Consider the following 44,781-nt stretch of genomic DNA (forward strand, 5'->3'; position numbering starts at 1 on the left):
ATTATAAATAATATATTAAATTTAAACTAATCTACTTATTGGAGGAGATAAACTTGGAAGAAGTAATTGCAAAAATTATTACCATAGAAAATGGATTTAAAGAAATAGAAAATATTGCTAAAAAAATTGTAAAAAATAATGACTCAAAGAAATGTTATTATCTATCAATTTACTTATATAGATCAGAATACTATCAAGTAAGAGAATTAGCAGTGTTTATATTAGGCTTTATATCAATACATATTTCTGAAGCATTATTATTTTTAAAAAACAATGTGAGTAAAGATGAAAACTGGAGGGTACAAGAAATATTAGCTAAATCATTTGATTATTATTGTAGTGAAGTTGGATATGATAAATCACTTCCTGTGATAAAAGAGTGGTTAAGTTCTGACAATCCAAATATAAAGAGAGCTGTTACAGAAGGTCTTAGAGTTTGGACTATCCGAGACTATTTTAAAACCAACCCAACTGTAGCTATATCATTGCTTTCTAGTTTGAAAGATGAGGACAGTGAATACTTAAGAAAATCTGTTGGAAATGCTCTCAGAGACATAAGTAAAAAACATCCAGATTTAGTAAAAAACGAGTTAAACTCGTGGGATGTTTCAAATAAAAAAGTTGAACTTGTATATAAACTTGCTTCAAAACGTATTTTGGCAAAATAAATTGGAGGTGACTATACTTGAAGCTTCGTGAAAAATATACATGTCCATTAGAACTAACACATGATATGATAAAAGGTAAATGGAAGTCTATTATATTATGGAGATTACGTATAGGTCCAACTTCTCTATCAAAACTAGAAAAAGAGATTAATGGAATCAACCAAAAAATGTTGCTTGAACAACTTAAAGAACTAATTGAATTTGGGCTGGTTGATAAAAAAACCTATGAAGGATATCCACTTAAGGTTGAATATTCACTTACACCTATTCGTGGAAAACAGATGTTAGATGCTTTATCTATAATGCAAGATATAGGAATTAATTTTATGCTAGAGAATGGTATGGAAGATATTCTTGAGGAAAAGGGACTTTTATAGTAAACTAATACCCACAAAAAAGTAAGTAATTTACCATTATTTACAACTGGTATATAATAAACTTACAGAAAATTTTTATTAATTTATTATATATTTAGGAGGTAAATTATTATGAAAGTAACTAGTACAGGTATAGTAAATGGTGTTATAGAAGATAAATATGGGAAAAGAGGAAATCAATTTAACAAAGGTGGTATGCCTACATATTCATTACCTCTAAAATTTGAAGATGCTCCAGAGCATACAGTATCCTTTGCTGTATTTTTAGAGGACAAAGATTCAGTTCCCGTATGTGGATTTGCATGGATACATTGGCTAGCTGCAAATATAACAAAAGATGAATTAAAGGAAAATGAAAGCATAGCAGCTACTGATTTTATTCAAGGAACTACTAGTTGGCATAGTAAATTAGGTGATATTGGCAGATTAGAAGCTAGTGTATATGGTGGCATGGCTCCTCCAGATAGACCACATGTTTATGAAATACATGTGTTTGCACTTGATACTACTCTTAATCTTGAAAAGGGATTTTATATGAATGAGCTTTTTGAAGCCATGGATGGACATGTTTTAGATAGATTTACATTGAAAGGAAGTTATTCTAATTGATAATAAGTTATTCTAGTTAATTAGATTTACTATAGCTAATCATTAATTAATTTGTTACACTTAATTAATGATTAGCTTAATTGTTATTAAATTATTTTTCTATTTTAATCTATATAAAATTTCGAGGAGTTATTATGATAAAAAAAATAGACCATGTGGTCATTACTACTAATAATATAGAAAATTGTATGAGTTTTTATAAAAAACTTGGTTTTACACTAAAGAAAACAAATGAAAGATATGAACTTTACTCTGGAGATTTCAAAATAAATGTCCATTTAAAAGGTCATGAACTTTCGCCTCACAGCAAAAACGTACAAACAGGTAGTGCTGATTTGTGTTTTGAGATAAATACTAATATTGACATGACAAAAACAAACTTAGAACAAAATGGGATTCAAATTGAGCAAGGAATTGTAGAACGTACAGGAGTCTTTGGTAAAATGAAGTCTATTTACTTAAGAGACCCTGATGGAAATTTAATTGAATTGTCAAGTTATGGAGAATAAACTTTGGAAAATTTAATTCTATCTATAAATGTCGTTCTTCCTTTGTTTCTCACAATGTCACTTGGGTATGCTCTGAAAAAATTAGGTTTATTTGATGAACATACTTTAAATAAAATGAATAATGTTTGTTTCAAATCTTTCCTGCCATTATTATTATTTTTTAATATATACAATACGGATTTAAATGGCTCTCTCAACCTCAAACTTATGGCTGTAGCTGTTATAAGTATTTTTTCAATCTTTTTACTCTTAGTTTTTATTATACCTAAAATTGAAAAAGATAATAAAACAAGAGGTGCTTTAATACAAGGTATATTTCGCAGTAACTTTGTTATATTTGGTATACCTGTAACAATCTCACTATTTGGTGATAAAAATATTGGGGTTACATCTTTATTAATTGCAGTTATTGTTCCTATGTTCAATGTATTATCAGTCGTAATACTTGAAATTTTTAGAGGTGGTAAAATAAATATAAAGCACATGATTAAGGGTGTTTTAACAAATCCACTCATAATCGCTTCTGTAATAGGATTGATAATGCTTATTTTAAATATTGACATCCCTGAATTTTTACATAAAACTATTGGTGATATTTCTAGAATCGCTACTCCTCTATCACTTATAATTCTAGGTGGCTCTTTTAGCTTTTCTGCTATAAAGGGACATATAAGACCTATTATACTGGGTGTGTGCGGAAAACTTATTCTTATACCTGCTATATTTTTACCAGTCAGCATTTTTCTTGGATTTAGAAATGTAGAATTGGCCTCACTTATGATAATGTTATCTGCTCCAACTGCTATTTCTTCATTTACAATGGCTCAACAGATGAATTCTGATAGTGAACTTGCTGGACAAATTGTAGTATTTACTTCTGCATTTTCAATAATTACAGTATTTATAATAATATTTATATTAAAGCAGAACAATCTTATTTAGTAATATTAGATAAAATAAATTAGTATCATGAGAAATATATATAAAATTGATTTAGTTTCATAAAAAGATATGTGATTATAACTATTTTTACTATAAAACTTGATGGATATTATCTCATAAAATATATCGAAACTACTGTTGCCATTTATTGTTTAGTTTTAAAAAATGTACATAAATGCAAACAATAAATACAAACAGATAATCAATCTATAAAATAAAAACTGGACTAATAATATAAAATCATTAGTCCAGCTTTTGTTTTTCGTACTTTTTTATGTTGACGTACTTTTATTAAAAACTAAATTTAATTTTTAAATGTCTAGCAAATGCACTAATTAAATAATGGCCAGTTATTCAACAATATCACTACTTCTTAACTATAAGTAGTGCCAATGCATTTATAAAAAATAATACTGCTGTTATCTTTGTAACTCTAGCAAGAAATGCTTGTTTTCCTTTTGGTTTAAAGTAAGCTTGACTTCCTTCTCCACCAAACTCTGAAGGTAAAGCATTCTTAGAATCTTGAGGCATTATGCTAATTACTAGTAAAATCCCTAGTACTACTTGCACACCCATTAAAATGTTGCCCATTCTTGCCCCTCCTATCTTTTTATTACTTAAATTTCATTACTCTTTAGTGTATCACAATAATATAGTCATTTCAAGACCATTTCATTATAAATCACAAACAAAACTTATATCAAACTGCTAGAAGATTTTAATGTATTTTTACATAGGAAAATCAATAAATTTTAGAAAAGAAAAATATTTAAATTAATCAATAAATTAACACCTAAAATAGTCAACTCACACATTATATACTATCAAAAGTCATCAAAATATATCTGTAGTTTTGAATTATAGCAATTATTTTAAAATATAGCAATCACTTAGAAATATAGATATATATTTGAATTATAAACCTACTTCTACTAATAAATATTTTTAATGATAACTGTGATTAAAATAATCTATATCAAAGCTTTTATTTATTTTCCTAATAAGAATAATTTAAATACAAAAAGGGATAAGTAACTTGAAAAATCAATTAACACTTATCCCTTTTATCTCTTATAATATAAACTTAAAATCTTTTATACTATCTTCTTAATCTTTAAAAACTATTTTTTTAAGTTATAGAAAGATTTTAATCCACAGTATCTAGCTTGCTCTCCAACCATTTCTTCTATTCTTAATAATTGGTTGTATTTAGCAACTCTATCAGTTCTTGATGGAGCACCAGTTTTTATTTGTCCAGCATTTACTGCAACAGCTAAATCTGCTATAGTAGAATCTTCAGTTTCTCCTGATCTATGAGATATAACAGCAGTGTATCCTGCTCTCTTAGCCATTTCTATTGCGTCTAAAGTTTCAGTTATTGTACCTATTTGGTTAACTTTAACTAATATAGAGTTAGCTACTCCATTTTCAATTCCTTTTTCTAATCTTTCTGTATTAGTAACAAATAAGTCATCTCCAACTAATTGTAATTTGTTTCCTAATTTTTCAGTTAATAATTTCCATCCATCCCAATCTTCTTCATCTAAACCATCTTCTATAGTTATTATTGGGAAGTTGTTTGACCAATCTTCATATAAAGCAACCATTTCAGCAGCAGTTAATTCTTTTCCTTCTCCAGCTAAAACGTATTTTTTAGTTTCTTTGTTGTACATTTCTGTAGCAGCAACGTCAAGTCCTAACATAACATCTTCTCCTGGCTTATATCCAGCTTTTGTTATAGCTTCAACTATTAATTCTAAAGCTTCTCTGTTTGAACCTAGGTTTGGAGCGAATCCACCTTCGTCACCTACACCACAAGCTAATCCTTTTTCTCCTAAAACTTTCTTTAATGAATGGAATACTTCTGCTCCCATTCTTAAACCTTCTTTAAAGCAACAAGCTCCTACTGGTAATATCATGAATTCTTGAACATCAACGTTATTATCAGCATGTTCTCCACCATTTAATATGTTCATCATTGGTACAGGTAATTGTTTAGCATTTACTCCACCTAAGTATTGGAATAATGGTAAACCTATTTCATCAGCAGCTGCTCTAGCTACTGCCATTGAAACACCTAATATAGCATTAGCTCCTAATTTACCTTTGTTTGGAGTTCCATCTAATTCTATCATCATTGCATCTATCGCTGGTTGGTCAAATGCATCCATTCCTTCGATTTCTGGTGCTATTATTTCATTTACGTTAGCAACAGCTGTTTCTACACCTTTTCCTAAGTATCTTCCTTTGTCTCCATCTCTTAATTCAACAGCTTCAAAAGCTCCTGTAGATGCACCTGATGGAACTATTGCTCTTCCCATTGCTCCATCTTCTAATACTACTTCAACTTCTACAGTTGGATTTCCTCTTGAGTCTAATACTTCTCTAGCATATACTAATTCAATAACTGACATTTGTATATCTCCCTTCGATTTTTCTATTAGTTAAATTTTCATTTACTGTAAACATCCGTCTACTAGTTTTAATCTACTTATTATATTATAGTACAGAAAGTTATTTTTGAAAATTAGATACAAATTTATTTGATGGGTAAATTTGTAAAAGTTTCTATTTTTATTTTATTTTTTATAATTTTTAACTTATCTATTATTCAAAATCAATCTTCAATACATAAATATATAAATAAATTTAAAACATGAAACACAAAATGTACAACTAATGATTCTAATAATTTTTGATTTTATAATATATATTAATTATTATTTTTTACATCATTTTATTTAAACTTTATAAAATACACTTAAACTAAAATACTTTTTAAGTTTATTTTATTGTAAGTTACTATACTACTTATTAAGTCAATAACTTTATTAAATCAATTTATAAGCTTATTAAACAATTTCTAGCACCTAATTTTGCATCTTCAAATTCTTGACCAACAACTTTAAATGGCACTAGATTAATAGATAATACTTATTAAATTTAACTATTTTGAAATAAGTGAATGACCAGTCATTTCTTCTGGTTTTTCTAACTTCATCATATCTAAAACAGTTGGTGCTATATCAGATAATCTTCCTGAATCTAATAATTTTACACCTTCAAATTCTTGTCCAACAACCACAAATGGCACTGGATTAATAGAGTGAGCTGTTACAGTCTTTCCTGTTTGTGGGTCTAACATGTATTCAGCATTTCCATGGTCAGCAGTTATTATTGCACTTCCACCTAGCTCTATTATTTTGTCTACTAATTTTCCTACACAAGTATCTACAGTCTCAACAGCCTTTATAGCTGCTTCAATATTTCCTGTATGTCCTACCATGTCAGGATTTGCAAAGTTTAAAACTATAAAGTCAAACTTATCTTCTCCTAATCTTTCTAAAGCTTTGTCTGTTAATTCATATGCAGACATCTCTGGTTGTAAGTCGTAAGTTGCAACCTTTGGAGAAGGTATTAATAATCTCTCTTCACCTTTGTTTGGCTCTTCTACTCCACCATTGAAGAAGAAAGTAACATGTGCATATTTTTCAGTTTCAGCAGCTCTTAATTGAGTCTTTCCATTTTTAGCTAGATACTCGCCTAGAGTATTAGTTAAAGATTGAGGTCCAAATGCTATATGCACTTCTTTTATAGTTATATCGTATTCTGTTAAACATACAAAGAAGTTTTTAATTTCTTCTCTTTTAAATCCATCAAACTCTTCACTTACTAAAGCTCTTGTTATTTGTCTTGCTCTATCTGGTCTGAAATTAAAGAATATAATTGAATCATTTTCTTTTATACTTCCAACTGCTTTATCGTCTTTAACAATAACTGTTGGCATTATAAATTCATCATTTTTTCCATTATCATAAGAGTTTTGAATAGCTTCTTCAATAGAAGTTGCTTTTTCACCAATACCTCTAACCATAGCATTGTATGCAAGTTCTACTCTTTCCCATCTCTTATCTCTATCCATTGCATAGTATCTACCAGAAACTGTAGCAAATTCACCTACTCCAATTTCATTCATACTAGCTTGTACTTTCTTAGCATATTCCAATGCACTTTGAGGGTCAGTATCTCTACCATCAGTAAATGCATGAACATACACTTTTTCTACACCTTTATCTTTTGCCATTTTGATTATGGCTTTAAGATGGTCTATATGTGAATGTACTCCACCATCAGACAAAAGACCCATTACATGAAGAGAATGTTCTTTTGCATTGTTCATAGCTTCACATAAAACTTTATTATTAAAAAAGTCACCATCTTTTATAGATTTTGTTATTCTAGTTAAATCTTGATATACAATTCTACCTGCACCTATATTAGTATGGCCAACTTCTGAATTTCCCATTTGACCATCAGGTAGACCAACATCAAGACCACTAGCATTTATTAATGTGTTTGGATATTTTTTCATTATTCTGTCTAAATTAGGAATCTTGGACTCAGCAATTGCATTTCCCTTAACTTCCTTATTATATCCAAACCCGTCCATAATAATTAAAGCAACTGGTTTTTTCATCATTTCACTCCTTAGAAATTAACAAGGTCTAAATAGTCATTAGCAGCTAAACTAGCTCCACCTACTAAAGCTCCATCTATATCACTTTGACCCATTATTTCAGCTACATTTGAAGGTTTAACACTTCCACCATATTGTATTCTAACTTCATTAGCTAACTCTCCATATAATCCTTTTATAACTTCTCTTATATAAGATATAACATCATTAGCATCTTCAGCAGTTGCAGTTTTACCAGTTCCAATAGCCCATATTGGCTCATATGCAACAACTACTTTTGCTAAATCATCTTTAAGAACATTTTCTAAAGCTTTTTCAACTTGAACTTTACAAACATCTTTAGTTTTTCCAGCTTCTCTTTGTTCTAAAGTCTCACCAACACATAGTATTGGGTCTATTTCTACTTCTAGAGCTTTTAAAACTTTTTTGTTTACAGTTTCATCAGTTTCATTGAAGTATTGTCTTCTTTCTGAATGTCCTATTACAACATAGTCCATATCTATTTCTTTTAACATAAGAGGTGAAACTTCTCCTGTAAATGCCCCTTTTTCTTCAAAGTGCATATTTTGAGCACCTATCTTTATATTTGTACCCTTAGTAGCTTCTTTTAAATCCTTCAATAAAGTAAATGGTGCGCATATAACAGCTTCTGCTTTATCAGCATCAACTTTGCCTTTAACTTCATTTACAAATTCTAAAGCTTCTTTTATTGTTTTATGCATTTTCCAGTTTCCTGCAATTATAGGTTTTCTCATTTTACAATCTCCTCTATATAGTAGTTTATTTATTATCTAATGCTGCAATACCTGGTAATTCTTTACCTTCTAAAAATTCTAGTGATGCTCCTCCACCTGTTGATACGTGAGTCATCTTATCACCAAATCCTAATTGATTAACTGCTGCTGCACTATCTCCACCACCAATTACAGTAGTTGCATCAGTTAATTCTGCCATAGCTTTAGCTACTGATAGTGTTCCATTTGCAAAGTTTTCAAATTCAAATACTCCCATTGGTCCGTTCCATACTACAGTTTTTGATTCTTTTATAGTTTTTACAAAGTTTGCTATAGTCTTAGGTCCCATATCTAGTCCCATATAATCTTCTTTTACATTAGCATCTTCCGTTACTATTGGAGTTGCATCTGGTGCAAAGTGGTCTGCCATGACAACATCTACTGGTAATAATAAATTAACTCCTTTAGCCTTAGCTTTTTCCATCATTTCTTTTGCATATTCTACTTTATCTATTTCAAGTAAAGATGTTCCTACTTCATAACCTTGAGCTTTTAGGAATGTATAAGCCATTCCTCCACCTATTATTAGATTATCAACTTTTTCTAATAATTCATTTATAACAGCTAATTTATCAGAAACCTTAGCTCCTCCAAGTATCGCTGTAAATGGTCTTACAGGATTTGCAACAGCTTCTCCTAAGAATTTTAATTCTTTTTGAATTAAGTATCCGCAAACTCTCTCTTGTAAAAATTCTCCTGCTCCAACAGTTGAACAATGTGCTCTATGAGCAGTTCCAAATGCATCATTTACAAATATTTCAGCAAGTGAAGCTAATTCTTTAGAGTAGTTTTCTTCATTTTTAGTTTCTTCTTTTCTATATCTAGTATTTTCTAATAATACTACATCTCCGTTTTCCATTTTTTCAGTAGCTCTTTTTGCATTTTCTCCTACAACATTATCATCTGCTGCAAACACAACTTCTTTACCTAACATTTCAGATAATCTCTTTGCAACTGGTGCTAAAGATAATTCTGGCTTAGCTTCTCCCTTTGGTTTTCCTAAATGAGAACATAATATAACTTTTGCTCCTTTAGAAATTAAATATTGAATTGTTGGTAAAGCTCCGTTTAATCTATTTTCATCAGTAATTACACCATCTTGTAATGGTACATTAAAGTCACATCTCACTAATACTTTTTTCCCGCACACATCAATATCTTCTATAGTTTTTTTGTTTAGCATTGACATAAATATCTCTCCTTTTAATAAAGTAATTTTTTATTGCCAAGTATAATATAGTACATACTTTTACCCTATTAAATATATCATATTATCATATTTTTATATATAGTATGTAACATTATTTAGGTGTATTTTATATATTTTTTCTTAAAAAAAGTCCAGAGTCCGTAGTGTTAAACTACAAACTCGGACTTTGTCAATCTACTTTTCTATTTTCTAAAAGCTGACTATTTTGCTAATTGTGCAAAGTATCCTAAAGTTCTTATTAATTGAGAAGTATAAGACATTTCATTGTCATACCAAGAAACAACTTTAACTAATTGTTTTCCATCTACTTCCATAACTTTTGTTTGAGTAGCGTCAAATAATGAACCGTAGCTTATTCCGATTATATCAGAAGATACTAACATTTCTTCAGTGTATCCGAAAGATTCGTTTGAAGCTTCTTTCATAGCTGCATTTATTTCTTCAACTGTAACATTTTTTCCTAATGTACAAACTAATTCAGTTATTGAACCAGTTACAACTGGTACTCTTTGTGCTGCTCCATCTAATTTTCCTTTTAATGCAGGTATTACTAGACCGATTGCTTTTGCAGCTCCTGTAGTGTTTGGAACTATATTTCCAGCAGCGGCTCTAGCTCTTCTTAAATCACCTTTTGGATGAGGACCATCTAAAGTATTTTGGTCATTAGTGTATGCATGTATAGTAGTCATTAATCCTTTTTCTATACCGTATTTATCATTTAATACTTTAGCCATTGGAGCTAAACAGTTAGTTGTACAAGAAGCTCCTGATATAACTGTTTCAGAACCATCTAATATGTCACTGTTTGTGTTGAATACTATTGTTTTTAAATCTCCAGTTGCTGGTGCAGATATAACAACTTTTTTAGCTCCTGCTTGTATATGAGCTTCTGCTTTATCTTTAGAAGTAAAGAATCCTGTACATTCTAATACTATGTCTACTCCTAATTCAGCCCATGGTAGGTCAGCAGGATTTCTTTCTGCTGTTACTTTTATTTCTTTTCCGTTTACTATAAAAGCACCTTCTTTAACTTCTATTTCACCGTTAAATCTTCCTTGAGCTGTATCATATTTAAATAAATGAGCTAACATTTTAGCATCTGTTAAGTCGTTTATTGCAACAACTTCAAACTTATCTTGTTGCTCCATCATTTTTCTTAATGCTAATCTTCCTATTCTTCCAAATCCATTTATAGCTACTTTAACCATTTTCGCTACCTCCTATAAAGTAAATGTATGTTGTCTAGCTCTGTGCTAGTTCTCGACTTTTATAATAATGACAATATCTTATAAGCACTTTCTTCATCTGTTACAAGAACCATGTTTTTATGCATATTTGATATGGCTAATAAGGCTTCTACTTTTTCTGTTCCTGCAAAGATTGCAATAGTTTCTTTTACTTCTTTAACTGTCTCTAAATCAATTCCAACAGTATTTAATTTATAAACTATTTCTCCATCTTTGTTGAAATAATATCCAAATGCTTCTCCAACCGCATTTTTAGATAAGATTTCGTTGACTTTATCTTCTGGAAGTTTTCTTCTCTTTGCCATGACATCTGCTCTACCTATGCTGAAAACTAAAATGTCTGTTCTTTTAATATACTCCAAAGTTGTCTTAATCTCTGGCACTTGGCTAAGAGTTTTCATTGCACTCTCGTCCAACTCATCTGGTATATGTAAAAGTTTGCAATTAGAGTGTAATTTCTTACTTACTGAAGCAACTATACTATTAGACTGCATCTCTACATCAGTTCCCATACTTCCTCTAGCTGGCACTATTGTAGAATTTGGATACCTTTTATCAGTTTTAATAACGTTTGAAAACTCTAACATAGTGCTTCCCCCTGTTATTGAAACGATATCTCCATCTTTTAAAATACTTAAGAAATGCTCACATCCATATCTAGTTACATCTTTTAGTAAGCTTCCATTTTCATCACAACTTCCAGGAACTAGTATTACCTTTTTTATTCCAAGCTTTTCTCTGACCCTATCTTGTAACTTAGACAGTCCCATGATGTCACTCATGATGTCTTTAAGTTTATCTAATAAATCAGAACCTTCTTTAGTGATAGTCATTCCAGATACAGCAACATCTATAAGTCCTTGCTCTTTTAAAAACTCTGTTTCTGACCTAATTATTCTTTCACTAATTTCTAATATATTTGATAAAGTTCTTCTACCTATTGGTTCACTTAAAGATATTTGTCTTAAAATAGAGTATCTTCTTTCCATAAGTTCAATTGCCTGTGGAATTAGTTTCTTTTGAATTTCTAATAAGTTCTTCATAACATACTCCTTATTGCTTTCCTTAAGGGACTTTTTTTGTCCCTAGTGTTTATTTCAGTCCCACAAGATAATTTTATTTTATAGGATTTGCGTATAGATTTCAATAGTTTTTCAAAAACTTTTTTATTTTTTTGTTTTATAGCAATTTCTCCACCATTTTCAAAGTACAGTATTTTTTCTTTTTTATATAATATTTTTTCCATATATTTTTATGGTTTTTATTCTAATATTTTTGACTCAATCTTATATGTTCTACTCTGCTAGATTCTATATGTCTTTGTTTTTATACTTTATGTTTTTATTTTTATACTCTTAAAATTAACAATAACAGTTTATTTATCTCTGTATTTTTTTAACTCTAGTTATCGTTATAAGGCCTGATTTTTTCCTAATATTTAATTTTCTTTCCAATACTTAAATTCATTTGTATAATGCTTATTTGTCTTTTAATTAGCCTTTTCCCCTTATTTTACTAATACTTATTTCTCTTTTTACTAATATTCTTTTCTCTTACTTGAAGACAAAATTCCTAATTCTTCACGATACTTGGCAACTGTTCTCCTTGCAACATTGATTCCTTTTTCTTTTAATAGCTTAGATATATGGTCATCACTTAAAGGTTTCTTTTTATTTTCGTCTTTTATTGTTTCCTTTATAATTTTTTTTATGCTTGTACTAGATGCCATTTCATGATTTTCAGTTTCAATAGCACTACTGAAAAAGTATCTAAATTCATATACTCCAAAAGGTGTCAGCATATATTTCCCATTTACACCTCTACTTATAGTAGATTCATGAAAATCTAATTTTTCTGCTATGTCTTTCATTTTTAAGGGCTTTATATATTTTGTTCCTTTTCGCAAAAATTCATCTTGAGCTTTTACTATTTCTTCTGCAATCTTAAGTACTGTAGTCTTTCTACTTTCTATATTTTTCATAAGCCCTGTTGCTGAATTTAGTCTTTCTTTTATAAATTCCTTTGCACTTTCATCGGACTGCGAATTTTTTAGTATGTCTTTATAATAACTGTTTATTTTTATTTGATAGGAGTCTTTTTCATTTAAATATACAATAAATTCATCATCAATTTTTTCAACTGTTACATCTGGTTGGATATATACACTTTTTTCTACTGAACATGTTCTTCCTGGCTTAGGGTCTAATGTCTTAATTATATTTATTAGTTCGACGCATTTTTGTAGCGACATATTGTATTTTTTGCTTATCTCTTTATATTTATTATTTGCAATTAAATTTAAGTCTTTTGTAACGATTTCCTCTAAAATTTCATTATATATTCCTAAGCTTGCCATTTGAATCATCAGACATTCTGAAAGACTTCTTGCACCTACTCCACTAGGTTCCAACTGCTGAACACTAATCAAGCATTTTTCAAAAAGTTCTTCATCTATCTTTAAAGTATCAACAATTACTTTTTCCTCAGTTCTCAAATATCCGTCCTCATCTAAGCTATCAATTATATACTCACAGACTTTCATTTGTTTATCTGTTAGCTTATATAAGCTTATCTGAAACTTCAAATCCTCATATAAATTTGACGAATATTTAACTAAATTTTCTAGATTAACTTCATTGTCAGGGTTATAACTTATTTCTGTTCTATCTAAACGTCTTGATTTTTCCATATCTTTTATATATTCTTCCCAATTTATCTCCCCACTTTTCTCAACTTCGACTAATGGGTTATTCTCTGCTTCCCTTTTAATCTCTTCTTCTAACTCCAACTTACTCATATTTAATATTGATAATGATTGCTTAAGTTGTGTAGTCATTATTAGCTTCTGAGACTGAGTTAATTCTAGACTATTATTAAAATTCATTTTGCTCACCTCTCAATTTTATTAAACTTATTTTATAAAAGAAAAACCCTCCTGTATATGTATATTCTATCATTTAAAATATACCTTATGCAAAAGGGTTTTTTTTATTTACAATTTAATTGATTTTTTTTATTTAATATTTATTTTTTTGTTACTTTTTTTTACTATATGGCGTATTTTGAAGTGGTAGTTCAGTTCTAAACTCTTTATCAAATACATAATAAGCATTTTGCACTGCTGGAGCAGTAGGAACTGTACAAATCTCTCCCACACCTTTTGCACCATAAGCCAATAAATCTTTGTTTTTTTCAACTATTACAGCTTGTATTTCTGGTATATCTGTAGACTTAAATAAGCCTAATGTACCAAATTTAGCTGTAGGTACAGAGTTAACTACTGGGTAATCCTCTGTTAAGGCATATCCAAGACCCATAACAACTCCACCTTCTATTTGCCCTTCTAAACTGATTGGGTTTATAGCTCTTCCTACGTCATGTGCTGCTACTACTTTCTCTAATTTTCCATTTTCATCTAGCATTACAACTTGTGTTGCATATCCATAAGCTACATGGCTTACTGGATTTTCTTTATCAGAACCCATTTTGTCTGTAACACTTGCATATTCTCCGTAAAATTCTTCTCCCTCTAAATCAGACAATACTTTACCAGTTGCTAGAGCTTCTTTTAATTTAATTGATGCTACCTTAGTAGCTTCACCTGTAAACACTGTCTGTCTTGAAGCTGTAGTATTTCCAGAGTCTGGTGTCAAGTGAGTATCAGGAACTTCATGCACTATGTTTTCAGGTAGTAAATTAGCAGTTTCACAAACCACTTGAGTCATAACAGTACCAAGACCTTGACCTATACAAGAGGCACTTGTTCTTATATGAACTTTGCCATCTTTTATTACCAATCTACATCTTCCAACATCAGGTATCCCAACCCCTACACCACTATTTTTCATTGCACAAGCTATACCTGCACGTGGGTGTTTTTCATACTCTTCTTTTACAGCTTCTAATGTTTCTGCCATTGCTGTACCTTCATCTGCAAATTGGCCATTTGGTAAAACTTGGCCAGGTCTTATTGCATTTTTATATCTTATTTCCCAAGGTGATATTCCAGCCATTTCAGCAAGTAAATTTAAGTTACACTCTGTAGCAAAACAACTTTGCGTAACTCCAAAACCTCTAAATGCTCCTCCAGGAGGATTATTAGTATATACTGCTGTTCCAGTTATATCAATATCCTGATAATTGTATGGTCCTGCTGCATGAGTACATAATCTTTGTAATACTGGCCCTCCAAGAGATGCATAAGCACCTGTATCAGATATTATAGTTGCTTTCATACCTGTTAGATAGCCATTTTCATCACATGCTGTTGTAAATTCCATTTCTGTAGCATGTCTTTTTGGATGAACAATGATACTTTCTTTTCTTGTAAGCTGAACTTTTACAAATCTCTTAGTATGGTATGCAAGTAAGGCTGCATGGTGTTGAACACTCATATCTTCTTTTCCACCAAATCCGCCTCCTACCATCTTATTTATCACTCTTACTTTTTCATGTGGTAATCCTAACATATCTGCACATTCATGTTGAGTAGCAAATACCCCCTGGTCTGTTGAGTAGATTATTACTCCATCTTCTTCATAAGGACCTGCCACTGCACATTCAGGTTCTAAAAATGCATGTTCTGTTGCAGGTGTAGTGTATTTTTTAGTTACAATATATTTTGAATTTCTTATTTTTTCTTCAGCATTTCCTCTTACTAAGTGTTCCTTAACAAGTACATTACCTGTTTCATGTATCTTTGGAGCATCTTCTTTAAGTGCCTCTGCTGTAGTACTTAAAGGTGTCAATTCTTCATAATCTATCTTAACTAGTTTTTTCGCTTCTTCCAACGCTTCTCTAGTTTCTGCTGCTACTAAAACTATTCCATCCCCTAAATATCTAGTTATTTCGCCTTCTGGGATTAAAGTATCCCAATCTTTCTTTAAGTGGCCTACTTTTATAGTTCCTGGAATATCTTTAGCTGTAAGAACTGCAACAACTCCTGGGTAAGCTTTTGCTTCTTCTATATCTATCTTTTTAACTAATGCTCTTGGATATTTGGCTCTAACTGCTGAACCATAAATCATACCTTCTAATCTTATATCATCTACATATTCAGAGTATCCAAGTGTTTTACCTACTGCATCAACTCTATGAAGACTTTCACCAACTAGACCTTTGCAGTTTACTTTTGGCACATCTATATCTTCTCTAAATATCTTTGCTGCCAAACTCACCGCTTTAATTATTTTTACATAACCTGTACATCTACATATATTACCTTTTAAAGCTTTTTTTATGTCATCTTCAGTAGGATTATTATTAACGTCTATAAGTGCTTTTGAACTAATTACCATACCTGGGATACAAAATCCACATTGAACAGCTCCTTGGCTGGCAAAAGAATATGCAAAAACATCTCTTTCTCTTTCTGATAATCCTTCTATAGTTGTTATATTTTTTCCAGCTAATTTATCAGTTTTAAATACACATGCTTTAGTTGCTTTACCATCTATTATGACCATACAAGTTCCGCAAGCACCTTCTGAACAGCCATTTTTAACTGAAGTTATATTCATATCTTCTCTAAGGAAGTCTAAAAGTTTTTTGCCTTCTTTTGCAACAACTTTCTCTCCGTTTAATATAAATTCTACCATTCTCTAGCCCCCTCTGTTAGACGCCTTTTTATATATCTCCCACTTGGAGTATTACAAATTAATTCTCCCTCTCTAACAACTTCTTTTCCTCTTAAATAAACATGCTCTATTTGACAATCTACTTCATAACCTTCATAAGGCGTATAATCTACATTTTGTAATTGTTTTTTTGCTTCTATTTTAGATTTTTTATTTGGATTTAAAACTAATATATCTGCATCACTACCTATTTCTATAGTTCCTTTTTCAGGATACATCCCAAATAATTTAGCGGCATTAGTCGATGTTACTTCTACCATCTTGTTGATAGATATTTTATTTTTACAGACTCCATATGTGTATAAAACACTCATTCTATGTTCCACACCTGGAGAACCATTAGGAATTTTACTGAAATCGTTTATTCCAAGTTCCTTTTGCCCCTTATAATTAAAAGAACAGTGGTCTGTACCTATAGTATCTATTTGATTATTTGAAATAGCATTCCATAAAATTTCATTATTTTCTTTATTTCTTAAAGGTGGTGACATTACATATTTAGCACTTTCAAATCCATCTAAATCGTATAATTCATCACTTAATAGAAGGTATTGAGGACAAGTTTCAACTATCACGTCTACTCCTCTTTGCTTAGCTTTTAGAACTTCTTCCAAAGATTCTTTACAACTTAGATGAACAACATACACCTTAGAATTTGCAACTTCTGCTATCTTCATAAGTCTTGAAGTAGCTTCTGCTTCTAATATAGCTGGTCTAGTTAATTGATGATATTTTGGAGATAAATTATTTTCTGCTTTTGCTTTATCCACAAGTTCACATATTATATCCCCATTTTCACAATGGAATCCAATAATTCCTCCTACCTCTTCTGCTTTTCTCAAAGCTTCAAAGATAACACCATCATCAACTTGAAGGCTTCCTTTATATGCCATATACAATTTAAATGAGGATACTCCCTCTTTCACCATGTCTTCCATTTCATTACAAACTGAAGCATTCCAGTCTGTTATAGCCATGTGAAAACCATAGTCTGAATAAGATTTATCTCTAGCTTTTTCATGCCACTCATCTAATCCTTCTTTTAAAGAACAACCTCTCGATTGTGTAGCAAAATCTAAGATAGTCGTAGTACCTCCAACTATTGCAGCTTTTGTTCCTGTTTCAAAATTATCTGCTGTCTTAGTAGTTCCTGTATCTAAGTCAAAGTGAGTGTGTGTATCTATACCTCCTGGTATAACATAAGAATCACTAACATCAACTATTTCATCATTTTCTTTTGATATATCAATACCTATATCAACTATTTTCTCATTTTCTATTCTTACATCTGCACAGTAAGTTTTTTCACTTGTTACTACTTTCCCACCTTTTAAAACAATTCCCATATAGACTCCACCTTACTTATAACGTATCAATTTATTTTATCTGAAGAAATTAACTTAAAGTAATTTGACTAGGGCATTTATACACAGTAAATGTATAAACTTGCTTATCTAATATATTTTATTATCCTAATATATCTATTACTCTAAGTTAATTACTAAAATTCTATATAATTATTATTCATTCACAGCTTCTACTTGATTATAGCAAATGCTTAAAGCTCCTTTTGGACATCTAGTTACACATAATCCACAACCAAAGCACTTATCCACATCTATATTTAATTTATCTGTAACTTCTAAAGCTTCATATACACAACTTGTTACACATTGTTTACATTTGATGCACTTATTATCATCTACAACTGGAGCTACTGCATGAGTTCTAAATCCTCTAGCTGCCATTTTCTTATGAGTTAATCCTTTGATTTCATTAACATCAGCATATCCATTTTCATCTAAGAAATCATTTAATTCTTTGGCAATTTTTCCATATATAGAAGGTCCTTTAAGGATTGCTTCTGTACATACTTGAACAGCACTTGCTCCTGCCATCATCATTTCAGCTACATCTTTTCCACAAGTTATTCCTCCAACACCTATAATTGGTATATTTACAACTTGAGAAGCTTCATATATACATCTTATTGCTAATGGTCTTATTGGAGCTCCTGATAACCATCCATATCCAGCTTTACTTCCCATTATAGGGTATCCTGTGTTTACATCTATTGCCATACATGGTCCAAATGAGTTTATCATTACAAGTCCATCTGCTCCTGCTTCTTCAACAGCTTTTGCAATAGTTTGAATATCAGTATGAGGACTCATTTTCATAAATACTGGTACATCTAAAACAGCTTTTGCAGCTTTTAAAGCATTCACTATTGGAGCAACGTCTGTACCTACATAATGAGTAGATAATTCAACTGCATCTGCGTAAGGTTTTACTAAAGGTGCAACCTCAGCTATTTGTTCTGCTGAATATCCCATACTTACTATTACTGGAAGACCTGCTGCTTTTACTTTTTTGTATTCTTCTTCTATCCATTGTTCTTTTGGAAGCTCTGACCATAATTCTGTGTTTAAGAAACCACTATTAGTTTTTGCCATACATGGTCTTGGTACATCTGCTGGTAATACAGATATAGTTTTTGTACATATAGCTCCTGCTCCACCTTTTGCTGCCTCTTGACAGAGATCACCATCTTTTGCTCCAGGACCTGCCGCTGTCATAACTGGATTTAAGAATTCCATTCCATATAAATTAACTTTTAAATTAGCCATATTATTATCTCTCCCTTAATTAAATATATTTTTTTAATATTTAGCTTAGATACTCTTTTGTCTATGTTGCTTTTCGTTTATTTCTTCTTATTTTGCTTCTTCAGTCTTAGGAGTTTTTTCCTTTTTTGAACCTAATTCATTGAAGAATATATTTAAAAGTACTGCTGATAAACTTCCTGTTGTTATTCCACTGTGGAATATCGTTTGCACCCAAGTTGGAAAATTATGATAGAAATCAGGATTTGTCAGTGGTATCATAGATAACCCAACACTAACTGCTACTATCACTCCATTTTTAGTTCCATCAAATTTTACTTTACTTAGAGTTTTTACTCCTCCAACCATTACCATTCCAAACATTGCAAATCCTACTCCCCCAAGAACAGGCTTAGGTATTGCTCCTATTATAGCTGCAAACTTTGGTAAGAAACCAAGCACTAGCAATATTACCCCTGCATAAACTGCAATAAATCTTGATTTAATACCTGTAAGCCCAACAATTCCTGTGTTTTGACCAAATGGAGTTATTGGGAATGAGTTGAATATCCCAGATAAAGCTGTAGATATTCCATCTCCAAATAGACCTCTTTTAATATTTTTACCAGTTACCTCTTTGTCTACCATTTCGTGAATAGCTATCATATTACCAACTGATTCTGTCATAAGTACTAACATAATTAAGCATAATGATAATATTGCAGATGCTTCAAATCTAGGCATTCCAAATTTTAAAGGTACATTTAGATTAAGCCATCCAACACCATTTACTGCACTAAAATCAGCCATTCCAACTGCCATAGAAAGTAATGTACCAAGTACTATACCTACCAATATTGCTGTACTATTCCAAATTCCTTTTAAGAATTTAAATGAAAGTAAAGTTATCGCCAATACTGCTAAAGCTAATGCTAATGAGTTTGGTTCAACCGCTTCCAATTTGTTGTCAGTTATCCACTTTATCCCAACTGGGAATAGTGAAATACCTATTACCATAACAACTGTTCCAGTAACTACACTAGGGAAGAATCTTATTAGTTTTTCAAATACTGGAGCAAGTAATATACAAAACAGTCCAGCTACTATTACAGAGCCAAATACTGTCTGTATTGCAACTTGAGAATCACTATATGATGAGGCTATTGCTGTCATACCTGCCACAGCGGCAAAACTAGTTCCTTCAATTACTGGTATTTTAGCGCCTACAATATTTCCTATACCAACACTTTGTATGAGTGTTCCTATACCTGCCATAAACAAGCAAGCATTTATTAAAAAAACAATACTAGCATGATCTAGTCGTGCAGCACTTCCTATCATCATAGGAACTGCTACCGCTCCTGCACACATTGCTAAAACGTGCTGTAGTGAAAATACCCAAGATTTGGATACAGGTAACCTTTCATCTACTGGAGCTATTTTAGGGCTTTCATTTTGAGACATGTTGGGTCTCCCTTCTATATTTAGTTTAATATTCTATTCCGTATATTTTTTATCTATATACTTCATTTAAATTCTACTTTTGTCTAAATTCTCTTTTTAACATTTAGATTCTTGTTTCTTCCTTGTATGTTAATATCAATTATTTAGATTCTATTCCATAGGTTTTGACTTAGTTCTCTACTCTTAACTAAAATACTTTCTTCATCAATGTTTACTAACTTTCTATCTTTCATAAGTACTTTTCCATTTATAATAGTTGTGTCCACGCTTCTTCCACTCATTCCAAATATGATGTGTCCCCCTATTGTGTTTTCTGTCAATGGAGTATGTGGTATATAATCAACTACTATAACATCCGCATAAGCACCTTTTTTAAGTATACCTAGGTCATTTTTATAATAAGCTTTTGCTATTTTTTTATTGTTATCAAATAACATTGTTTGTGATTCTCCAAATCCAACTCTTGGGTCACTCAAGTGGTGTTTATGAATTATATTAGCAACTTTTAATGATTCAAACATATCACTAGTGTATCCATCAGTTCCTAGACCTACTGTAACACCTCTTTTTAGTAATTCTATTGCAGGAGAACATCCAACTGCATTTCCCATATTAGATTCTGGATTATGAACTACAAATGTATTAGTTTTATTTAAAAGATTGATTTCATCTGTGCTTATATATATACAATGAACTGCTATAGTCTTTTCTTTTAGCACACCAAAATCATTAAATCTTTCTAAAACTCTTTTTCCATATTTATCTACATTGTATTGTAAGTCTGCTAATCCTTCAGCAACATGTACATGATAACCCGTATCAAGACCAGCCATTTCTGAAGCACACTTATTTAATGTATCATCAGACAATGTAAATGCAGCATGAAGACCAAACATTCCCTTTATCATGTCTGTATCATCTTTTTGAGCATATTTTATGAAGTTTACATTTTCATTGATACCTTGTTGTATTGTATCTCCACCATCTCTATCAGATACCTCATAACAAAGACATGTTCTTATTCCCAAATCTTTTGCAACATCTGATATTGTAAATAAACTACCTTCAATTGCATTTGGACTTGCATGATGGTCATAAACTGTTGTGACACCATTTTTTATACACTCTATATAAGTTGCATATGCACTGTATTTTGTATCTTCTAGTGTAAGTTGTTTATCAAGTCTCCACCATAAATTATTTAATATTTCTAAAAAATTTTCAGATGGTTTACCTGGAACTGCCATACCTCTAGCAAATGAACTGTATATATGCATATGTGAATTTATTAGACCAGGCATGATTATCTTCTTGCCTGCATCTATAAATTCATGTACTGGATATTTCGCTTTCATTTCCTCAGTAGTACCTATATCTTCAATCAGATTGTCATTTATTACAACACATCCATCTTCCATATAGGGATTTAAAGAATCTTGGCTTATTAGCCTCCCATTCCCCACTAAAATCATAAATTTATTCCTCCTTAAAGCTAAGATTTAATTTTTAAGTACTTTTCCTGCTTTAATTTTATTGTATTTTCCTTCTTCAACAACACAATTTCCATTTATAATTACATAATCTATACCTGTAGGATATTGCATAGAATTGATAAAATCATCACATCCACTAACAGTATCCTTGTCAAATATAACTAAGTCTGCAAAATATCCTTCTTTTAGTTCCCCTCTATCTTTTATACTAAAGCTTACTGCTGCTTTTTTAGTCATTTTGTAAACAGCTTCTTCAACTGTTAGTACATTTAATTCTCTAACATATCTTCCTAGTATTTTAGGGAAAGAACCGTATGCTCTTGGATGTGGCTTACCTGCTAAAAGACCATCTGTACATACATTTTGTTCGTCTCTTTTCATAAAACCTATTATATGTTCTTCTAATCCATAGAAATCTACCATTCCAACTGCATTTTCTTCTTCTTTTAATAAATCAAACGTTGCATCTAATGGGTCTTTACCTCTCATCTTTCCAATTTCTAGTAGGCTCTTACCAATTGTATCTTGATTTTTTTCTGTCTTTACACTTGTTACAAAGATTTGGTCTATTCCAGCAAATTCTATAAAGTTATCCCAACCTTCTATTCCATTTGCTATATCTTTTTTCATTTTTGCTCTTTCGTTTTCATCACTTAATCTTTCTATTAATTTATCAGTTCCTCCTGAATGTGCCCATGGAGGTAAAACTACTCCAAGCATTGTACTTCCAGCAGCATAAGGATATTGGTCAAATGATACTCTTATACCTTCTTTTTCCGCTTTTTCTAAAAGTTCTATAACTTGAGGTATATACTTCCAATTTGATTTACCACAAACCTTAAAGTGTGAGAAGTGAACTTTTACTCCTGATTGTTTTCCAATTTCTATAATTTCTTCCATTGATGTTAAAATCGTATCTGCTTCACTTCTTTGGTGAACTACAAATACTCCATCGTATTTTGCTACTACTTTACACATTTCTATAATTTCTTCTGTCAATGAATATGCACAAGGTATATATATAAGTCCAGTTGACAATCCTATAGCTCCTGCCCTTAATTCTCTTTCTGTGATTTCGCACATCTTTTGAATTTCCTCTTTAGTGGCAGGTCTATCTTCAAGTCCCATTGCTTCCATTCTTACATTTCCATGAGGTACTAAATAAGTTTCATTTAATCCTACCCCATTTTCATCCATCATTTTCAAATAATTTTCTGTTGTTTCATATTTCCAATCAATTTCATCACTTTCACCATCTAGGCCTGCTAAATTTTTTCTCCAAGAAGATATATGCTCCTGAGGTAGAGGGGCCATAGATATTCCATCTTGGCCCAACACTTCTGTTGTAATTCCCTGTCTAATCTTTACCTCATTATATGGATTAACTAAAATCACTAGGTCTGAATGGCTATGAGTATCTATGAAACCTGGACATATAACTCTACCTTTTGCATCTATAACTTTGTCAGCTTCTTCGTTTAAATCCTGTGATATTTTTAATATTTTTTCGTTTTCTATTAAAATATCCCCTTCATATGCTGGTGTTTTATTGCCATCTACTATAAGCCCATGTTTTATTAAAGTTCTCACAAAACCATCTCCTAATTATTTTTTATAAACTGATTTTAATATTCCATAATATCCTTCTGCACCTTTGAATAATTGGTCTAATTCTATATGTTCATCTATTGTATGAGCAAGATTTTCTTTAGAAGGACCAAATCCTATAGTTCTTATTCCAGCTTCACCTGCATAATGGCTTCCATTTGTACAGAATGAGTATTGAGTTATTTCTGAATCTATTCCAGCTTCTTTTAATCCTTTATATGCTGCTTGAACAAATTCATCATCTTCATCATATAACCAACCTGGGAAGAATCTTTCACTTTCTATAGTATTTCCTGTATAACAGTCAGCTTTTTCAGATGCATAAGAAACTTTTGCATTTAATTCTGAGTCTTCTTTCATCATTTCATCTAATAGTGCTTGTATTGGAGCTAATACTCCTTCTCTTGTTTCTCCAACCAATAATCTTCTATCAAAAGTAGCTTTACAGTAATCTGGCACTACTGATGCACCTGGGTATGGAGAAGATTTTATATCTGTTAAAACTAGTATTCCATCACCTAAAACTGGATGAGTTGGAGGTACTAATTGTTGTATTCTTTGAATTACATTAGCCATTTTATAAACTGCATTTACACCTTTTTCTGGGTTGGCAGAGTGAGCTGGTTTACCAAAAGTTTCTACAACTATTTCTCCTCTACCTCTTTGACCAATCTTTAAGTTTAATTCTGAAGATTCACCTATTACAACATAGTCAGGCTTAACAGCTTTACTTATTTCTCTAGCTGAAACCCCTTCAAATATTTCTTCATGAACAACTCCTGCTACATATAGTTCACCTTCGAAATCTTTATTAGTATCTTCTGCAAAGTATGAAACAGCTGCCATCATAGCACTTACTTGACCCTTCATATCAGAAGTTCCTCTACCATATATCTTTCCATCTACTATTCTTGCTTCAAAAGGAGGAACACTCCATTTACTTGCATCTGGAACTGGAACTGTATCTATATGACCATCAAATAATATTTTTTTACCTGGTTTGTTTCCCTTTATACAACCTATTATATTTCCATATCTATCTCTTGACCAACTGTCAAAACCTAGTATAGCAAAATTTTCTTCAATTGCCTTTACTACATTTTCTTCTTGACCTGAATAACTAGCATTTCTTATTAAATCTTGGCATACTTCAGTTAATTGTTTTTTTCTTATTTCATTTAACATTTTGATATTCCCCCATATAATTCTTAATTTTTATTTATTGGCATTTTGATTTTTCATTTATTATATTTAACTTATTTGATTTATTAGCACTTTACTTTTATTTATCTTGAACCCTCTATTTACTTTGGCATTCTCCATTCCAAACTATATCTTTATATTTGTCTGGGTCAGTGTCTCCTTCTGTACTTATTAATAATACTTTAGAGTTTTCATCTAATTTTAAAGCTTCTCTTAAATCTTTTAAATCTTCACTTTCAAGTATTGAAACTAATGCTCCAGTTGTAACTGCTCCAGATTCTCCAGAGATTACCTTTTCATCTCCTCTTAGAGGATTTCCTAAAACTCTCATACCTTTAGCAGAAACCCAGTCTGGTGCTGAAACGAATGCTGATGAATAATTTTTTAATACTTCAAATCCTATAGTGTTTGGCTCTCCACAAGCAAGACCTGCCATTATAGTTGGCATATCTCCACCTACAAATCTTGGTTTTCCATCTCCTGCTTCTGCTGATTTATAGTAGCAATCTGCTTCATCAGCTTCTACTACTACTGTTATTGGGCATTCATCATATATTGAAGCAACATATCCTTGAACTGCACCAGCAAGCGAACCAACTCCTGCTTGCACAAATACATGCGTTGGTCTATCTACTCCATATTCTTTTAATTGTTCTATAGCTTCTTTAGCCATAGTTCCATACCCTTGCATTATCCATGCTGGTATTTCTTCATATCCGTCCCATGCTGTATCTTGAACCATTACTCCATGGTCATCAGCTTCTGCATAGCCATTAGCCAATCTTACTGCGTCATCATAGTTTAAGTCTGTTATACTAGCATCTGCACCTTCTCCTTTGATTTTGTTTAATCTAAATTCAGAAGAACCTTTTGGCATTAATACAACAGATTTTTGACCTAATTTATTAGCTGTCCAAGCAACTCCTCTACCATGATTTCCATCTGTAGCTGTAAAGAAAGTTATTTCTCCTAATTGGTCTTTTATTTCTTTTGAAGTTAATTTTTCATATCCTAACTCTGATATATCTTTATTTAATCTTTGAGCTAAGTATTTACCCATAGAGTAAGAACCACCCAAAACTTTAAATGCATTTAATCCAAATCTGTATGATTCATCTTTAACATATATTCCGCTAACTCCTAATAATTTTGCTAAGTTATCTAATTTAACTAAAGGAGTTTTTTCGTATTGTGGAAAACTCTCATGAAATGCTTTAGCTTTTGCAATTTCTTCGTCCTTTAAAAATTCAATTCCTTTTTCTTTTTCCTCTGCTTTAGGTAAGTTATTTAATTTCCATTTTATTTCTCTCATTTATTTTATATTCCCCTTTCAAATTTTTCGATGTCATTATTAATTTTTTATCTTTGTGTCTTTATACAAAGCAATTACTATGCCAATATTATTTATTCTGAAAACAATTTTTTTATGTTGGAATTACATACTTTTTTCAAATTTATTTAAATTTTGTAAAATCTGAGTGTGAAAAATAAGATTTATAAAAGAAAAAATTCTCATATTGGGAAATTTTTATCAATACGAGAATTATCATTTCGAGAAACCGTTTCTTTATTTTTATTTTCCTTTATTATGCCTTTAATTTTTTATATGTCTATTATTTTGTCTTGTATATTACTATTTTTATCTTCTATATTTATATAGCTATAACCTTCTATATTTTATGTTTTCATTTTAGCTCTCTATAGTACCGTTATTTTTCTGTTTTACATATTTGCACTTTATAAGCTCACACTTTTATCTTCTATTATTTATGCTGACTCAATATCTTACAGGCTTATAATTTTATTTTTCTATAGTATTATTACTATATTAGTCTCTTTTAGTGACCTACACATCACATTACCATGCATTTAAAACGATTTTCTATGTTTAATTTATTGTTGTTCTTCTTCTAGTTTTCTATATAATGTAGCTAAACCTATGCCTAAATCTTTTGCTATTTTCTTTTTTGTCTTTGTATCTCTTCCATATTTATTTAACAACTTATGTATGTAAGTTAACTCCAGCTCTTTAATTGAAAGTATTTTTTCTTGGTTTTCTACTATTCCAGCAACTATATCATCTTCAAACTTTGTCACCTCATTATTACTCTTAAAACTATTCCCTTCAATATTATAATAGTTCAAAATATCTAATGGAAGCATATCTTTATAGATTATTCCATCTTCTCCAACTAAATTCATCATATATTCAACTGCGTTTTCTAATTCTCTTATATTTCCCGGCCAATTATAATTAACCAACATATTCATTACATTTTTTTCCATTTGATTCAATTTTATATCTAATTCTAAAGAATAATTGGAAACAAATTTCATCATTATAGCTTCAATATCATCTTTTCTTTCCCTAAGAGGCGGCAAATTTATAGGAATTACATTTAATCTATAGTACAAATCATCTCTAAACTTACCTTCATTGACTAACTTAAGTAAGTTTTTATTCGTTGCAGCAATTACTCTTATATCTAAATCTATAAGTTTATTTGAGCCAATCCTTGCAAATTTTCTTTCCTGCAAAACTCTAAGTAATTTTGCTTGTAAAGGCATTGATAAGTCCCCCATTTCATCAAGGAATATAACCCCTTCATTTGCAAGTTCAAACTTACCAACCTTACCTCCACTACTAGCCCCACTAAATGCACCTTTTATATAGCCAAATAACTCACTTTCAAGAAGATTTTCTGGAATAGCAGCACAGTTTATAGCAATAAATGGCTTATTCCATCTACTTCCTTCAGCATGTATAGCTCTAGCAATTAACTCTTTACCTGTACCACTTTCACCAGTTATAAGAACTGTTGAATTTGACTTTGCTAATTTCTTAGTTCTCTCTTTAACTTTCACCATTGATTCTGAATTCCCAATTATAGACTCTATATCGCTATTTCCCCATCCACTATTGACTTTTCCATGTCCTTTGTGATTGATATATGTCTTATCAAATATGATTATCTTGTCATATTGATTTATATATGGATATACAGGAATTATTTTGGCATTTATATTATAAATTTTGTTGTCAATATCAATTTCTAGTAATTCATGTCCATTTGAAGAAGATTCAACAGATACTATTTTTACTGTATTTTCTACTATATCTTTTCCAATGTCTAATTTTTTCAAAGCAATATTGTTTATATAAGATATTTTGCTATTTATATCTAGTATAACAACACCTTTTTCAACATTTTCAATTATTTCTATCATCATGTTCATTTTTCTACTGCTACTTTTTGACACTTCATGTTCTTCTATCTTCATAGAAATTAAATCGCATATATGATTGACAAACTTCAAATAATTATCTATTTTTGCACTTATTTCTACTTTTTTAGTTTTATCTGTACTAATAGCACCAATTACCCCTATAGTACGATTGTTATATTTTATTGGAACTGCTATTATTACTTTATTTAGGCATTTCATGTAATGGGAACATTCTATACAAAGCTGATTATCACATATATCTAATACGACTAATTCCTGACCTGTCTGTATAACTTTGTCATAAAGAAAACCTTCAGTAACAACGCTTTCATTTATTTTTGATTTATACAGACCTGTGCCACTAATTCTTATTAATCTATCATCAACTATTTCAATATCTACATCTAACACACTAGCTACTGTTTCAGTGTATTTTATCATTTCCTGTTGAAATTCTTTTAATTTACTTACCATAGTTTCCCCCATTAGAATTTAATTTACCAAATTATCAGTTTAACTATATTTTAACATATAGTTAATTTTTAAAATATATATAAAACATTACTTATTTATATATTTACATTGAAATACATAATAATAATTATAAAAAGATTGCTTTATATCAGGATTACTTTAATTATAATACACAAATAATAAAATACAAAAAAGCTTTCCTCCTATAACAAATATATTTTTGGCACAAAAATATATGTTATATAAGAAAAGCTCAATAGTTAAATATTTAGATAGATTTTTATATAGACTTTTTTAATATAAACTTTTTAATTGTAGACTTTTTTTATTAGTTTTTAATTTTCATTAGTTTTGTCATTGGTTTTATTATAATACTGCCATTGCTTCAATTTCTAAAACTGCATCTTTTGGTAATTGAGCAACTTGTACACATGATCTTGCTGGTGGATTTTCTTCAAAATATGTAGCGTACACTTCGTTAATATCATTAAAATCCTTTAAATCTTTTACGAAAACTGTAGTTTTAAATACTTTATCCATAGTTGTACCAGCTTGTTCTAGTATTGCTTTTACATTGTCTAAAGAAGCTTTTGTTGCTTCTTTTGGGTCAGATACTAACTCGCCTGTCTTCATGTCTATTGGAAGTTGACCTGATGTAGAAACTATATTTCCAACTTGTATCGCTTGAGAATATGGTCCAATTGCTCCTGGAGCTTTCTCTGTAGCTATTACTACTTTTGACATGATTTCACCTCCTATTATTAAGTTATATTTACAGGAAAATAAAATTTCCTAAACACCAATATTAATATGAACCTCCAGACAAGAAATCAAATCCAAAGTTTCAAATAATCAATACTCAGATTATTATATTTATTTGTGTTCATGTTAATATTTATTAAAGCAATTAGCATGCCAAACTTCATTTATATATAAATTTTTGTGAAGTCATTCAAAACAGCTACATCTAAATCTTTTTCTAAGAAAATGCTTTAAATTTATTTTTTTATAATATCAATTTTTTTCTCATATCTAGAAATTTACCAACATGAGAATTCTTGTTTTGAGAATTTATAGATTAAAAATCGTTTCTCAATCTTAAATTATCAAGTCATTATGTATGAAAGAACTACAGTTGACAATCCCACTATTATAAATAATAAAACCTTTACCCAGACCTTGTTTACTCTAGTTATCATAGAACCTATTGAAAATATAATAGCTAAATATAATAGTAACCAAAAAATTATCAATATCTTATCACTGTTGCTGAAAATCAAAAAAACTACCTTTTAATAGCCTCACTTGACAATCTAACTAATCTCATAATAAATTTATAATTTATAAAGAAATTATTATATTGACTATATCTCAACAACTTTCTCCTTTCCTAATTTTTAAATCTTTTATAGAATTGTATCATGTCTGAGTGAATTTTCATACTATTAAGTCTTATTTCTAATAAACCGTTAACTCTCATTCTATGCCCAATAATGTAAGATTGTGGTAATTTTATTGATTTTAATAATTTTATTTAATATACTGATATTGATTATTTTTATATGAAATTATTATTTATATAGGGGGGTTTCAATATGAGTAAAAGTGAATTAACAGCAGAAACAACAGAAGAAATGTTAGAGGTGCTAAGTGGTAAAGATTATAATATTGCGTGTGATTTACATGAACTTGGTAAATCATTAGATTGTAAAATTGAACCAAAGACAGGTGCTCGTTCTTACAAAATAGTATATTCAACTAAGAAACCAAAACGTAGCCTATTTACTATTGAATGTAATGAAAAAAAATGGAGAGTTAAAGCAAATCTTTTTCATCTAAATACATATAGGGATACTGTAGAGGAATGCTCTAAAACTATTAAAGATAGTATCACCAAAACTCGTACTTGTAAAAAATGTAATCCAAAGTGCATTGGTGGTTCTTCATTTGAATTAGATGGCAAGTCTTATTTGACTTGTATAGGAAGTGGACATTATTTTGCTAATATGGAAGAAATCGATTGGAAAAACCTAAAAAAGTTAATTACTAAAGAAAATAATATCATGAAAGAATCTATATAATTTTCTAGGGTAATTATTAAAATACATGAGTAATGTTAGATATTTAAATAAACATTATAGAAGAAAGGACAGATTAATTTTAATCCGCTCTTTCTTCTATACACAAACATATTATACCAACTTACCCATTTCATATGCCTGTTTCATTGCCTCACTTCCCTTAATATCACCTACATGCCAAGCTCCTACACCATACACTATACCTTTTTCCTTAGCACCATTTAGACATGACGTAAATCCTCTGAATCCTTCTAACGTTCTTTCCATATCATTCACATTTTCATCTGCTGCTGCAACAATAAAATAGAAGTCTTTATCACAAATTTCAGTGTATCTCGAACAAGTTCTATCAATCAGAGTTTTCATTTGTGCATTCATAGTATAAAAATAAACTGGAGTTGCCAAAACAATCACATCTGCTTTAATCATTTTTTCAAGAATTTCTCCCATGTCATCTTTTTGTGGGCAATTCTCACCTTTCTCATAACAAGCGCCACATCCAGTACAATAGTGAACATCTTTATCTTTTAAAAATATCTTCTCTGCTTGATTTTTGGATTCTAATGCACCTTTCATAAATTGGTCACATAATAAATCAGAATTCCCACCTTTTCTAGGGCTTGCAGACAATACAAGTACATTTTTATTCATTAGACAATACCTCCATTCTTCATCTCTAATTATTGCTCTTTAGAGTTTTTTCTTTTTCAATAACTTTATCTTCATATCCATCAATTTTACTATTTAATCGTTCTAAAGTTTGCTGCATATCTTCTATTCTTTTAGAAAGCTGATTTCTTTGTTCTATTAAAAGTTCTTTTCTCGCTTTGATAGTTTCATTACCCTGTTGAAACATAGTTACATACTCAATCAATGTCTCAATAGAAAGACCTGCACTTCTCATACATTTAATAAAATTAACCCACTCACAATCTTTTTCTGTAAAAATCCTGATACCACTTTTATTTCTATTTACAGGTGGTATCAAACCAATTCGTTCATAATATCGTAAAGTATCTGCTGAAAGTTCGTATTTTTTACTCACCTCTGAAATTGTCATATAAGTCCTCCCCCTTTTTGATACTGTATAATTTAAAATCCGATTAAATAGTTTTACTTATATTTCATCAATTTCAATTTTTCTACATAGCATTAATTGTTTAACTGATATTTCACTAACTTCAATTTTTCTACATAGCATTAATTGTTTTACTTATATTTCATTAACTTCAATCTCTTTACATAGCATTAATTATTTTGTAGTAGCAATTATTTTTCAAATATTTCTGCGACATTCTTTAAAGAATCTACAATTTTAATGTGTTGTGGACAATTTTTCTCACACTGTTTACATCCAATACAATCTGATGCTTTTCCATAAGTTTTAGTGTAGTTATTATAGTAAACCATTTGTGTTGAAAATCCAGTATTAAGAGCTTGCTTTTCTGCATTGTATAAAGCAAAATAGTTTGGAATAGCAATATTTTTTGGACATCCTTCTACACAATACTGGCAAGCAGTACATGGGACTGCAATTGCTTCATTTATAATTTCTACTGCTTCATCTATAACATCATATTCTTTCTGTACAAATGGTTCAAAATTTTGCATATATCCCGTGTTATCTAATAGTTGTTCCATATTTGACATTCCACTTAAAACCATCATGACATTATCTTTACTTGCTGCAAAACGAATTGCCCATGATGGTACTGACATATCTGGATTGTAATCATTAAATAGTTTTTCGGCTCTTTCCGGTATTTTTGCTAGTGTACCGCCTTTTACTGGTTCCATAACGATAACAGGTTTATTGTGTTTTGTTGCTACTTCATAACATTTTCTAGATTGTATGCTTTCATTATCCCAATCCAAATAGTTAATCTGTAACTGAACAAAATCTACTTCTGGATGCTCATTTAGAACTTTGTCTAATAGCTCTGCACTATCGTGAAAAGAAAAACCAATATTTCTTATTTTTCCTTCTTTTTTCTTTTCCTCAATAAACTTAAAGCTGTCAAATTTCTTGGCTACCTCATAATGTGATACACCTATATTATGTAAAAGATAATAATCAAAATAATCTACACCACATTTTTCTAACTGTTCATTAAAAATAGGCTCTTGCTCTTCTTTTGTTTTCAAAGCCATTAGTGGCAATTTTGTAGCTACTGTAAAACTTTCTCTTTTATGTCTTTTTACTAGAGATTCTCTAAGTGCTATTTCACTTTTACCCATGTGATATACATATGCTGTATCAAAGTATGTAAATCCTCTCTCTAAAAAAGTATCCACCATCTTATTTAAGTAATCCATATCAATACTTGTAGCATCATTCTCATCTTTTATTGGTAAACGCATTAATCCAAACCCTAATTTTTTTTGTTCCATTGTCCTGCTTCCCCCTTTAAGTATTCTCTACTTTAATTTATGTTTTTAAATATTTATAAAGTTTCCATAATTATACTTTACTACTTAGAGTTAACTTCAAGTCAATAGTTTTTTTATTTTTTAATTAAATACTATAAAAATTTATCAAGAAATTCCACCTAAAGTAGAATATTCCCTAACAGACTTAGAAATAAGCTTTGTACCTGTTTTAGAACATATGAAACAATGGGGAAAAACCTATTTATCAAATGATAAAAGTAATCCATACTGATTTACATATATTCAAGGTTAAAAACCTTTTCCCCAAGATTTATGATACAATGTTAAATAATAAAATAAAAACTTTATATTTAATAATCTTATCTGTTAATTTTAAAATGTTACATTTAATAGTAACTTGATTTTAAGATTATATTTTACTAGTTCATACTAAATAATAAAATATAAGGATTGTGAGGTAAAAAATATGAATAAGAAAAATCTAGCTATATTAGTGGCAGGTATGATGTTTTTTTCTAGCTCTTCAGTAATCTTTGCAAACAACGTAACAAAGCAAGAAAGGTTAATAGGTAAAACAAGATATGAAACGGCTGTAGAAGTGAGTAAATTAGGATGGGTTCAATCAAAAACAGCAATTATAGTCAATGGCAACTCTATTCAAAGTGCACTTTGTGCAAATCCTTTTGCTAAATTAAAAAATGCTCCTATACTATTAGTAAATAACAATAACATAGAAAGTTCAACTCAGTCTGAACTTAAAAGACTTGGCGTAGATAATGTATATATAGTGGACAGTGGAAATAGTATATCTAATAAAGTAGAAAATGAAATAAAATCACTTAACATAAGAGTAAATAAAATATTAGGAAATAATATCTATGAAATGTCTACAAATGTACTTAAAGAAATAGATAAGATAAAAAAAGTGGAAAATGTAGCAGTTGTAAACGGATTAAAGGGGTTATCTGATGCAGTTAGCATAGCTTCTCCATCAGCAATACATAATATGCCTATAATACTAGTATCAGAGGAAAACAGCAATAATAGCAGTATAAATTTCTTAAACAATAGGTCTATAAAAAAATCTTATATAGTTGGAGGAAATAAGATTTTGTCAGACAATACAGTAAAAAAATATCCAAATAAAGAAAGAATTAGTGGTTCAGATAGAAACAATACCAATGCCAAAATTATTGAGCAGTTTTACAAAAACAAAAGCATAAAAAATATATTTGTTACTAAAAATGGTATGAACAAGGAAAATGCTCTAGTAGATGCATTATCAATAGGAGTATTAGCAGCCAAAGAAAATTCTCCTGTAATAATATCTAATGGCACTCTTGTAAACAGCCAAAAAGATTTTATTAAAAATAAAGACATAAAAGAAGTAACACAAGTTGGCGGAGGTGATAACCAAAAAGCATTTGAGGATATCTTAAAGCTAAAAAATGTCGATATAAGAAATAAAACTAAAAAAATATCTTTAATTGAAGCTAAAGAAATATTAAAACAAGCTCTTCCAGAAAGTAATGTTTTAGTTTGTTACTACGACCAAGATGATAACAAATACGACAGTAAAGTTATAAAGGATAATATTGTATATGAAGTAGAAATAGATGCCTACTCTGGTAAAATAATAGAAATTGAAAAAGATGATGATATAAATAATAATTTAAGTCTCAAAAATATATCTTTAGATAAAGCTAAATCTATAATACTAGATGCTATTCCTAATGGTAATTTAATATACTGTAAATATGATGCTGACGATAATGAATATGAGGCTAAAGTTGTAAAAGATAATAAAACCTATGAAATAGATATAAATGCATTTGATGGAAGAATTATAGATATTGATATGGACGATGATTATGATGATAATGATTATGATGACTCTGATAATAATCACAATAATAGTGATTCTAATTCTAATAACAATAACTCTATAATTAGCATTGAAAAAGCTAAGTCAATAATGCTAGATAAAGTACCTGGTGGTAAAATAGTAAAATTTGAATACGATGAAGATGATAAAGAATATGAAGGCGAAATAATAAAGGGAAATAATGAATATGATATAACAATCAGTGCAATCACAGGAAAAATATTAGAATATGAAGTTGATACAATATAGTATATAGTTCTAATGATACAGTTTATAAAAATTTTCTTTTTATATTACTGGAATTTAAATTTTATATTACTGGAATTTTAAAAATTCCAGTAATATTTTTTATCATTAATAACACTAATAATCCTATTTTCTATACATATAATATATCTGAACATGTACTATATCTGAATTTTAGATTTTTCATAATATATATTCTAGTATATCTCTTCACCACTACAATTACTTTTCATTTAAATAAGTCTTAAATTTATGACCAAACAGAGTCTCTGGTTTTATATCCACTAACATAGGAGTCTCTTTCCAGTTCTTCACTCTTGATTCTATAACTTTATAAAAATCTTCTAAGCTATGACCTTCTTTTCTTCTTTCAGCTATAAGTTTGTTATCTGCTTCTGAATCAAACCTAAAACTTTCCCCTGATTCTCTATTTAACTTTTTTATAATATTTTCATAAATACTTTCTATATAATAGTATTCTTGTTCCACATCAATATTTTTCTTGGAATTCTTTTTTAATAACTCTTTTTTTAAATTTTTTTTTAATAATTCTTTTTTCTTTGTTACATCTTCTGTTTCATCTTCTGTTTCATGTACAGTATGAAGTTCTGGGTCATAACCCCATTGTCTATACTCTTTATCTGCACAGCTGTACATATTGGTATCACTGCTCTTATCTTTCTTATACTTGTATTCATGTTTTGATACTTTTTGACTACTATTATTTGTTTCATTAATATTTTCCAAGATATCTTCAAAAAAACTTCTACGTTTCTTTATTACACCTGTATCACTATTTTCAGAACATGTATAACTATATACAGAGCAACAATTTCCCTTCACTCCTCGACTTATTAGTCTCAATATTCCTAAATCTATAAATTCATTTACAAGCCTACTTATTGTAGATATTGATAAATCAAGGTCAGATGCAGCTTTTCTTACAGTCATCATAAACTGCCCCCTTGGTAAAGTTCCCCTTAATCTTTGTATATTTTCTTTTCTCATTATATAGTGATTAAACCTTATTTTATTTACATCACTTCGCTCGTTAAAATATAATACTGCTGAATTTAATTGATAAAAACCATTGTTCATATTCTTATTCCCCCAATTCAAATAAATAATTGTTTGTAAAATATTTTTGTATCTCTTAATAATTTATTAGATGATTATATTTTATTAAAAATAATTCTTCTATATTTTTCATTTTAAAGTTTTAAAGGCATTATGTTAATAGATGAGATTTAACTTTTTTATTTAAACAATAAATTTAATAATTTTTTTAATATAAATATTTTCTTGGTTTATAAATATTTTCTTAAAATTAATATATCATTCTTAGTCTTAAACTTTCCAGTCATATCTAATCATAATAGATATTAAGTTTTTGTTTCTGTTATAATCTGTATCTTTATAAAAGATGGACAAAATACTCCATCCTCAATGTAAGTAGGATAGAACGGTAGATAATGTAGAGTAGTTCAAATAAATATATAATCTAAAAATATATCGTTATGTTATACTAAGTGTTACAAAGTAAGATATAAAATCTATTATGAATTTTTATTGTCTATGGCAAAATTCATAATAGAAAAATCCATTTAATATTTTGTTCTCTATAAATTTCACATACACAACTCTTTATTTACTATAAATAAAGATATTTAAAATATATATTTTTCAATAAGGAGGTATATTTATGACCAATTCTAAAAGTAAAAAAGAATACTTACGTCGTATTTGTAAGGTACAAGACTATATAGAATACCATTTGTATGACTCTCTTTCTCTTGATGAACTTTCTAATATAGCAGGTTTTTCAAAGTTTCATTTTCATAGAATTTTTAAAGCAATAACAGAAGAAACATTATCACAGTATGTAAATAGGTTAAAACTAGAAGGAGCCACTTCTTTTCTTATTCATCGTACTGACATGACAGTTACTGATATCGCACATTATTTTGGCTTTACTGATTCTGCTGTTTTTTCGCGAGCTTTCAAAAACTATTATAAGATAAGCCCTATAAAATATAGAAACAATTATAGCAAGAATTGCAAAGAACCATATAAAATTTCTCAGTATAATAGATACATATCAAAACTTAAATCTAAAAATAATAGAGAGGTTAAAGGAGAAATTGAAATCTTAGAACTTGATAATGTAAATACAGCTTATATTAGATACACTGGGTCATACGGAAATTTAGCTAGTCATTTTCCAAAGATTGTAGAAAAACTCTTTGAATATGCAAATGAGCAGAATCTAATTGAACTTGAAAAGACAAAGATATTAGCTATTTATCATGATAATCCTCAATTTACACAAGAACATCATTTGAGGACTAGTATTTGTATGACAATTCCAGATAATATTGTTGTCAAAGAAAATAGCGACCTTGGTAATATGACAATACCTTCTGGAAAATATCTTGTGGGACATTTTAGTATTTTTCAAAATGAATATAGTGATGCTTGGGATTTTATGTATAATGAATGGCTATCAAATAATGAGCATAAATTACGTAATTCTTTTCCTTTTGAAGTATATCTTAATGACCCAAATAGTCACCCACAAAATAAACATATAGTTGATATATATTTACCTATAGAGTCTTTTTAATACTATGATTTCGCTTAACCTCTTCTTATATTAAGGATTAAAACATCCCAATTTTATAGTTTGATAAAATTAATAAAATGAGGTGAGCTAATGAAAGAAATAAAAATTAAAGGTGCAAAAATACATAACCTAAAAAATATAGATATATCTATTCCCAAAAATAAGCTTGTAGTTGCAACGGGTGTTAGTGGTTCAGGTAAGTCCAGTCTTATGTTTGATATTGTATTTGAGGAAGGACGTAAACAGTACTTACAGTCCTTAGGCATACTTTCAGGCATTGATAATGAAAATAAATTCGATAGCATTCAAGGATTAGCTCCTACTATAGCTGTTAAACAAAATATCATTCGTCAAAGTAATCCTCGTTCAACAGTAGGTACTAGGACCAATATTATTAGTATGCTTACACTATTATATGCAGGAGAAGGACAAGTAATATGTTCTGCGTGTAACACTCCTGTAGACAACAATCTTATTTGTAATAATTGTGGTAATGAAGAAGAACGATTGAGACCAAGTTATTTTTCATATACCTCTTCAGATGGAATGTGTATGAAGTGTTCTGGACGTGGAGCATACTTTGAGATTAATATTGAAAAACTTATTTTGGATAAGCACACTACCCTAAAAAAAGTTTTGGATAGAGCCCAAATTACACCAGGATATTTGAGAGTTCTATCTAAAAAATTTAAAGATTATTTAGATATACCATTCTTACAATTGCCTGAGGAAGTACAAAATGAGGTACTCTATGGCCATTATGAAAATGGAAAACGAAGTTCTTCTTTAGCAAAAGTACTTCATGGTCGTTACCAAAGAGGTGAAGATTTAAATGGTATTTATAGCATGACTACTTGTTCTGAGTGTCATGGTTTTAAAATTGGTGAAGAAGCACGCCAAGTTTTATTAAACGGAAAGCATATTGGTGAGCTTGGAAAAATGAGCATTTTAGAAGTTCATGAATTTCTAAAGTCCTTATTAAATCAAAACAAACTAACTACTCTAGGTAGAAATTTAATAAATGATATTTTGATTAAGACAAATAACCTAATAAAAGCAAGACTAGGTCATCTGTCCTTGTACAGAGAGATGTCAACTTTAAGTGGTGGAGAAATACAAAGGCTATTTTTAAATTCCCACCTCGATTCAGAGATGGATTCATTAATTTACGTACTTGACGAACCAACTGCGGGGTTACATGAATCCGAAAAAATCGATATTCTAAAATCCATTAAAGAGTTAAAAAATTTAGGCAACACTGTCATTGTAGTTGAACATGACAAAAATACAATTAATATGGCAGAACATGTTATTGATATAGGGCCAAAGGCTGGCGTTGAGGGTGGACAGTTAATATATCAAGGAGATTTAGAAGGTCTGCTTAAGTCAAATAAGTCAATTACTGGACAATATATCTCAGGAAAATACTCCATGCCTACTAGAACAGCATCTAAAAATATTACGGACATTGAAAAAATGCCTTGTATAGTTGTTCAAAATGCAAGTACAAATAATCTTAAAAACGTGACTGCATCATTACCTTTAGGTGCTATGATTGGAATAGCTGGAAAATCTGGTAGTGGAAAAAGTTCTCTTATATCAGATACATTACTCCCTCTTCTTAGAAGTTACTTCAATAATCAACCAAATAACAATAAAAACACTGTTAAAGAAAATGAAATAAGTGAAGTAAGCGATGACAATGATTATACAATTGTAGAAACTATTGCAGATAAATTAAGTGGCACACAATATATCTCTGGATATTCAGAAATATCTCAAATTCCTATTGGTAGAAATATGAACTCCACTCCTGCCTCTTATATTGGTATATGGGATAAGATACGTGCTCTATTTGCAAGCCAGCCAGAATCAATAAAACAAAATTTCACTGCTGGGCATTTTTCATTCAATTCAAAAGGTGCTTGTTCTAAGTGTAGTGGTAGCGGATATGAAAAAATCTGGTTGGGAAATAATTTAAGTATGGACAGTATATGTAATGAGTGTCATGGAAAAAGATTTAATGACGAATCCCTATCCATTAAATATAAGAATAAAAATATCTATGATATCCTAAATATGAGTGTATCCGAAGCTGTTAGTTTTTTCGAAGATACTCCAAATATTGTTTCACACTTAAAAGTACTAGAACAAATTGGTATGGGTTATATAAAACTAGGTCAACCTACCCCTACTTTAAGTGGTGGCGAATCTCAAAGAATCAAGCTTGCAAAAGAGATCGGCAAAAAACGAAAAGGAAATATTCTCTATGTATTGGATGAACCCACTACTGGTCTAAGTCTATATGATACTGCTAAACTAATTCAATTGTTGGATGAACTGGTCGAAAATGGAAATTCTGTAATTGTTGTTGAACATGATATAGAAGTTCTAAATACTTGTGATTGGATTATTGAACTTGGTCCAGAAGGTGGAGACAAAGGCGGATATATCATTGCAGAGGGTTCTCCTCAACAACTAAAAGAAAACTCAAAGTCTATAACAGGGAGGTATTTATAGTGAATAAGGACTACTGCTTAGATTTAAATTTTGAAAATATAGACCCTTCAAGTGTTGGAATGGATTCAAAAAAACTTTCACAACTTGAACCTTTGATAATCTCACAATATAGCAATATAAACGGAATAATTATAGCAAGAAGAGGAAATGTAGTCTTTGAAAAATATTATAATGGTTATAATTCCGACGATACTTTCCATGTTGCGTCTGTCACAAAAAGCATCATATCAGCTCTAATTGGTATCGCAATAGACAAGGGTTATATAAAGGATGTTGAGCAAAAAGTTGTTGATTTTTTCCCTGAATATACTTGCAACCCTGCTGATATATACAAAAAAGCAGTAACTATACGCCATTTACTTACGATGACTGCACCATACCCTTTTAAAAATACAACTGAGTCATTAGAAAGGCTTTCTAAGCAACGAGATTGGGTAAAATACACCCTAAATCAACTTGGTCAAAACAAAAATATTGGTACTTTCAAATATTCTTCAGCTGGAGTTCACCTCCTTTCAGCTATTATTACAAACACCACAGGAAAGTGTGCTCGTGAGTTTGCTAATGAACACCTATTCAGACCAATTGGTATGAGAGAAATACCAGATTATGATATAAAAAATTTTGGCTTTGAAGATTTATTTGGAAAAAACCTTAAAGGTTGGGCAAAAGATAGACAAGGTAATTCTACAGGTGGCTGGGGACTTACATTGAGTGCTAGAGATATGTTACGATTTGGTTCTCTGTATTTAAATGATGGTATTTGGAATAATAAAAGTATTATATCTAAATCATGGATTGAAGAATCAACTAAAATGAATTCCAATGAGTATGGTTATCTATGGTGGCTATGTGAGGAAGATGGAGTTCTTTGGTACTCAGCAATGGGAGCTGGAGGAAATGCTATCTGTTGTATACCGCACTACGACTTGATTATAGCAATACCATCTAAGATAGTTTTTAAACCTCGTGATAGATGGCAGTTTATTAAAAAACATATACTTACTTCTATAATAGAATAGTTGTATGTTGTATATAGAATAATTATAACAACCCTCCACTATAACACCAGACTTTAGTTTAGTGATATTATTGTTGATGCTATATATACACAAGAGGAGTTGAATATAAATGAATACCTACACGACATCAGAAATAGCAGATTTGATTGGTATACATCCTAATACAGTACGTTTATATGAAGAACTTGAACTAATACCTAAACCTAAACGTAGCCCTAATGGCTACCGTATCTTTAACGATTTTCATATAGAGCAATTTAAATTTGCTCGTACAGCCTTAAAAATTGAAGTTACACAAAGAGGATTGAGAAAAAATGCAGTTGAGATTGTCAGAACATCAGCAAATAAAGATTTTGACAAGGCTATTTCTCTTGTGAGTCATTACTTACAACAATTAGAAATAGAAAAATTAAATGCTGAGGAAGCAATCACTATTGTTACAGAAATTTTAAATGGAAACACACAGGAAACAGACAAGTTATTTTTAACTAGAAAAGAAACCTCAGAATACTTGAAGGTTACAATAGACACTTTAAGAAATTGGGAGATGAACGGGTTGTTAAAAGTAAAAAGAAAGCAAAATGGTTATCGTGTATATACTGATGAAGATATAAAGCGACTTAAAATTATTAATGCATTACGCTCTGCAAACTATTCTCTTTCAGCTATTTTAAGAATGTTAAATGCTTTGTCTTGTAACCCCAATGCTAATATTAAAACTGTTATTGACACTCCAAAAGATGACGATGAAATTATCTCAGTATGTGACAAATTGATAACCTCATTGAAAGAGGCGGAATACAACGCAAAAGCAATGAAATCTCATCTTCAAAGCATGAAAGGACAATTTTCTTAACCCTCCACTCTAACTCCATACTTTGATTTGTGTGTTATTCTTAAGAGCGAGAAAAATTAAACACACAAATCAAAGGAGGAATAGAATGGAAAACAAAAATACTCATTTTACATGGAAGAAAAAAATCATTGCCTTTTTAGTGAGCCAATATATTTCCCTATTTGGTTCATCACTTGTACAGATGGCAATGATATGGTATGTCACACTTCAAACATCATCGGGTATATGGGTAACAGTTTTAACTGTATGCTCCTTTATACCACAAATGCTAATATCTTTTTTTGCAGGCGTATGGGCAGATTACTATAATAGAAAAATACTCATCATTGTATCTGATGCCATAATTGCTACTTCTACACTGGTGTTACTTCTGCTTATGATGTCGGGAATTAGAGGAGAAAATGAATTAATCGCAATTGCAGTCGTATCAATTATTCGTTCATTAGGAAGTGGTGTACAGACACCTGCTGTAAGTGCAATGATTCCTCAACTTGTGCCAGAAGAACACTTAATGCGTTTCAATGGTATAAATGGCAGTCTTCAATCTATAGTACAATTTATAGTTCCTGCTGTAGCTGCATCAATCCTTGGTTTGAGTAATAAGATATCTCAAGTACTTTTAATTGATATTATTACTGCAATTATTGCTATTGTATTACTCTGCTTTATCAAAATTCCTAAACATAATATAGTAAAACAAACTGAAAAAGTGTCGTTTTTAACTGACATGATATCTGGAATAAAATACTCTTTTTCGGATAAATTTATTAGAAAAATAGTTCTTACTTATGGAGCTTTCATTTTTCTTTGTGTTCCATCAGGCTTTCTTATAGGATTATTGATTGAGCGTACATTTGGTAAGGGCTATGTATATCTATCTATTATTGAAATGATTGGCTTTGCAGGTATGGTTTTAGGTGGATTAGTTATAGGAATATTTGGTGGATTTAAAAATCGAAATAAGACATTTTTCTTGTCGATGTTATCTTACGCTGTCTTTTCCATTATTTTGGGTTCTGTTACACAGGCTTGGCAATTTTTTATATTTATGTTTTTTACCAGTTTTTCAATTCCAATTATTCAGGCAACAGCTATGACCATGTTGCAAGAACATGTAGTACCAGAAATGCAAGGTCGTGTATTGGGCTTACCTATTATTATATATACTGGTCTTATACCTCTTGGAATGGTACTTTTTGGACCACTAGCTGATATAGTATCTATTAACTACTTGATTATTGTTTCAGGCATAATAATTGCATTTTTTGCTTTATCTATTCCTTATTCAAAACAGTTTTACAAGCAAGGTATCTTTAAATCAAAAGAAACTAAGTAATATACTAGAGAAATTAAGTAATACACTAAATAAGCTAAGTAATATACTAAGGTAATTTTAATTGTTCTATTTTGCTTTTTATACATAATACACTACGATAGTTTTAATCACTACGATAGTTTTAATTAACCTAGTTCAAATTTTATAGACCTCCGTTTCATTTACATCTTCATTTTCATCAAGAATTAAATGAAACGGATAAAAGTAATATGCCAATAAGGTTATTATTATTTTGATTCCTTTTTAGCGTTACACTCAGAACATTCAGAGTCATGTAAAGAAATAATACCACCACAATAAATACAAGTCCATTTTTTTAATTCTTCTTCCATCAAAGTGCTTATTCCATACTCTTTAGCTAAAAGACTATTTTTTATAAGGCTTTCTTTGTACCTTTTATTGTAGCTCTTTTCCAAGTTTTTGACCAATTTACATGGAAATTTTTCACACTCAAAACAATATGTAATATTTTCTACCTTTGCACACTCTTTTATCTTACACTTTCTGCAATGTTCTGGTTTCCCCAAGTCTCCTGCATAACATCCCTGACAAGGTTTCTTTGAATAACAATGTTTATAACAGACTTTACAATTCATACCACAAGGGGCAAGCATAATATCTTCAATCTTATTGGGCATTTTCATAATACATTATTCCTTTCTATAATATTCTTAATTCTTTAATAACCTTAACTCTTGAATAATCTTAACTCTTGGAATCATGAAGTTTTTGAGCAACATCATTATAAAAATCATTTTAATAAGATACTTTCACCTACCATACCTTTTTATAATCAAATTATCTATCTACCTTAATCATATATCTACCTTTTGTAATTAAATTAGCTATCCATCTTAATCATATAATAAACATATAATATAAGTATATCAAGCAATTATATTTGATTATATACTAAAAAGTAGACTTCTTTTTTTATCTAAAGTCATATACAGCAAAAACCACACAATACAATGTACAACTAAAATTACAACTTCTTTTATAACAGTAATGTTTCCCTCAATGATTTCTATAATTCCTTTAAATGTTGCTATTGATGGCATTATATAGCATAAATTTCCTATTCCTCTAATATCAAACCCTAAAAGGTGTATCAGTAATGGAGTTCCTATAAATAAAATCATTATTAACTTAATATAAATAATCCCCACCATAAGACCTTCTGATAATTTACCAATAAATAAACCTATTAGTGATGATATAAATGTAGAAAATATGATAAGTAACAACATCATTACCATATCTAATATTGAAATCC

37 protein-coding genes and 1 pseudogene are annotated in these 44,781 nt (G+C 30.0%); 13 read left to right on the forward strand and 25 right to left on the reverse strand.

Annotated elements, in window-relative coordinates:
* Positions 1-53: 53 nt before the first annotated feature.
* From KGF50_RS06475 to KGF50_RS06495, 5 genes are all read left to right on the forward strand, one after another.
* Positions 54-668 (forward strand): DNA alkylation repair protein, encoded by a 615-nt coding sequence (locus KGF50_RS06475; RefSeq protein ID WP_227433785.1) that lies wholly within the window; start codon positions 54-56, stop codon positions 666-668.
* Between the two features lie 17 nt (positions 669-685).
* Entirely contained in the window at positions 686-1,045 is a 360-nt protein-coding gene (locus tag KGF50_RS06480; protein WP_227847317.1) for a winged helix-turn-helix transcriptional regulator, read from the forward strand.
* 111 nt (positions 1,046-1,156) lie between these two features.
* Positions 1,157-1,654: a YbhB/YbcL family Raf kinase inhibitor-like protein gene (locus KGF50_RS06485; protein WP_227847318.1), complete on the forward strand. Its 498-nt coding sequence runs from the start codon at positions 1,157-1,159 to the stop codon at positions 1,652-1,654.
* Positions 1,655-1,788: 134 nt separating this feature from the next.
* Entirely contained in the window at positions 1,789-2,163 is a 375-nt protein-coding gene (locus tag KGF50_RS06490; protein WP_227847319.1) for a VOC family protein, read from the forward strand.
* A 3-nt stretch (positions 2,164-2,166) separates the two neighbouring features.
* Positions 2,167-3,105, forward strand: coding sequence for an AEC family transporter (locus KGF50_RS06495; protein WP_227847320.1), 939 nt, complete (start codon positions 2,167-2,169; stop codon positions 3,103-3,105).
* Positions 3,106-3,471: 366 nt separating this feature from the next.
* On the opposite strand, the gene secG is transcribed toward KGF50_RS06495, so the two are convergent.
* The 19 genes from secG to KGF50_RS06590 all read right to left on the reverse strand — a co-directional run bounded on the left by secG (position 3,472) and on the right by KGF50_RS06590 (position 29,289).
* Positions 3,472-3,696, reverse strand: a complete 225-nt coding sequence (secG, locus tag KGF50_RS06500; protein WP_227433778.1) for a preprotein translocase subunit SecG — start codon at positions 3,694-3,696, stop codon at positions 3,472-3,474.
* A 530-nt stretch (positions 3,697-4,226) separates the two neighbouring features.
* Entirely contained in the window at positions 4,227-5,519 is a 1,293-nt protein-coding gene (gene eno, locus KGF50_RS06505; RefSeq protein ID WP_227433777.1) for a phosphopyruvate hydratase, read from the reverse strand.
* A gap of 533 nt (positions 5,520-6,052) precedes the next feature.
* Positions 6,053-7,582: a 2,3-bisphosphoglycerate-independent phosphoglycerate mutase gene (gpmI, locus tag KGF50_RS06510; RefSeq protein WP_413926797.1), complete on the reverse strand. Its 1,530-nt coding sequence runs from the start codon at positions 7,580-7,582 to the stop codon at positions 6,053-6,055.
* Between the two features lie 11 nt (positions 7,583-7,593).
* The gene (tpiA, locus tag KGF50_RS06515) at positions 7,594-8,337 is read right to left on the reverse strand and encodes a triose-phosphate isomerase (RefSeq protein WP_227847322.1); all 744 of its coding nucleotides are present in this window, start codon (positions 8,335-8,337) and stop codon (positions 7,594-7,596) included.
* A 25-nt stretch (positions 8,338-8,362) separates the two neighbouring features.
* Positions 8,363-9,565 carry a phosphoglycerate kinase gene (locus KGF50_RS06520; RefSeq protein ID WP_227847323.1) on the reverse strand — a complete coding sequence of 401 codons (1,203 nt, stop codon included), beginning with the start codon at positions 9,563-9,565 and terminating at the stop codon, positions 8,363-8,365.
* Between the two features lie 221 nt (positions 9,566-9,786).
* The gene (gene gap / locus KGF50_RS06525; RefSeq protein ID WP_227433773.1) at positions 9,787-10,794 is read right to left on the reverse strand and encodes a type I glyceraldehyde-3-phosphate dehydrogenase; all 1,008 of its coding nucleotides are present in this window, start codon (positions 10,792-10,794) and stop codon (positions 9,787-9,789) included.
* A gap of 59 nt (positions 10,795-10,853) precedes the next feature.
* Positions 10,854-11,876 carry a sugar-binding transcriptional regulator gene (locus tag KGF50_RS06530; RefSeq protein ID WP_227847324.1) on the reverse strand — a complete coding sequence of 341 codons (1,023 nt, stop codon included), beginning with the start codon at positions 11,874-11,876 and terminating at the stop codon, positions 10,854-10,856.
* Positions 11,873-12,079: a hypothetical protein gene (locus tag KGF50_RS06535; protein ID WP_227847325.1), complete on the reverse strand. Its 207-nt coding sequence runs from the start codon at positions 12,077-12,079 to the stop codon at positions 11,873-11,875. Before KGF50_RS06535 ends, KGF50_RS06530 begins: the two co-directional genes overlap by 4 nt.
* Positions 12,080-12,370: 291 nt before the next feature.
* Positions 12,371-13,717, reverse strand: coding sequence for an RNA polymerase factor sigma-54 (rpoN, locus tag KGF50_RS06540; RefSeq protein WP_227847326.1), 1,347 nt, complete (start codon positions 13,715-13,717; stop codon positions 12,371-12,373).
* Between the two features lie 151 nt (positions 13,718-13,868).
* On the reverse strand, positions 13,869-16,430 hold the full coding sequence (gene xdh, locus KGF50_RS06545; protein ID WP_227847327.1) for a selenium-dependent xanthine dehydrogenase: 2,562 nt from the start codon (positions 16,428-16,430) through the stop codon (positions 13,869-13,871).
* Positions 16,424-17,815: a dihydropyrimidinase gene (hydA, locus tag KGF50_RS06550; protein WP_227847328.1), complete on the reverse strand. Its 1,392-nt coding sequence runs from the start codon at positions 17,813-17,815 to the stop codon at positions 16,424-16,426. Before hydA ends, xdh begins: the two co-directional genes overlap by 7 nt.
* Positions 17,816-17,989: 174 nt before the next feature.
* A complete protein-coding gene (locus KGF50_RS06555) occupies positions 17,990-19,099 on the reverse strand; it encodes a 4Fe-4S binding protein (protein WP_227433768.1) in 1,110 nt (369 codons plus the stop codon).
* Positions 19,100-19,186: 87 nt separating this feature from the next.
* Positions 19,187-20,539, reverse strand: coding sequence for a nucleobase:cation symporter-2 family protein (locus KGF50_RS06560; RefSeq protein WP_227847329.1), 1,353 nt, complete (start codon positions 20,537-20,539; stop codon positions 19,187-19,189).
* Between the two features lie 143 nt (positions 20,540-20,682).
* The gene (ssnA, locus tag KGF50_RS06565) at positions 20,683-22,011 is read right to left on the reverse strand and encodes a putative aminohydrolase SsnA (RefSeq protein WP_227847330.1); all 1,329 of its coding nucleotides are present in this window, start codon (positions 22,009-22,011) and stop codon (positions 20,683-20,685) included.
* A 27-nt stretch (positions 22,012-22,038) separates the two neighbouring features.
* Positions 22,039-23,622, reverse strand: coding sequence for an N-acyl-D-amino-acid deacylase family protein (locus tag KGF50_RS06570; protein WP_227433765.1), 1,584 nt, complete (start codon positions 23,620-23,622; stop codon positions 22,039-22,041).
* A gap of 15 nt (positions 23,623-23,637) precedes the next feature.
* Positions 23,638-24,825 carry a YgeY family selenium metabolism-linked hydrolase gene (locus KGF50_RS06575; protein WP_227847331.1) on the reverse strand — a complete coding sequence of 396 codons (1,188 nt, stop codon included), beginning with the start codon at positions 24,823-24,825 and terminating at the stop codon, positions 23,638-23,640.
* A gap of 115 nt (positions 24,826-24,940) precedes the next feature.
* The gene (dpaL, locus tag KGF50_RS06580) at positions 24,941-26,155 is read right to left on the reverse strand and encodes a diaminopropionate ammonia-lyase (RefSeq protein ID WP_227847332.1); all 1,215 of its coding nucleotides are present in this window, start codon (positions 26,153-26,155) and stop codon (positions 24,941-24,943) included.
* Between the two features lie 581 nt (positions 26,156-26,736).
* On the reverse strand, positions 26,737-28,545 hold the full coding sequence (locus tag KGF50_RS06585) for a sigma 54-interacting transcriptional regulator (protein WP_227847333.1): 1,809 nt from the start codon (positions 28,543-28,545) through the stop codon (positions 26,737-26,739).
* A gap of 366 nt (positions 28,546-28,911) precedes the next feature.
* Entirely contained in the window at positions 28,912-29,289 is a 378-nt protein-coding gene (locus KGF50_RS06590) for a RidA family protein (protein ID WP_227847334.1), read from the reverse strand.
* Positions 29,290-30,140: 851 nt separating this feature from the next.
* Between KGF50_RS06590 and KGF50_RS06595 the strand changes: the two genes are divergently transcribed.
* Positions 30,141-30,626, forward strand: a complete 486-nt coding sequence (locus tag KGF50_RS06595; RefSeq protein ID WP_227847335.1) for a hypothetical protein — start codon at positions 30,141-30,143, stop codon at positions 30,624-30,626.
* A gap of 111 nt (positions 30,627-30,737) precedes the next feature.
* Here the strand turns inward: KGF50_RS06595 and KGF50_RS06600 are convergent, their stop codons facing one another.
* From KGF50_RS06600 to KGF50_RS06610, 3 genes are all read right to left on the reverse strand, one after another.
* Positions 30,738-31,277 (reverse strand): flavodoxin family protein, encoded by a 540-nt coding sequence (locus KGF50_RS06600; RefSeq protein ID WP_227847336.1) that lies wholly within the window; start codon positions 31,275-31,277, stop codon positions 30,738-30,740.
* Positions 31,278-31,302: 25 nt separating this feature from the next.
* Positions 31,303-31,686 carry a MerR family transcriptional regulator gene (locus KGF50_RS06605; RefSeq protein WP_227847337.1) on the reverse strand — a complete coding sequence of 128 codons (384 nt, stop codon included), beginning with the start codon at positions 31,684-31,686 and terminating at the stop codon, positions 31,303-31,305.
* A gap of 209 nt (positions 31,687-31,895) precedes the next feature.
* Positions 31,896-33,017, reverse strand: coding sequence for an aldo/keto reductase (locus KGF50_RS06610; RefSeq protein ID WP_227847338.1), 1,122 nt, complete (start codon positions 33,015-33,017; stop codon positions 31,896-31,898).
* 139 nt (positions 33,018-33,156) lie between these two features.
* Between KGF50_RS06610 and KGF50_RS22530 the strand changes: the two genes are divergently transcribed.
* Both KGF50_RS22530 and KGF50_RS06620 read left to right on the forward strand, forming a co-directional pair.
* Complete coding sequence (locus tag KGF50_RS22530) at positions 33,157-33,288, forward strand: winged helix-turn-helix transcriptional regulator (protein ID WP_413926799.1); 132 nt, start codon at positions 33,157-33,159, stop codon at positions 33,286-33,288.
* A gap of 195 nt (positions 33,289-33,483) precedes the next feature.
* Positions 33,484-35,151: a cell wall-binding repeat-containing protein gene (locus KGF50_RS06620; RefSeq protein ID WP_227847339.1), complete on the forward strand. Its 1,668-nt coding sequence runs from the start codon at positions 33,484-33,486 to the stop codon at positions 35,149-35,151.
* A gap of 219 nt (positions 35,152-35,370) precedes the next feature.
* Here the strand turns inward: KGF50_RS06620 and KGF50_RS06625 are convergent, their stop codons facing one another.
* Positions 35,371-36,246: a conserved phage C-terminal domain-containing protein gene (locus KGF50_RS06625; RefSeq protein ID WP_227847340.1), complete on the reverse strand. Its 876-nt coding sequence runs from the start codon at positions 36,244-36,246 to the stop codon at positions 35,371-35,373.
* A 604-nt stretch (positions 36,247-36,850) separates the two neighbouring features.
* On the opposite strand from KGF50_RS06625, the gene KGF50_RS06630 reads away from it, so the two are divergent.
* The 5 genes from KGF50_RS06630 (at position 36,851) to KGF50_RS06650 (ending at position 43,505) form a co-directional block, all read left to right on the forward strand.
* Positions 36,851-37,771, forward strand: a complete 921-nt coding sequence (locus KGF50_RS06630) for a GyrI-like domain-containing protein (protein ID WP_227847341.1) — start codon at positions 36,851-36,853, stop codon at positions 37,769-37,771.
* A gap of 90 nt (positions 37,772-37,861) precedes the next feature.
* Positions 37,862-40,291 (forward strand): excinuclease ABC subunit UvrA, encoded by a 2,430-nt coding sequence (locus KGF50_RS06635; RefSeq protein ID WP_227847342.1) that lies wholly within the window; start codon positions 37,862-37,864, stop codon positions 40,289-40,291.
* On the forward strand, positions 40,291-41,313 hold the full coding sequence (locus KGF50_RS06640) for a serine hydrolase domain-containing protein (RefSeq protein WP_227847343.1): 1,023 nt from the start codon (positions 40,291-40,293) through the stop codon (positions 41,311-41,313). Before KGF50_RS06635 ends, KGF50_RS06640 begins: the two co-directional genes overlap by 1 nt.
* Positions 41,314-41,422: 109 nt before the next feature.
* Positions 41,423-42,169 carry a MerR family transcriptional regulator gene (locus tag KGF50_RS06645; protein WP_227847345.1) on the forward strand — a complete coding sequence of 249 codons (747 nt, stop codon included), beginning with the start codon at positions 41,423-41,425 and terminating at the stop codon, positions 42,167-42,169.
* Between the two features lie 139 nt (positions 42,170-42,308).
* Positions 42,309-43,505, forward strand: a complete 1,197-nt coding sequence (locus KGF50_RS06650) for an MFS transporter (RefSeq protein WP_413926798.1) — start codon at positions 42,309-42,311, stop codon at positions 43,503-43,505.
* A gap of 227 nt (positions 43,506-43,732) precedes the next feature.
* On the opposite strand, the gene KGF50_RS06655 is transcribed toward KGF50_RS06650, so the two are convergent.
* Both KGF50_RS06655 and KGF50_RS06660 read right to left on the reverse strand, forming a co-directional pair.
* Complete coding sequence (locus KGF50_RS06655; RefSeq protein ID WP_227847347.1) at positions 43,733-44,149, reverse strand: DUF3795 domain-containing protein; 417 nt, start codon at positions 44,147-44,149, stop codon at positions 43,733-43,735.
* A gap of 261 nt (positions 44,150-44,410) precedes the next feature.
* Positions 44,411-44,781 (reverse strand): annotated as a pseudogene (locus tag KGF50_RS06660) (ABC transporter permease); the annotation flags it as partial.

It is taken from the genome of Clostridioides sp. ZZV15-6598 (genome assembly GCF_020657705.1).
In the GTDB taxonomy this organism is placed as follows: domain Bacteria; phylum Bacillota; class Clostridia; order Peptostreptococcales; family Peptostreptococcaceae; genus Clostridioides; species Clostridioides difficile_F.

What these genes read in the sequence shown, in the direction of transcription:
- KGF50_RS06485 (WP_227847318.1), top strand. Translation starts at nt 1,157, where the DNA reads ATGAAAGTAACTAGTACAGGTATAGTAAATGGTGTTATAGAAGATAAA.
- KGF50_RS06490 (WP_227847319.1), top strand. Translation starts at nt 1,789, where the DNA reads ATGATAAAAAAAATAGACCATGTGGTCATTACTACTAATAATATAGAA.
- secG (WP_227433778.1), bottom strand. Translation starts at nt 3,696, where the DNA reads ATGGGCAACATTTTAATGGGTGTGCAAGTAGTACTAGGGATTTTACTA.
- eno (WP_227433777.1), bottom strand. Translation starts at nt 5,519, where the DNA reads ATGTCAGTTATTGAATTAGTATATGCTAGAGAAGTATTAGACTCAAGA.
- gpmI (WP_413926797.1), bottom strand. Translation starts at nt 7,582, where the DNA reads ATGAAAAAACCAGTTGCTTTAATTATTATGGACGGGTTTGGATATAAT.
- tpiA (WP_227847322.1), bottom strand. Translation starts at nt 8,337, where the DNA reads ATGAGAAAACCTATAATTGCAGGAAACTGGAAAATGCATAAAACAATA.
- KGF50_RS06520 (WP_227847323.1), bottom strand. Translation starts at nt 9,565, where the DNA reads ATGTCAATGCTAAACAAAAAAACTATAGAAGATATTGATGTGTGCGGG.
- gap (WP_227433773.1), bottom strand. Translation starts at nt 10,794, where the DNA reads ATGGTTAAAGTAGCTATAAATGGATTTGGAAGAATAGGAAGATTAGCA.
- KGF50_RS06530 (WP_227847324.1), bottom strand. Translation starts at nt 11,876, where the DNA reads ATGAAGAACTTATTAGAAATTCAAAAGAAACTAATTCCACAGGCAATT.
- KGF50_RS06535 (WP_227847325.1), bottom strand. Translation starts at nt 12,079, where the DNA reads ATGGAAAAAATATTATATAAAAAAGAAAAAATACTGTACTTTGAAAAT.
- rpoN (WP_227847326.1), bottom strand. Translation starts at nt 13,717, where the DNA reads ATGAATTTTAATAATAGTCTAGAATTAACTCAGTCTCAGAAGCTAATA.
- xdh (WP_227847327.1), bottom strand. Translation starts at nt 16,430, where the DNA reads ATGGTAGAATTTATATTAAACGGAGAGAAAGTTGTTGCAAAAGAAGGC.
- hydA (WP_227847328.1), bottom strand. Translation starts at nt 17,815, where the DNA reads ATGGGAATTGTTTTAAAAGGTGGGAAAGTAGTAACAAGTGAAAAAACT.
- KGF50_RS06555 (WP_227433768.1), bottom strand. Translation starts at nt 19,099, where the DNA reads ATGGCTAATTTAAAAGTTAATTTATATGGAATGGAATTCTTAAATCCA.
- KGF50_RS06560 (WP_227847329.1), bottom strand. Translation starts at nt 20,539, where the DNA reads ATGTCTCAAAATGAAAGCCCTAAAATAGCTCCAGTAGATGAAAGGTTA.
- ssnA (WP_227847330.1), bottom strand. Translation starts at nt 22,011, where the DNA reads ATGATTTTAGTGGGGAATGGGAGGCTAATAAGCCAAGATTCTTTAAAT.
- KGF50_RS06575 (WP_227847331.1), bottom strand. Translation starts at nt 24,825, where the DNA reads ATGTTAAATGAAATAAGAAAAAAACAATTAACTGAAGTATGCCAAGAT.
- dpaL (WP_227847332.1), bottom strand. Translation starts at nt 26,155, where the DNA reads ATGAGAGAAATAAAATGGAAATTAAATAACTTACCTAAAGCAGAGGAA.
- KGF50_RS06585 (WP_227847333.1), bottom strand. Translation starts at nt 28,545, where the DNA reads ATGGTAAGTAAATTAAAAGAATTTCAACAGGAAATGATAAAATACACT.
- KGF50_RS06590 (WP_227847334.1), bottom strand. Translation starts at nt 29,289, where the DNA reads ATGTCAAAAGTAGTAATAGCTACAGAGAAAGCTCCAGGAGCAATTGGA.
- KGF50_RS06595 (WP_227847335.1), top strand. Translation starts at nt 30,141, where the DNA reads ATGAGTAAAAGTGAATTAACAGCAGAAACAACAGAAGAAATGTTAGAG.
- KGF50_RS06600 (WP_227847336.1), bottom strand. Translation starts at nt 31,277, where the DNA reads ATGAATAAAAATGTACTTGTATTGTCTGCAAGCCCTAGAAAAGGTGGG.
- KGF50_RS06605 (WP_227847337.1), bottom strand. Translation starts at nt 31,686, where the DNA reads ATGACAATTTCAGAGGTGAGTAAAAAATACGAACTTTCAGCAGATACT.
- KGF50_RS06610 (WP_227847338.1), bottom strand. Translation starts at nt 33,017, where the DNA reads ATGGAACAAAAAAAATTAGGGTTTGGATTAATGCGTTTACCAATAAAA.
- KGF50_RS06620 (WP_227847339.1), top strand. Translation starts at nt 33,484, where the DNA reads ATGAATAAGAAAAATCTAGCTATATTAGTGGCAGGTATGATGTTTTTT.
- KGF50_RS06625 (WP_227847340.1), bottom strand. Translation starts at nt 36,246, where the DNA reads ATGAACAATGGTTTTTATCAATTAAATTCAGCAGTATTATATTTTAAC.
- KGF50_RS06630 (WP_227847341.1), top strand. Translation starts at nt 36,851, where the DNA reads ATGACCAATTCTAAAAGTAAAAAAGAATACTTACGTCGTATTTGTAAG.
- KGF50_RS06635 (WP_227847342.1), top strand. Translation starts at nt 37,862, where the DNA reads ATGAAAGAAATAAAAATTAAAGGTGCAAAAATACATAACCTAAAAAAT.
- KGF50_RS06645 (WP_227847345.1), top strand. Translation starts at nt 41,423, where the DNA reads ATGAATACCTACACGACATCAGAAATAGCAGATTTGATTGGTATACAT.
- KGF50_RS06655 (WP_227847347.1), bottom strand. Translation starts at nt 44,149, where the DNA reads ATGAAAATGCCCAATAAGATTGAAGATATTATGCTTGCCCCTTGTGGT.